The 57,282-nt window shown below is 44.7% G+C and carries 58 protein-coding genes and 3 pseudogenes (1 of these 61 cut by a window edge); 27 read left to right on the top strand and 34 right to left on the bottom strand.

What is annotated here, in order from left to right:
* From AC6I8Y_RS26815 to AC6I8Y_RS26790, 6 genes and pseudogenes are all read right to left on the bottom strand, one after another.
* Window positions 1-968: the beginning of an Ig-like domain-containing protein gene (locus AC6I8Y_RS26815; RefSeq protein WP_498023249.1), read on the bottom strand. 1,018 nt of this gene lie to the left of the window's left edge; only the first 968 of its 1,986 coding nucleotides appear in the window; its start codon is at window positions 966-968; its stop codon lies off the left edge, out of view.
* A 337-nt stretch (window positions 969-1,305) separates the two neighbouring features.
* Window positions 1,306-3,783: an Ig-like domain-containing protein gene (locus tag AC6I8Y_RS26810; protein WP_498023248.1), complete on the bottom strand. Its 2,478-nt coding sequence runs from the start codon at window positions 3,781-3,783 to the stop codon at window positions 1,306-1,308.
* A gap of 275 nt (window positions 3,784-4,058) precedes the next feature.
* Window positions 4,059-6,419, bottom strand: coding sequence for an Ig-like domain-containing protein (locus AC6I8Y_RS26805; protein ID WP_498023247.1), 2,361 nt, complete (start codon window positions 6,417-6,419; stop codon window positions 4,059-4,061).
* Between the two features lie 89 nt (window positions 6,420-6,508).
* On the bottom strand, window positions 6,509-6,976 hold the full coding sequence (locus AC6I8Y_RS26800) for a metal-dependent hydrolase (RefSeq protein ID WP_353500399.1): 468 nt from the start codon (window positions 6,974-6,976) through the stop codon (window positions 6,509-6,511).
* Window positions 6,973-7,611: a hypothetical protein gene (locus AC6I8Y_RS26795; RefSeq protein WP_498023246.1), complete on the bottom strand. Its 639-nt coding sequence runs from the start codon at window positions 7,609-7,611 to the stop codon at window positions 6,973-6,975. Before AC6I8Y_RS26795 ends, AC6I8Y_RS26800 begins: the two co-directional genes overlap by 4 nt.
* Window positions 7,612-7,864: 253 nt before the next feature.
* Window positions 7,865-8,086: pseudogene (locus tag AC6I8Y_RS26790) on the bottom strand (IS5/IS1182 family transposase); the annotation flags it as partial.
* Window positions 8,087-8,788: 702 nt separating this feature from the next.
* On the opposite strand from AC6I8Y_RS26790, the gene AC6I8Y_RS26785 reads away from it, so the two are divergent.
* From AC6I8Y_RS26785 to AC6I8Y_RS26725, 13 genes are all read left to right on the top strand, one after another.
* Window positions 8,789-10,189: a tryptophanase gene (locus tag AC6I8Y_RS26785; RefSeq protein WP_498023378.1), complete on the top strand. Its 1,401-nt coding sequence runs from the start codon at window positions 8,789-8,791 to the stop codon at window positions 10,187-10,189.
* 75 nt (window positions 10,190-10,264) lie between these two features.
* The gene (locus AC6I8Y_RS26780; protein WP_498023245.1) at window positions 10,265-11,518 is read left to right on the top strand and encodes an aromatic amino acid transport family protein; all 1,254 of its coding nucleotides are present in this window, start codon (window positions 10,265-10,267) and stop codon (window positions 11,516-11,518) included.
* Between the two features lie 206 nt (window positions 11,519-11,724).
* Window positions 11,725-12,942 (top strand): DUF3440 domain-containing protein, encoded by a 1,218-nt coding sequence (locus tag AC6I8Y_RS26775; RefSeq protein WP_498023244.1) that lies wholly within the window; start codon window positions 11,725-11,727, stop codon window positions 12,940-12,942.
* Entirely contained in the window at window positions 12,939-13,580 is a 642-nt protein-coding gene (locus AC6I8Y_RS26770; RefSeq protein ID WP_498023243.1) for an IbrB-like domain-containing protein, read from the top strand. The genes AC6I8Y_RS26775 and AC6I8Y_RS26770 overlap by 4 nt, the downstream gene beginning before the upstream one ends.
* 219 nt (window positions 13,581-13,799) lie before the next feature.
* On the top strand, window positions 13,800-14,018 hold the full coding sequence (locus tag AC6I8Y_RS26765) for a hypothetical protein (protein ID WP_498023242.1): 219 nt from the start codon (window positions 13,800-13,802) through the stop codon (window positions 14,016-14,018).
* 48 nt (window positions 14,019-14,066) lie between these two features.
* A complete protein-coding gene (locus tag AC6I8Y_RS26760; RefSeq protein ID WP_498023241.1) occupies window positions 14,067-14,669 on the top strand; it encodes a hypothetical protein in 603 nt (200 codons plus the stop codon).
* A 206-nt stretch (window positions 14,670-14,875) separates the two neighbouring features.
* Complete coding sequence (locus AC6I8Y_RS26755) at window positions 14,876-16,042, top strand: MFS transporter (protein ID WP_498023240.1); 1,167 nt, start codon at window positions 14,876-14,878, stop codon at window positions 16,040-16,042.
* A gap of 13 nt (window positions 16,043-16,055) precedes the next feature.
* Window positions 16,056-16,805: a hypothetical protein gene (locus AC6I8Y_RS26750; RefSeq protein WP_498023239.1), complete on the top strand. Its 750-nt coding sequence runs from the start codon at window positions 16,056-16,058 to the stop codon at window positions 16,803-16,805.
* 1 nt (window position 16,806) lies between these two features.
* Window positions 16,807-17,409, top strand: a complete 603-nt coding sequence (locus AC6I8Y_RS26745; protein WP_498023238.1) for a hypothetical protein — start codon at window positions 16,807-16,809, stop codon at window positions 17,407-17,409.
* Window positions 17,396-17,701, top strand: a complete 306-nt coding sequence (locus AC6I8Y_RS26740; protein ID WP_498023237.1) for a pyrimidine/purine nucleoside phosphorylase — start codon at window positions 17,396-17,398, stop codon at window positions 17,699-17,701. Before AC6I8Y_RS26745 ends, AC6I8Y_RS26740 begins: the two co-directional genes overlap by 14 nt.
* Window positions 17,694-18,725, top strand: coding sequence for a Gfo/Idh/MocA family protein (locus AC6I8Y_RS26735; protein ID WP_498023236.1), 1,032 nt, complete (start codon window positions 17,694-17,696; stop codon window positions 18,723-18,725). Before AC6I8Y_RS26740 ends, AC6I8Y_RS26735 begins: the two co-directional genes overlap by 8 nt.
* Window positions 18,726-18,727: 2 nt before the next feature.
* Entirely contained in the window at window positions 18,728-19,705 is a 978-nt protein-coding gene (locus AC6I8Y_RS26730; protein WP_498023235.1) for a sterol desaturase family protein, read from the top strand.
* A gap of 437 nt (window positions 19,706-20,142) precedes the next feature.
* Window positions 20,143-20,772: a LysE family translocator gene (locus tag AC6I8Y_RS26725; RefSeq protein WP_498023234.1), complete on the top strand. Its 630-nt coding sequence runs from the start codon at window positions 20,143-20,145 to the stop codon at window positions 20,770-20,772.
* Between the two features lie 56 nt (window positions 20,773-20,828).
* Here AC6I8Y_RS26725 and AC6I8Y_RS26720 read toward each other — a convergent pair whose 3' ends face one another.
* A complete protein-coding gene (locus AC6I8Y_RS26720; RefSeq protein WP_498023233.1) occupies window positions 20,829-22,424 on the bottom strand; it encodes an EAL domain-containing protein in 1,596 nt (531 codons plus the stop codon).
* A 910-nt stretch (window positions 22,425-23,334) separates the two neighbouring features.
* On the opposite strand from AC6I8Y_RS26720, the gene AC6I8Y_RS26715 reads away from it, so the two are divergent.
* The 5 genes from AC6I8Y_RS26715 (at window position 23,335) to AC6I8Y_RS26695 (ending at window position 25,398) form a co-directional block, all read left to right on the top strand.
* Window positions 23,335-23,469 (top strand): hypothetical protein, encoded by a 135-nt coding sequence (locus AC6I8Y_RS26715; protein WP_498023232.1) that lies wholly within the window; start codon window positions 23,335-23,337, stop codon window positions 23,467-23,469.
* A gap of 413 nt (window positions 23,470-23,882) precedes the next feature.
* Window positions 23,883-24,044, top strand: a complete 162-nt coding sequence (locus AC6I8Y_RS26710; RefSeq protein ID WP_498023231.1) for a hypothetical protein — start codon at window positions 23,883-23,885, stop codon at window positions 24,042-24,044.
* A gap of 413 nt (window positions 24,045-24,457) precedes the next feature.
* Window positions 24,458-24,580, top strand: a complete 123-nt coding sequence (locus AC6I8Y_RS26705; protein WP_498023230.1) for a hypothetical protein — start codon at window positions 24,458-24,460, stop codon at window positions 24,578-24,580.
* 33 nt (window positions 24,581-24,613) lie between these two features.
* Window positions 24,614-25,054 (top strand): hypothetical protein, encoded by a 441-nt coding sequence (locus tag AC6I8Y_RS26700; RefSeq protein ID WP_498023229.1) that lies wholly within the window; start codon window positions 24,614-24,616, stop codon window positions 25,052-25,054.
* Between the two features lie 149 nt (window positions 25,055-25,203).
* Window positions 25,204-25,398 carry a hypothetical protein gene (locus AC6I8Y_RS26695; protein WP_498023228.1) on the top strand — a complete coding sequence of 65 codons (195 nt, stop codon included), beginning with the start codon at window positions 25,204-25,206 and terminating at the stop codon, window positions 25,396-25,398.
* Between the two features lie 260 nt (window positions 25,399-25,658).
* On the opposite strand, the pseudogene AC6I8Y_RS26690 reads toward AC6I8Y_RS26695, so the two are convergent.
* From AC6I8Y_RS26690 to AC6I8Y_RS26680, 3 genes and pseudogenes are all read right to left on the bottom strand, one after another.
* Window positions 25,659-25,867: pseudogene (locus tag AC6I8Y_RS26690) on the bottom strand (HipA domain-containing protein); the annotation flags it as partial.
* A gap of 118 nt (window positions 25,868-25,985) precedes the next feature.
* Window positions 25,986-29,276: an Ig-like domain-containing protein gene (locus AC6I8Y_RS26685; RefSeq protein ID WP_498023227.1), complete on the bottom strand. Its 3,291-nt coding sequence runs from the start codon at window positions 29,274-29,276 to the stop codon at window positions 25,986-25,988.
* Window positions 29,277-30,331: 1,055 nt separating this feature from the next.
* Window positions 30,332-30,856 carry a hypothetical protein gene (locus AC6I8Y_RS26680; RefSeq protein WP_498023226.1) on the bottom strand — a complete coding sequence of 175 codons (525 nt, stop codon included), beginning with the start codon at window positions 30,854-30,856 and terminating at the stop codon, window positions 30,332-30,334.
* Between the two features lie 369 nt (window positions 30,857-31,225).
* Between AC6I8Y_RS26680 and AC6I8Y_RS26675 the strand changes: the two genes are divergently transcribed.
* The gene (locus AC6I8Y_RS26675; protein ID WP_498023225.1) at window positions 31,226-32,554 is read left to right on the top strand and encodes a hypothetical protein; all 1,329 of its coding nucleotides are present in this window, start codon (window positions 31,226-31,228) and stop codon (window positions 32,552-32,554) included.
* Between the two features lie 495 nt (window positions 32,555-33,049).
* On the opposite strand, the gene AC6I8Y_RS26670 is transcribed toward AC6I8Y_RS26675, so the two are convergent.
* Entirely contained in the window at window positions 33,050-33,805 is a 756-nt protein-coding gene (locus tag AC6I8Y_RS26670) for a DsbA family protein (RefSeq protein ID WP_446570366.1), read from the bottom strand.
* A gap of 158 nt (window positions 33,806-33,963) precedes the next feature.
* Here AC6I8Y_RS26670 and AC6I8Y_RS26665 point away from each other — a divergent pair, with 158 nt between their 5' ends.
* Window positions 33,964-34,515 (top strand): hypothetical protein, encoded by a 552-nt coding sequence (locus AC6I8Y_RS26665; protein WP_498023224.1) that lies wholly within the window; start codon window positions 33,964-33,966, stop codon window positions 34,513-34,515.
* A 47-nt stretch (window positions 34,516-34,562) separates the two neighbouring features.
* Here the strand turns inward: AC6I8Y_RS26665 and AC6I8Y_RS26660 are convergent, their stop codons facing one another.
* The 21 genes from AC6I8Y_RS26660 to AC6I8Y_RS26560 form a co-directional block, all read right to left on the bottom strand.
* Window positions 34,563-35,720: a DUF7146 domain-containing protein gene (locus AC6I8Y_RS26660; RefSeq protein ID WP_498023223.1), complete on the bottom strand. Its 1,158-nt coding sequence runs from the start codon at window positions 35,718-35,720 to the stop codon at window positions 34,563-34,565.
* Window positions 35,721-35,785: 65 nt separating this feature from the next.
* Window positions 35,786-37,429: a vWA domain-containing protein gene (locus tag AC6I8Y_RS26655; protein ID WP_498023222.1), complete on the bottom strand. Its 1,644-nt coding sequence runs from the start codon at window positions 37,427-37,429 to the stop codon at window positions 35,786-35,788.
* A 51-nt stretch (window positions 37,430-37,480) separates the two neighbouring features.
* The gene (locus AC6I8Y_RS26650) at window positions 37,481-38,563 is read right to left on the bottom strand and encodes a DUF3150 domain-containing protein (RefSeq protein WP_498023221.1); all 1,083 of its coding nucleotides are present in this window, start codon (window positions 38,561-38,563) and stop codon (window positions 37,481-37,483) included.
* A 78-nt stretch (window positions 38,564-38,641) separates the two neighbouring features.
* Window positions 38,642-40,039: an AAA family ATPase gene (locus tag AC6I8Y_RS26645; protein WP_498023220.1), complete on the bottom strand. Its 1,398-nt coding sequence runs from the start codon at window positions 40,037-40,039 to the stop codon at window positions 38,642-38,644.
* A 168-nt stretch (window positions 40,040-40,207) separates the two neighbouring features.
* A complete protein-coding gene (locus tag AC6I8Y_RS26640; RefSeq protein WP_498023219.1) occupies window positions 40,208-41,092 on the bottom strand; it encodes a single-stranded DNA-binding protein in 885 nt (294 codons plus the stop codon).
* Window positions 41,093-41,392: 300 nt separating this feature from the next.
* The gene (gene radC / locus AC6I8Y_RS26635) at window positions 41,393-41,917 is read right to left on the bottom strand and encodes a RadC family protein (protein WP_498023218.1); all 525 of its coding nucleotides are present in this window, start codon (window positions 41,915-41,917) and stop codon (window positions 41,393-41,395) included.
* A gap of 72 nt (window positions 41,918-41,989) precedes the next feature.
* Complete coding sequence (locus AC6I8Y_RS26630) at window positions 41,990-42,271, bottom strand: hypothetical protein (RefSeq protein WP_353500373.1); 282 nt, start codon at window positions 42,269-42,271, stop codon at window positions 41,990-41,992.
* A 9-nt stretch (window positions 42,272-42,280) separates the two neighbouring features.
* Window positions 42,281-42,697: a hypothetical protein gene (locus tag AC6I8Y_RS26625; protein ID WP_498023217.1), complete on the bottom strand. Its 417-nt coding sequence runs from the start codon at window positions 42,695-42,697 to the stop codon at window positions 42,281-42,283.
* A 9-nt stretch (window positions 42,698-42,706) separates the two neighbouring features.
* Window positions 42,707-43,288 (bottom strand): hypothetical protein, encoded by a 582-nt coding sequence (locus AC6I8Y_RS26620; protein ID WP_498023216.1) that lies wholly within the window; start codon window positions 43,286-43,288, stop codon window positions 42,707-42,709.
* Window positions 43,289-43,321: 33 nt separating this feature from the next.
* Window positions 43,322-43,624, bottom strand: a complete 303-nt coding sequence (locus AC6I8Y_RS26615; RefSeq protein WP_498023215.1) for a hypothetical protein — start codon at window positions 43,622-43,624, stop codon at window positions 43,322-43,324.
* Between the two features lie 91 nt (window positions 43,625-43,715).
* A complete protein-coding gene (locus tag AC6I8Y_RS26610) occupies window positions 43,716-43,961 on the bottom strand; it encodes a hypothetical protein (RefSeq protein WP_498023214.1) in 246 nt (81 codons plus the stop codon).
* On the bottom strand, window positions 43,954-44,505 hold the full coding sequence (locus AC6I8Y_RS26605) for a hypothetical protein (protein WP_498023213.1): 552 nt from the start codon (window positions 44,503-44,505) through the stop codon (window positions 43,954-43,956). The genes AC6I8Y_RS26610 and AC6I8Y_RS26605 overlap by 8 nt, the downstream gene beginning before the upstream one ends.
* 71 nt (window positions 44,506-44,576) lie before the next feature.
* Window positions 44,577-45,125 carry a hypothetical protein gene (locus tag AC6I8Y_RS26600; protein WP_498023212.1) on the bottom strand — a complete coding sequence of 183 codons (549 nt, stop codon included), beginning with the start codon at window positions 45,123-45,125 and terminating at the stop codon, window positions 44,577-44,579.
* A complete protein-coding gene (locus AC6I8Y_RS26595) occupies window positions 45,115-45,723 on the bottom strand; it encodes a hypothetical protein (RefSeq protein WP_353500366.1) in 609 nt (202 codons plus the stop codon). Before AC6I8Y_RS26595 ends, AC6I8Y_RS26600 begins: the two co-directional genes overlap by 11 nt.
* A gap of 11 nt (window positions 45,724-45,734) precedes the next feature.
* Window positions 45,735-45,983, bottom strand: a complete 249-nt coding sequence (locus AC6I8Y_RS26590; protein WP_498023211.1) for a hypothetical protein — start codon at window positions 45,981-45,983, stop codon at window positions 45,735-45,737.
* A gap of 10 nt (window positions 45,984-45,993) precedes the next feature.
* Window positions 45,994-46,332, bottom strand: coding sequence for a hypothetical protein (locus tag AC6I8Y_RS26585; RefSeq protein WP_498023210.1), 339 nt, complete (start codon window positions 46,330-46,332; stop codon window positions 45,994-45,996).
* Between the two features lies 1 nt (window position 46,333).
* Window positions 46,334-46,606: a hypothetical protein gene (locus AC6I8Y_RS26580; RefSeq protein WP_498023208.1), complete on the bottom strand. Its 273-nt coding sequence runs from the start codon at window positions 46,604-46,606 to the stop codon at window positions 46,334-46,336.
* 251 nt (window positions 46,607-46,857) lie between these two features.
* Window positions 46,858-48,342, bottom strand: a complete 1,485-nt coding sequence (locus AC6I8Y_RS26575; protein WP_498023207.1) for a hypothetical protein — start codon at window positions 48,340-48,342, stop codon at window positions 46,858-46,860.
* A 54-nt stretch (window positions 48,343-48,396) separates the two neighbouring features.
* On the bottom strand, window positions 48,397-48,594 hold the full coding sequence (locus tag AC6I8Y_RS26570; RefSeq protein ID WP_498023206.1) for a hypothetical protein: 198 nt from the start codon (window positions 48,592-48,594) through the stop codon (window positions 48,397-48,399).
* 125 nt (window positions 48,595-48,719) lie between these two features.
* Complete coding sequence (locus AC6I8Y_RS26565; protein WP_498023205.1) at window positions 48,720-48,983, bottom strand: hypothetical protein; 264 nt, start codon at window positions 48,981-48,983, stop codon at window positions 48,720-48,722.
* 10 nt (window positions 48,984-48,993) lie between these two features.
* Window positions 48,994-49,290, bottom strand: coding sequence for a hypothetical protein (locus tag AC6I8Y_RS26560; protein WP_498023203.1), 297 nt, complete (start codon window positions 49,288-49,290; stop codon window positions 48,994-48,996).
* Between the two features lie 363 nt (window positions 49,291-49,653).
* On the opposite strand from AC6I8Y_RS26560, the gene AC6I8Y_RS26555 reads away from it, so the two are divergent.
* From AC6I8Y_RS26555 to AC6I8Y_RS26540, 4 genes are read left to right on the top strand one after another with little or no spacing between them, the layout of a single operon-like run.
* Window positions 49,654-50,025: a hypothetical protein gene (locus AC6I8Y_RS26555; RefSeq protein WP_498023202.1), complete on the top strand. Its 372-nt coding sequence runs from the start codon at window positions 49,654-49,656 to the stop codon at window positions 50,023-50,025.
* 5 nt (window positions 50,026-50,030) lie between these two features.
* Window positions 50,031-50,420, top strand: a complete 390-nt coding sequence (locus tag AC6I8Y_RS26550) for a hypothetical protein (protein ID WP_498023201.1) — start codon at window positions 50,031-50,033, stop codon at window positions 50,418-50,420.
* Between the two features lies 1 nt (window position 50,421).
* Window positions 50,422-51,282: a hypothetical protein gene (locus AC6I8Y_RS26545; RefSeq protein WP_498023199.1), complete on the top strand. Its 861-nt coding sequence runs from the start codon at window positions 50,422-50,424 to the stop codon at window positions 51,280-51,282.
* A 16-nt stretch (window positions 51,283-51,298) separates the two neighbouring features.
* Window positions 51,299-51,766 (top strand): hypothetical protein, encoded by a 468-nt coding sequence (locus AC6I8Y_RS26540; protein WP_498023197.1) that lies wholly within the window; start codon window positions 51,299-51,301, stop codon window positions 51,764-51,766.
* 46 nt (window positions 51,767-51,812) lie between these two features.
* On the opposite strand, the gene AC6I8Y_RS26535 is transcribed toward AC6I8Y_RS26540, so the two are convergent.
* Window positions 51,813-52,220 (bottom strand): hypothetical protein, encoded by a 408-nt coding sequence (locus tag AC6I8Y_RS26535; RefSeq protein ID WP_498023195.1) that lies wholly within the window; start codon window positions 52,218-52,220, stop codon window positions 51,813-51,815.
* A 728-nt stretch (window positions 52,221-52,948) separates the two neighbouring features.
* On the opposite strand from AC6I8Y_RS26535, the gene AC6I8Y_RS26530 reads away from it, so the two are divergent.
* The 3 genes from AC6I8Y_RS26530 (at window position 52,949) to AC6I8Y_RS26520 (ending at window position 55,683) form a co-directional block, all read left to right on the top strand.
* A complete protein-coding gene (locus AC6I8Y_RS26530) occupies window positions 52,949-54,277 on the top strand; it encodes a hypothetical protein (protein ID WP_498023194.1) in 1,329 nt (442 codons plus the stop codon).
* Window positions 54,243-55,402, top strand: a protein-coding gene (locus tag AC6I8Y_RS26525; protein ID WP_498023192.1) for an IS3 family transposase whose coding sequence is annotated in 2 segments (ribosomal slippage) — window positions 54,243-54,510 and window positions 54,510-55,402 — 1,161 coding nt in all. Because the reading frame shifts where the segments join, the coding sequence is not laid out codon by codon here. The genes AC6I8Y_RS26530 and AC6I8Y_RS26525 overlap by 35 nt, the downstream gene beginning before the upstream one ends.
* Window positions 55,399-55,683, top strand: a complete 285-nt coding sequence (locus tag AC6I8Y_RS26520; protein ID WP_498023190.1) for a hypothetical protein — start codon at window positions 55,399-55,401, stop codon at window positions 55,681-55,683. Before AC6I8Y_RS26525 ends, AC6I8Y_RS26520 begins: the two co-directional genes overlap by 4 nt.
* Window positions 55,684-56,212: 529 nt before the next feature.
* Here AC6I8Y_RS26520 and AC6I8Y_RS26515 read toward each other — a convergent pair.
* Window positions 56,213-57,123, bottom strand: a pseudogene (locus AC6I8Y_RS26515) (IS5 family transposase); the annotation flags it as partial.
* Window positions 57,124-57,282 lie beyond the last annotated feature (159 nt).

The following is a 57,282-nucleotide window of genomic DNA, read 5'->3' as shown; positions in this document are numbered from 1 at the left end:
AGCGAGATAGAATATGTTTTGTTCGCTTCTACTTGATGTGGCATCTTAAAATGGCTACCACCGATTTGGTTTTTTATTTTCACGGTCGCACTGGTGCTAAGACCTGAATTATCCGTTACGGTGTAGGTAAAGGTATCAACGCCTGCCTGATGTGGAGAAGGATAGTAGATAAAACGACATGGATACTTTTCAGGCTTTTTCAGCCATACGATTCCATATTCTGCAGCGCTGTGTGTGCAGGTATGCACGTCTCCAGTATTTTGGTCAGTATATGAACCGAGAAAAACCCTCTGTTGCCCTTGTGTATTTTCCACGTCGAAACTTTCTGCTATTGGCGGATAGAGCTGTTCTATTGAGTTGTAACGGACTCCACCTTGTGACCAGTTGTAGAAGCCAAATCTTGACTCCGGTATCTCAAGGTCATTCACATCGAAAATTACTTGACCATCAATTTTGGCGACAAGCCTATCTGGATACGCTTGAAGCTCAAATGCGTATTCTTGGCCATGCACCCAACCGACACCTTCTTTCTTACCTAGAATGGTGTTGACACCTTTTTCTTCGTCATGCACTAACCATCCGTAGTGCGACATTTCGTCAAGCGTTCCATCAAAATAGAGTAGGGTATAACCGTTTTTTGCTCCCGTAGCGCCTTGCTTCCAACTGAATAGATAAAAGCCCCCTCCAGCGGGTTCGCCGTAGATCATGCCGATGTAATCGTCGTCGCCGACACCTTCACTTACTTGAATTACTCCCCGAAATGTTCGGTAAGAGTATTTCTCACTAGACACAAAGGCTGTTGGATGACCGTTGATACTTTGATAGACGCTATTGCCGTCTTCAGCAACGTTCCAATCACCGGAGCTTGGGGCACCAACTTGCACCCAGTTGTGCATGCTTATGAGTTCAGCAGAGATTACGTGACCAAATGGCATGCAAAGAAAAAAGAAGAGCATTACCTTTTTCATATTCGACTCCGACTAGCGCTTGATTCATACAAGGCTAGCGTTCGAATCATCTACTATGTGGGATTAAGCGACCCATTTAGTCTAAATTTTTATCTCAGTAAATGGACTTCAGTTGAGGGATCTCAAATAGAAACTCCGCGAGACCTTCCTTGTTTGACTGCATTTAAATCTGAAACCAAACAAGATACAGGGCAATGTCACGTTACCAGTTTAATGGAAGCCCAGAAGCTGTAGGGTCAATCCTAGAGATAACCAGGTGTGAAATAGTGCTCAAGTTCTTAAAACATTATTCAGCAATAGAGCTTGCTGGGCTTGTGAACACTTTCAGCGCTTAACATTAATCATGGAGACTTGTTAACTGTGGAATATCGAGCATTATGTTTGCAGTACCAAGTTCGCCCGGTCTAGCGGGGTAAATAGGGATCTCAAATGTCGAACCGGTATTTCCTAGGTCGAGGGACGTTCGAATGGTTGTCCCCGGTTCTACCGTCTCTTTAACCCCATCTATTATCACCATAACTGCGAAGTCCGACGTTTTTCTATTCGTTATGTATGTATCTTGAATACCGGTGGCCATCATGCCGCTGTCGGTGACCAATGGATAATTGTTTACAAAACGCGCTATGGCATTGTCATTGATGTCTTTTAGAGGGTGACTAACCGGCAACGTTGTTTGCGCTTCTAGCGTAATCAATCCCTTTGGTATGTATCCAAATGAGATAGTCGCAGTCGATTGATTTCTATAGCTATCTTCAGCGACAATTTTTAACTGATAACGCTCATTTTCGATTAGAGTTGGAAAAATTCGAGGAAGCTCAAAGGTTGCGGTATTATTATTGTTAACTATTCCAAGGAAGATATTTTCGTTACTTGACGCACCCGTTAGGTGTGCTTCAACAACATGTGAACTGTGCATATCCATTAGTGTTACCAAGATATCTCGTATGTCGGAAATAGTCTCTGGCATTGAACCTGACTCATAACTGATATCAATTGACGGGGATGTTGTATCAATATCTACTTGTGTGATGGTTTTAGCTATAGTACCAATCTTGTCGGTGATAGTGACCTCTATATCATGGACGCCTTCACTTAGCCCCTTTAAGGATAAAAAATCAGCGCGACTCTGCACATCATAGCGTTCCAGATTGACATGAGTTAGAGGCGTGTTACCTGTCAATGATTTGGCTTCAACTGTACGAAGGCCAAAATAGGTATCCCACCAGTTATTGGTCAAGTCACCATTTTGAGTCATGATTTTCAGCTCTTGTTCTAGCGTATTCTGGCTTATGTCTGTAATACTAATTGGGTTCCAATCGTAAACGATGCGTGCAATACCAACACGTTGCTCAAACTGACCTGTTGTCGACTTCGCATTTATATAAAAATCAGAGAAAAATGATTTAGATGTTGGAGTAAATGAATAGTTAACCGGTATATCACAGTAGGTGCCTCCTACTGGTACATGACACGTTGCACCCACAAGCGTATCTGTCAATACCTGTACATAGCTCCTTGGTTCAACGTGAGCTCGAATGTGCGACACATGGGTTGGTTCCTTTATGCCATAAGCGATACCATTGAACTCTGTTGAAGGGTGCGGGTTGACCCAAACATTATTGGCCATGACTTGGGTAGATTTTAGTTTTGTGGCCAGTTGTACATGTTGATTCGCAGGTACTAGATTTAGGTCCGTGTTACCAAATCTCTGGACATAGCAGCTTGAGCCAGATTTCGTAAAAAAATCGAGCCAAATAAGACTATTTGGGTATGAAAATGTCGTCTCATCAACTTTCCATTGGCCTGTCACATATGATGATTGGGGTAGGCCATATAGCCCGCCGCTATAGGCGTATGAAGAGCTCAGCCACTCTCCCCACCCGTACCAACCATTAATGTAAAAGTCATCTGATGGTCTCAAGGCTCGAAACTGAACAGGGTTGGCGTGAATGTAATGCCCGGACGCATTGTAATTTTCCCATACACCGGATGCAGCATTTCGAATTTGTAATACAGGTTTACTCGGACATTCGTTGTCAATCTTAGACACTCGAGTTACGGTTGCTTTGTTATTCGCTTTATCATATAGGTCAAACCCAATGGTGTAGTCAGCGCGCTTCGCCGCATATTCGATGTTAGCCGCTTGTTTCGCTAGCACCATGGCAAGTCCCGATGTTGCATCGACATCGGCTTGAACCTCATAGCGCTCAGAGTCACTGTGATTAGGGTGTTGGATAAAATATGTGGCTCTATCGACGCCAGACAAGCTATCTTGGATACCATTAACACTGATGGAATAGTTGAACCCACGGTTACTGAATGCCTCGATGCTCCCAAACATTGGAAAGTGACCACCATGAGTGTCACTTCGATAGATTTCACCCGTGATTTGGGGAGGAGTCACGTCTCTTACAAATAGGTAACTATCCACGGCCAGCGCGTTATTTGATAAATCATAAGTTGTGATGTCAATTTCGTAGCGTGTTTCTCTATTCAAAGATCGCAGAGTATGTTCTAGTCCATAAAAGCTCTTTTCACCAAACGTGTATCTATTGTTTGTATTGATAACCGGTGACGTAAATTGCTCTATGACGATACCGTTGTGTCTCACATCAACTTGTAACTTTCGGTCTAAACCCGACGATATGAATAGCGTTATATCACCTACCGAATTTAAAAATGTTTTCGCTTCAATTTCTCGCTCAACACTCTGTCCTTGGGGAGTGCTGAAAACAGCCCCTTCGATGATGGCCGAGTGAGCGGGAGTCATAATCATAAAACACAGCGCGGCAAGGGATGAGAGAGATCTATTCATTGTCGTTCTCCAAAAAGGGGGGCACTCAAACCGTAATAAGCCAAGGCACTTTTTGCTGTCGGTGTTAGTACTCCGGATGCATTTCGAACAGGTAATTCCACCTGCCCGTAGCCAGCTGTAAATGCTTATGTGTTAATCTGTGATTACGCGACCAAATAAAATGCAAATAAAAAGAAGAGCATTACCGTCTTCATGTCGAACTTCGCAGTGAAAATACATGTAAGTGTGCGTTTTTCTGTCCCTTCGATTTCCGATTAAGCAGCCAAAATGGATGCTTATTTGATGTACGGGATTTCGACAAGAAAGGTTGCGCTACCGTCGCCATTGCTATCGACAGTTATGGGGCGAATAGGTAGCTCCAACATTCCTTCAAGATTTGTAATGGTGTATTGCACCGACTTTGTCTCACCAGGAAGAACCTGCACCTCATTGATGGCGATTCCTGTTTGTGAGTCTGACCTCACTGACACTAACAGGCTTTGGACTCCACTCGCGATGCTACCGTCATCCGTTCGCAGTGAATTCGACAATACACGCGCAAATGGCACGTCGCCACTGTCGAAGAGCTCTTGAGCAACAGGTAAATAGGCTATTGATTCGAGCCGAATCAGGTTGTTTGGCTCATAGTTGAAGCGGTACATTTTAGTGATGCTGTTTTGATATTTATCTGCAGCCACTATGGTCATCAAGTACTCTTGACCCGCTTCCAAGCTTGGAAAAAGCCTTGGGTACTTGACCGACGTCAGACCGTTTTGTTGAGTAACAAACGCAAGCTCCACAGAATCGCTCGCAGGTCCACCAGTTAGAGTCATACTTTCTACACTTGCGTCATTTTGATCTATCACTCGGATCATCAATGACTCGAGTCCTTTTACCAGTTGTCCTTGAATGAAATCTATTTGATTTACGAGCAATTCTATTTCAGGGGGATCATTGTCAAACGTCACCTGGTCGAGCAGTGTCTTGCTGGTAGTGTTGTGGCTGTTATCGACAGCAAACGCTTCGATGCGATAGTCTCCACTTGCTATACCGGATAGAGATGTGTTGACCTTTGAGATATCACCATCTGTTTCACTAATACCATCGATTTCAGCTACTAATTGGTTCTCCGTAGACCAGACGCGAACTCCAGCACGTGCGAGTTTGACTCGCCCCCAAGTAGCACCACTAAACAACTCAGTTACAGTAAACGATAGAATACGTTTTGAATCGAGCCACTCAAATGCGTCATGAATAATCGGAGAAGAGCCGTCGTACTCAAAGATATACGAGGTAGCTGTCCTGAGCTCTGTTCCACTTTTCGTAAGCATGGGACGTTGATGATAGTGACCCGATGTGCCCGTAGAGTTGAACGGCCAATTAGGACGATAAATGCAACTTGTCCCGCCAATAGGTACAGTACACATATACCCTAGGTTTGCGTCTATCAGATCCTGCGCATAACTTCTTGGTTCAGCGAACATTTTAAGCTGGGATAGTTTTGTGTCACGCGGAATGTCAGGGGTATTTATTACTCCTGTCGAGTTAGGAACCCAGCCATAATTGTCTATGAGTGCCTCGTAGCGTAAAAAAACTGGTGCTATTGCGGAGCTTGTAAATGTCGCGTTAGGAAGAGTATACGGGTGGCAACGCCATGTGAATTGATCAGTATGGCCTATGATCGGCCACATAGCATGACCATCTGTGCCGACCGGCAGTTGTTTAACCAACAAATAGCTGAATTCGTTATCGTGCGTCAACCACTGGTAATTTACTGCAACTCCATGCCCTTCGGGGTATCCACCGTAAGTTGGGTTGAGTTTTTTTGATTCATCGTTGGGGACTCGAAAAATGATGTCAACGGGATTTTTGTCGACCAAATTGTTGTTCGTTACAAGGCGCATGTTCGGTTGGCCAAGCAGCACAAATGCAGTAAAGCGTGCGCCAATTTTCTCCGATGGAAAGTTTGAGTAGTCAATGGAGTACATGCTCCCTGTTCCAAGCATGGCGGTTTGCTCGCCAGCGTTGTAGATTAGCTTGCCTGTTGATATCAAATCCTCATTCTTGGCTCCTTCTCGATATCTAATTTCATAATAAGTATCGATGATGGGGTTGCTGTCACTAATACTACTAACGCGAATTTCGCGAGCTTCAATAGGCGACCAAATTGGCAGCCCATCATTAGCGATACCGCGTCCATATGGAATGCTTGCGGTAACACGGCCAACACTCGGCGCGGTGATGTCCGTAATCACATTGTACTCAGCTGATTCGATGACCCTATCTAGTGTGTCGAGCATCTGATACGTTACGCTATATTTCCCTTCTCGAGGAAATGATAGCGGGATACTTTTCCCATAAGTGCTGCCAGTGCTTGTCGTTAATCGGTCGTTTATGGTGACACGTGCGGTTCTATGCTCTGAGAGCAGAGTTCCATCTGCGGCCTTCACTTTTACAACGACAAAACGGTCAAGCCCGGTTGCTACAACTAGAGAGGGCTGTAAGCTACCGAGCGCGTTCTTCTCGAACACGGGCTTGGTGTGAGTGTCATAGCGCCATTCTATGGGCGCAGCGAGCATCGAGTTACAGATAAATAGAAGAGAAGCGCCAAAGAGAAGACGTCGCGACATAGTACAGAGATTTGGCTGCTTAAGCATAGGTCAATCCATTACATGAGAAAGAATCATCTAGTAGATCTAGCGGCTAATAAGGCGGGGTAATGGGATTAAGCAGACAGAATGAAGTCTCAAAAGGAAAGAAAAGCTAATAGGAGAAGTACAGCGGAAGTGGTGTACTCGAAGAGTGGATTTCGAGCGATGAGTATGGGGAATCGAAAGCGATGACTCGACACTGGCCAAAAGTAATTAACACCAGCTTTTGTGCACGAGTCACCAACCAAGTGCGCGATAAAACCAAAGGTTAAACTCTGTGCCCAAGGAAAAGCAGCAAGGGATGCAAAATACAGCAAGCAAAATGCAGCCAAGAGGGAATGGAGCGCTCCTCGATGTCCAAATACCAATTGGATGGGTAGAGAGAGAAAAGGGAGTTTGCGCCCAATGGTTGAATGGCGACAATCGATATCCGGCAATAGCGCCCCAAGCATGGCAAAAGCAAGTCCATCAGGAAGGCTCATAAACTCAAAAGTTGACCACTGCTGGTTATAGATAGCTACATAAGCAGCAGCAGTCGTCAGTTGATGATTTATGGCATTCATAGCGCACTCGTCGATGCCGACGCGCGTTCTGCTTTCACTCGTTCTTGAAGAGCGTCATGCGCTTGTGCGGCGTCTTCTCGAACATCATTGAGCAGATCGGTTTTATCAAACACTTGGTTTGAACCGTACATCAAGACATAGACCCGGTACTGTGTGCCTTCTCGAAGGATTTTGTAATCCACAATTTCGAGGTTTGAGAGTCGGGACGTCGAAAACGCATCAATGGTCACTTCAGTACTTTCTGAGACAGTGTCTCCGGCTGCGGCGTTTGATGACACGCTGGCGCGGTAATCTTTAGCGTTGGTCGCCACGTCGTTGGAGTACTTACGACCGATTTCACTCTCTGCGCGTATCCTAGCTTTATCGGTTGCACCTTGCATCGTAGAGCTCAGTCCTGTTCCCGTGCCATAATAGCCGCTCCCGTTATTGGCTGGCGCTTGAAAGAACCACGGTGGCACTTCAACAATGGCATCGTCGATACTTTGTACTTTGAGCTCATCTTGTTGTGCTTTGATTTTCTCCACTCGCTCTTGTTGTTCTTGTAGGCGCTTCGCGTATTCATCTGCAGGGCTTGATGCGCAGGCGGTAATCCCTAAGCACACGATCCCAATCCAAACTGACTTAAAAATAGACATAACGATTATCCTCTGTTGCATATCGTTAGTGTATCTATAGTCACTACGACTACGAACTTCATTAATTTTTAATAAAAAATAACTCTTGGTAGCGAATTTTAGCTCGATTAATCGGCGGTAATTTAGATGGTTAGTAGTTAATTAAACCGTCTTTGCTTGACCAATTTTTAGTGGCATGCATTACTATGGTAATCGTTTATTCATACAGTTTTTAGAGTTTTATTGCTGAATCCAGCTTAAGAGTAAACGCCACCTAAATCGGTTGTATTTCGGGCATACTGACCCCTGTAAGATTGTTGAGAGCTTTGAGGGTGGCGTAAGTGTCACAAAGTTTTCTTTCATAATTACAAAGGTTATTTATTTTTCCAGTAACTGTTTTACGCGATACCATAGCGGTCTCAGATAACGAACGCTTATGGCAACCATCCGCCAAATTGCGCGGAGGACGTTCTTCCCAGAAGGCTGCTCCGTTCCTTAATGTTACCGAAATGGTTTTGCCGTCAGCGAGTCGCTCCTTGTTGGGCTAGAGGTGCCTCTCAGGATGAATTTGAACTTCTTAACTCCCTCATGTCGATATTAAATATCTTATATTTTATGTTATTTCAATGGTTTGATTTTTTCGTCATCTTGATAAATTACTGCCTCAAGAGTTCTTTTAATGGAGGTCGTCTCTGCTCTATAAGATTATTTTAATATGTGATGCTTTACCCACTTTTTGAATTTTGCACTTTAGCATTGGGGGTGAAATAAGAGTCATTATGTTTATAAGTAAATGATAGTATTTGCTTTTTTATATTTTTTATTACAAAGCAATAACTCTATTCGATTATTTTGAACATTTCATTTGTTGATATTCTGTTGTGTTAAGTATATTGTTTTTTACATTGGTTAACACAGTTTATATAAGGAGATGGTAATGAAAATGTTTTGCTTTGTATTTTTACATATTTTAACAGCTTCTCCTGTATCTTGGTTTCGCTGGTATACTGTTGATCCTAAAATTAAAATACCTTCAAGGCTCATTCCCCGTTAATGATTTTTTATTGACTGCCTTAGTTATGCATTAGTGCTATTTGAATTAGCATTACCTTTAATAAGGCATATTGTTTCTAGTGTCAGTAGATTATTGACTAATAGTAAAGAAGCCCTAAATTCTAGGGCCAGTAGGGGACTTATGATGAGCAATTTACCTCTGTCATATAAAATCAAGGCCGTCGAGCCGATTAACTTACTTCCTAAAGAAGAACGCCTCTCAGCGCTTGAGCGAGTAGGTTTTAACCCATTTTTGTTAAAGAGTGAAGAAGTGTACATTGACTTGTTGACTGATTCGGGAACAGGCGCTATGAGCCAGAATCAGTGGGCGGCGATGATGAAAGGGGATGAATCTTACGCTGGCAGTACCAGTTTTTATAAATTGGAAGAAGCAGTGGATGACATATTTCAGTATCAATATACGATACCTGTGCACCAGGGAAGGGGAGCCGAGCAAATCTTGTTCCCCGTGCTAATAGAAAAAATGAAAATGAAGCGAGGTGGGACGAAACCTGTATTTATTTCCAACTATCATTTTGATACCACGGCAGCACACGTTGAGTTAAATGGTGCTAAGGCGGTAAATGTTGTCGTTGAAGAGGCTTATACATTAACAGAGCCATTCGATTGGAAGGGCAATTTCGATTTAGAACAGTTGGTTGGGCATATTGAATTGAACGGTTCAGAAAATGTAGCAGCAATTATTATTACTGTGACTTGCAACAGCATGGGGGGGCAGCCAGTTTCTCTGGAGAACATAAAAGCCGTCTACGATATTGCAAAAGAATATGGAATTTCGGTTGTTATGGACGCTGCACGCTTCGCGGAAAATGCGTATTTCATCAAGCAAAGAGAGGAGAAATACTCGGGTTGGAGTATCGCTGAGATCGTAAAAGAAATGTTTCAGTATGCGGACATGTTTACGATGTCAGCTAAGAAAGACGCTATGGTCAATATTGGGGGGTTATGTTGTTTTAAAGACAACGAAGATCTATACCGTTCGTCTCAAGCGCTCTGCATTCCAATGGAAGGTTTTGCGACCTATGGCGGCATGGCTGGTCGAGACCTTGAGGCTCTGGCGGTGGGGTTATATGAGGCGATGGATTATGGCTATCTTTCAGCCCGTATTCATCAAGTGAACAGGTTGGCTCAGAAACTGACGGATGCGGGAATACCCGTTCAAAAACCCACCGGAGGTCATGCAGTATTTATTGATGCTAAGGCTTTTTTGCCTCATATCAGTGTCGATGAATTTCCAGGTCACGCGTTGGCGAACGCCTTATATTTGGAAGGAGGAATACGCTCTGCTGAAATTGGGTCCTTACTGTTGGGACGCGATCCTACGACTGGTATCCAAAAAGCGTCTCCTCTGGAACTCTTAAGACTCGCAATTCCAAGGCGAACCTACACCAATGAACACCTAGATTATGTAGCTGAAAGCCTTATTAAGTTGAAAAAAAATCGACGCAAGATATCAGGGTATCGTTTTACTTACGAACCTGTAGTGCTACGACATTTTCTAGCGCAGTTCGAACCTGCGCTATAAATCAGGTCAACTTTGCTGCTTTTCTGAGTGACTTCATTGAGGCAGCTATTCTTCAACTTGAAAGGATTATTGATTATGGCTAGTTCTCCAAGTCGACGTGTCTCACTTATGTACGGCGCAGCGGTGGTTATGAGTACCGCTGTAGGTGTTGGTATGATGAGTCTGCCTATCGTTAGCATAGGAATGTGGTTTTCTCTCAGTCTGGTTGTTCTGGCGGCAACTGCGTTTTACGTTCTAGCGTCAGGTTCATTGTTGTTGGAAGTGAACATGAAGTACCCGATTGGAACGGGGATACACAGTATGGTTCGTGATTTGATGGGGAGTAAGCATGCTTTAATCTCCGACTGTATGATGATATTCAATGGGTTTATATTGATATATGCATACATCACTGTGGGTACCGAGGCTGTCCAGTTTTACATCGGTAAATTTACTGACTATGAATTAAATAGGTATTTTGCTGGGTTGCTCTTTGCTGGAGTCTTTGGCGCGATACTTTATACGAATCCCATAACCATTAGCCGTTTTTTGAGTGTCTTTGTACTCTTGATGAGTTTATCCTTCGTCTCTATTGTCTATGAGCTTAGTTTTAGCGTTGAAGTCGACAATATTATTGAACCAGCGATTGAACATGACTATTCCTTTGGTCTGCTACCATTTTTGTTCGTGTCTCTTCCGTTTTTTATGGCTGCAATGGGATATCAGCAAGTCATTCCGATGCTTAGGCAGCTCTATGACGATAAACCTCGCCGCGTGATTAGGTGTATAGCCCTTGGGCTTGGGTTGGTGTCCTTTATCTACTTAGTTTGGTTACTGGTAATTATGGGAAATCAGTCTCGTGATGCCATGATTTCGTCGGTAAGTGCAGGGAAAGACAATATCGAAAATGTGGTAGAAACCATCAGTCAAAGTGATGACATTAAATCGCTCATGTTCTTTTTTGTACAAATGGCCGTCCTGACGTCGTTTATTGGTGTTGCAAAGGGACTCTTAGATTATCTAACAGATGTTCTTTCAAGCCACTATAAGTTGTCAACGCGTTACGCGAAAGTGTCGGTGTTATTGCTTCCATTAATACTGTCTCTGGCTTTCCCCTATGGTTTTTTAGTGGCGATAGGATTTGCCGGTTTAGCAGGAGCTATGTGGGCTGGTGTCTATCCGGCTTTGATAGCTAGGGTGAGCCGAAAAAATACTCCAGAGAAGGAAGAGATTAAAAATGGCTATGTCACTTTAGGTGGTGAGTTAACGCCTTGGCTGGTTTTAGCGTACAGTTTTTTGCTCATATTGGTCATGCTCCTGGGTTTGTTTGACTTGTTACCAAAGTTCTAGGAGTGAAGATGGCACAGCCATAAACAAGCATTCTCATGGCGGTCGTCATTCTCCAACGTTGGTTGTTTTTTGGCGTAATAAGTTTGTACTGTCGGTCATTTTTGTCGTGCACCTAACCGGCTATGAGGGCAGATAACGATGGTTTGACCTGCTCAACCGTAACTACCCATCCAGGGGTTGAGTAGGTCTTTTTTAGGTGACATAGCATGAAACGTAGATTGAACAAGAACGTAGATGAAGCAGCTCGGGATAGGATTCGAATATTATTTGATGAGTTTGACCACCTCTATGTGTCCTTTTCTGGGGGTAAAGACTCAGGGGTTCTACTGAACCTCGTCATTGAAGAGGCGAAAAAACGGAATAGGCTGCCTGTTGATGTCTTGATTGTTGACTTGGAAGCACAGTACCAGCAAACCATTCGGTTTTTAGAGACGATGGTAGACAAAGAGGAGGTGAATGCGTTTTGGGTGTGTTTGCCGTTAAGTTTGAGAAACTCAGTCTCGCAGTTCCGACCTAAATGGGTGTGTTGGGAGCCGGACAAAGAGGACATATGGGTGAGACGAAAGCCACTCCATTCGTCGGTGATTGATGAGATGGATTACTTTCCTTTTTATCGTTATGCCATGGAGTTCGAAGAATTCGTTGCTGGGTTTGGCGAGTGGTATTGCGAACGGAAGAGGAATCGTGGCGTTTGCCTAGTGGCAATTCGGGCGGATGAATCTCTTCACCGTTACAACACAATCAAAAACAAAAAGAAAAGCAAGCTTGAGCCTTACGGATGGACAACAAGAGCGAGTGAGCGCTTTTACAAGGCTTATCCCATTTACGATTGGCATGTGATTGACGTTTGGGTCGCCAATGGTCGCTACGCCTGGCCATATAACCGTGTCTATGATCTGATGTATCAAGCGGGTCTAACCCTTGCTCAGCAGAGGCTTTGTCAGCCATTCGGAGATGATCAACGGAAAGGGCTTTGGTTGTACCACATTTTAGAACCCCGGACTTGGCAAAAATTGGTGCAGCGGGTAGAGGGATGCAATTTCGGAGCGAGATATTGCAAACGGCAAGGTCGAATACTCGGGTATTATAAATTTGAATTGCCAAAAGGTTATACCTATCGCTCTTACAGTAAATATTTATTAAGCAGCATGCCGCCACATCTTGCCAGTCATTATCGTGAGCGATTGTTTAAGTTTCTAAATTGGTGGAGAAAAAACGGAAAGCGACTTGGAATTTATTCGATACCGGATTTTGCCGAAAAGAAATTGGAAGCTAAAAAGCAAGTTCCGAGTTGGCGTCGTATATGTAAGGTTCTGATTAAAAATGATTATTGGTGTCGGGGTCTTTCTTTTGGTCAAAATAAGCGTCTTACAGAGCATTATATCGATTTGTATGATGAGTATTTCAGGAAAAATAAGTTATGAATACGAAAACCTTATGGGCAGCCTCAAATTTAATGTACGAAATTGCCACCTCTTTCGATGATTTGGACGAATTAACGATAAAAGAGCGGGTGGCGATTTTCAATTTAATGTCAGATCTGTCGAGCAAAATAGTGGGTTTTCCGCATCCGGCGCTTAATGTAAAACTGGTGGAGAGTCATTTGGTTCAGGACAACGATTACAACCCCAATAATGTGGCACCTCCAGAATACCGTTTACTCAAGCATTCGATAAAAAGCGATGGGGTTACTATGCCGGTAGTAGTAGGTGAGCACTCTGATGATGGAGGGTATGTTGTAATTGATGGTGCGCACCGGACCCGACTCATTAAAACGGAATCGGACATTAATGCGTCCTTGGCCAACTACGTTCCGGTTGTCGTGTTGAATAAAACCTGTGAAGAGCGTATGTCTTCATCGATTCGCCATAACATGGCGAGAGGGGAGCATCAGGTGGAATTGACCGCCAGCCTAGTGATCAAATTGAGGGAAATGGACTGGTCGGATGAAAGAATCGGTAGGGAGCTGGGGATGGATAAAGACGAAGTGCTCAGAATGCAGCAGATTACTGGGTTAGCAGAGGCCTTTAAGGATCGTTCTTTTTCTAAGGCTTGGGAATAAAGAGTTATTGATGAGATGGCGCTCTTTGGCTAGAGGGTCGACCGTTTTGTCATAAAGTGAAAGCACCATAATTGGCTCGGTCTTGAGAAGTGAATCCGTTGAGCTAGCTGCGGTCAAAGGGCTGAAAATAAAGACGTTGAATTTCAATCGATCGTACGTTGTTGAGGCCAAGGAGGGCTTATACAATTTCATTTTTTTAAAGAAAGCGATAGAGCACGCGTGAAGAAATTTCAGTCAGAGTATAGGGTGGATAAGATCCCGTTATTCACGAGATCCAAACAGAACACCACGCTTCTACTGGAAGAAGAAGGTCGGTTGTTGGGAGTCTGTACAACGATGAGAAACGATTTCCACCCTGACTATGACCGTCTGTATTTTTCGGTGCCTGATTATGACTTTGTATTAGTGGAAGCGCTCTATCAACAGATAGATAAATAGCGTGGTAAGCCTTCAAGGCCGATGCAAATACAGAGCAACGGGCGAGACTTGCCGTACAGTTTGTTATTTCTTGAAGCGTTTGGTTTTGAGTTCATCTTGTCATGCCACTGTCCTGAGATTGATGTCATTGCAAGTTTACAGAAGCTGAGCTCACTACCGCCTATTCCGAGGTGCTACCGGATAAAACGTTATATTGAACTTGGTGAAGTGCAGAAAAAGGCCTTAGATCATTTTCGTGTAACGGGTTGTTTACAAACTCAGAAGTGGAACCCAACAGTGGAGAGACTCGAGAAGGCTTGGGAGAAGATTGCGCTAACGCTTCAGGAAGAAGAAGCGTCTTGGGCGGTTTTTAAGGATGGGCAGATTGTGTTGAATTCCGACTTTATTCTTAATGACGACTGCGTTTGGTTAGGGTGGGGATGGCACGCTAGTGATCTTGAAGGGCATCCGATGTGTCAGGCGGTTTGGGCGCAAATATTAAGACTTCAATTGGAAGAAAGTCTGTTTCTAGGTAAACGAATGTTTGGCGAATTCGATTCTACCGAGAGGTATTCCCAAGCTAAGCAATCATTACTTGTTTATTCTAGCGAAATTAAAGAAAGATATTATCTATTCAAACAGAAATCGAAAGTAGTCAGAGTTGATGAATAGATTAACCATCTTATAGGGAATGCGTTTATATCAAAATTAGACCGTTTCCCGTTTGAAAAAAAGGGGAGTGCTAACGATAGTACTTTGTTTATTATGGAAGAAAGAGAAAGGAGGGTTCTATGTGTGATTATCAACCAGTCGGTGTCTTGTAATTAATAATTACGGAGCAGGGCAAAGACCTGCTCCGTTCATAATATGTGGGAAGGATGATGAAAAAATACATTGCTATTTGTTCAAGTGAGATGGACACGTACAGTGATTATGCTTTGTTCTCAATTGTGTCAATCTTTATCTTAAACGCCTCAACTTATGAGGTGGGATTTCTTGGGGCGTGCTATGCGATACCTTTCTATTTTTTGAGTGCTAGGTACGGAAGATATTTTGATAAAACGGACGTTAGACCATCACGCGCTGTCTTATTTTTTATCTGTGCCCTGTGTACGCCGACGATACTCTTCATTGATTCTATGCTCGCTATTTACGGGTTGCTGTTATTCAAGGTTTCTCTTCGAGTTGGCTTAAGTACTTCGATACCAAAGCTTAATGAAAATAAAGAAGAGTCGAAACAATTTTATGAGGTGACGGGTTATATTTTAAACCTTAGCCGAATTGGTGTTCCTCTTGTAGTGATTACCTTATATGACCAATATGGTTTGAGCTATGTGGTTGGGATGTCGGTGTTTTTCAGCTTTCTTGGCTTAGTGACTACCTTGGCGGATAGTGCGTATAAGCCCGAGAGTTCGCTGAATGAAAGGTTGTTAGAGGGAGCGTCAGTTCGAGATCTTATTAGGAAAAATCGAGGCCTCTTTTTATTAACTTTGACTTATATCATGTCGAGTATTTCATTTTATCTTAGCAACGACATGTTAAGCGTCTTCTTCAGATACATCGGAGAAGAGGAAAGCAGTATTGGCTACATCATTACTATCTTGGGTGTAGGGGGCGTGATAGGCACGAAAGTTGCCAGCGCGACCTTGAAGAAAATTTCGCCCATCTCAGTGTTTACTTTGTCGATTTTAACCAACGCGTCGTCCTTCGCTGTTTTGGGATTGACGGATACGGAGTCTACGGCGGCTCTATTTTACTACGGCGCGATTTTTGTCACAGGGATTGCGTCTGGGATAGCGTTTGTCTCATTAAAACTGGGGATTAGACGTGCCGTTAAATTTTCCCAACTGGCGACGGTGACTGGGTACATTCAAAAGATTGCAGCGCTGGTCGCGATGGCTCTTCCCATTATTGGTGGGGTGACCTCAGGAGTTTGGGGGATCCAAATCACGTTCATAATCACGGCTGTTCTACTGGGTGGCGTTTTTATTTATGCCTTGTGTCAAAAGGATCCACAGCCGCCCGTAAAAGAACCACAAACATAGGGAGAAGGGAGCAATGCTCAATATTGACCGATTACATGACGTTAATTTTCTTAGTGATCCTCATTATGAGGTGTATGTCAAAGGAAAGGAAAATTTAGGCTGGGATAGAGGGCTGGATTGGTCTTTAGCACGCAATGACCGCGTCCCAGAGGGGCTTCACTCTTTGGCGATTGAGGTGGCAAGCATGTCGGCTCATGTGGAAGTTTTAGGTATGCAGAATGCGGCTGAGCTGTTGGCGGACTGTTCAAATTACGCCTTGAAATTGGGATTGGGTCAAGCGGTGAACGACGAGGCTAGGCATGCAGAGCTGTTTGCTAAATATGCCATTTTGGCTGGTGGAGCCATACGTGACTGCTCAAAAACGCAAGAAGTGTATGACCAACATTTTGGTGAGTTGCGCTCGTTTGATGAGGTCTTTTTAAGCCACGTTTATTTGGAGAATGGTGCACTAGAACAATTTAACGTATTTATTTCGACGTTTGGTGAGCACAGCTTAATTGGGCAAATCTACAAAGGTACACTGCAAGACGAAGCAAGACATGTTCAGATGGGCGTGCAGTACTTTAAAAATAAGATGACCGAGGATGCTTCTTATGCTGATTTTGTTGCGGACCATTTGGCTGACTATAGAGAAGTTCTCCATATGAACGACAACGCAGTGAGGTGGTATTCAGAGTTAAGTGGCTTGGAAGAGTCGGTGATACGGAAGAGGATAGAGCAAAGGCATGATTCTTTTATAGCGAAGATTTTGGGGGTGGATTGACATGTTTAAAGGTTATCAGATCCTTAGGGAGGCGCTGACCGATAGAGAGTTAGACTCTATTATGAGGTATTTGGCGATAATGAAAAATACGGGGGCTCTGAAAGGCAATGCGGATGGGCAAAGTGCCCATATGTATTATTCCATTCCTTATTTTGAAGCGTTATTAAGCAGTTTTGCGCCAACGGTTAGTGAAGCCGTTGGAGAAGACGTCTACCCCTGTTACTCATTTCTTTGGAACTATAAAAAAGGCCATGAAGTCCCCAAACATCGAGACAGAGATGCCGTGGATTACATTGTGTCGTTCAATATAAACAACAAAGGTGAAGACGATTGGCCGATTTATATCGAAGGTGAGAGGGTCGATCTGAGAAACAAAGAAGCCCTCATTCTGGACGGTAAGACATTGGTTCATTGGCGAGAGGCGTGTCCTTACCATAATCGCTTACAGCTCGTATTGTGTTACACCAGAAGGAAATGTTTTCGATTTGATAAAAGGCAACATTTGGGATTTGATCCGATGCCAGAGGTGGTGACTGCCCCCTTCACATTAAATTTAAGCATCGATGATACCGTGATCACGGAGATGGCTAATGACGAAGTATGAGACTCCACTAGTGTATGACCGCAGCTTTACGTTCTTCAATGGCTTGTCTTTGATTCGTGATTTTAAAGATTCGCGTGGAAACCGGGTCACCTTTGGCTATATGTTGGCGGGGAAATACATCTGGAAAACCGTGAGAGCTGAGAGGTTTACGATTTACTACGGCCGAGCGACGTTTGTTTTCAACGACATCACTTTGGAAGCAACCGCCAAAGCCGTTATTACGATACCGAAAGAGACGTTGTTTGAAGTGCACGTCGAGGACACATTGGATTATAGGTGTGACTATGATTAATTTGGCGATTATCGGAACCGGTATGATGGCAAACGTTATTGCCAAAGAGATCACTAATGGGAATCAAGAGCTTGAGGTCTATGCGGTGTTATCGAGGACCGAACAACAGGCATTTCTGTTTGGTGAGCGCTATTCCATTCCTTCAGGCAGGCGATACTGCGAGGCACTGGATCTTTTTAAGGATGAGAAGGTTGAGGCGGTCTATATTGCTACCCCAACGAGTGAAAAAGAACACTATTTATCCTTGGCCATCGCTTATGGGAAACATGTGCTCTTAGAGAAGCCAATTCCCACTTCTTTGAGCGCCCTCACACTGTATGAAAAGGCGAAAGTAAAGGATTTGGTGGTGTTGGACGCTACGCATTGCGTACATAATGTCTTAATGCAAACCATACACGATATTGCTTCAGAGCATGTGGGGCGTGTTGAAAACATCGAGGTGAAGTTTTGTTGGCCCGATTGTGATACGGGCTCGAACACGCTCAACCCAGCCCTAGAGCCTTTGGGGGCGATGGGGGACTTGGGGTGGTATACCGCACGAACCTTGGTCGAGTTTATCGAGGATGCATTCGATGTGAGTAGCTATTGTGTAGTGAATGAGCAGGGAGCTATCGTAGAATCCCGTATCACCGGATACAGTCGAGCCATTGCTTTTACTCTGTTTGCGTCGTGTCGAGGGGCTACGGCCAGTCAACACCTTTTTCTTGGTGGCTCTATGGGTGAAGTGATAATTAAAGATTTTGTGATGCCGTATTGGGGATCCTTTGTGTATGGTGACATTCAGCGATTCAGTGACATTACCGTTCGCTCAGGTTTTAAGCCATTTTTAGAGACAAAGAAAGAGAAAATCTATTTTTCCGGTACGCAGCATGGGAATATGCTCTTGGGTTTTTCTTTAGCGATTAAGTCTCCCCAACAGCGAGAGTTGGTGAGGAAAAGTTTTGAAAAGGCAATTAGAGCGGCGCTGTTTCTCGAGGTGGCGAGTGCGGGTGCTAAGTCCATTGTTATCAAGGGCGGAGTGTAAGCATGTTCGCCCTAGGAGAGTGGTTCTACTATTTTAAGCATCAATTTTCCTTTTTTCTGCAGCCAAGCCATGGCCTCTATGTCGGGTATTTACTTGTGGCGGGGATAATTGCGACTGCCTATGGCTGTTATCAACTCAGAACCGGCAATGTGTTGCGCTCATTACAGTATTTAAAACATCTTCATTTTGTGAATAACGTGAGTTTTGGGGACGATGTAAAGCTGTTTATCGTGGATAAGCTGCTATTAGGATTTATCTACACGTTTCTATTCGGTGTAGCGGTGTTTTTCAAAGAACAAACCATCTTAGTCATGGATGTTTTTGAGCTAAGTACTGATTTAGGTGAGGCCTCGTTCCTGGTCATGTTCCTTTATACAGCAGGCGTCTTAATTATCTTTGACTTTGGGACGTTTTTTGAGCATTACTTGTCGCATAAATATAAAATTCTATGGGAGTTTCATAAAGTCCACCATATTCCGCCGCACCTCAACCCTATTACCGCGTATCGTTCGCATCCTGTAAATCAAGGGCTTTTTGTGTTACTTACAGGCAGTTTGACGGGGATCTACAGTGGGGTGGTGGGCGCGTTCTATCCTGGCCAGTCATTAACGTGGGTGTTAGCGGGTCAAAACGGCTTAATGTGTTTGCTATTAGTTTTGGGACTCAATTTACAACACTCTCACGTTCGGTTACGTTATCCAAGGGTTCTAAGAGACATCTTTGTTAGCCCTGCCTATCATCAAGTACACCATAGCCGTTCAAAAAGGCACTACAACAAGAATTTCGGTTTTATTTTTTCATTTTGGGATCGCTTATTTGGCACCCAGGTTCATCTTAGTGAAAACACCGAGCTGGAATTTGGACTTCAAGGTGAGCCATATCATCAGTATTCAGGCATCATTAATCACTATTTAACACCTTTTCTCAAAGTCGCTCGAATCAGACGAGAAAAACGCAAGCGTTTGGAGTCTCAGCCTTAAGAGTGTTTCCCAGACTCGCTGAGATTTTTTCTATTGGCCTCGGTCAACCACTACACGGACAGCCGTTACTTTAGAAACCCTCGAAATGACTGCTATCGCTCTTTAGTTTCTGAAAAACGTAGCGTCAACTACGCTTGTCGTCGCGTGCCTTCTTCAGAGCTTGGAAGGTCCTCAGTACCTTTTGTGATTGGGGGCGACTGAAATTCACCGACGGTCGCATAACAAGTGAGCAAAAACGAGAATTTACCAATTATAAGAGTCAAGAATCGCTAGTGTTGGCTGCAGGCTATTAGGACAACAAAACGCTGTCGATAAATATGACTCAAGTACCAAAGTCATAAAGTGTGTATGGGTTTTCACGTTTAAGTGTTGATTTGAGACCACTTAGTTGAGGTTGCCATTATTTCGAAGATAGGGATAAAGACGGAGAAGGATTAATGTTTTCTGACGTTGAATTCGTGTCATACTTGGTTGTGACGTTATTGTACGCTTTTATGCTTGGACCAGCAATGCTTTACAGTATTGCTCAAACAGCGTCAGGTGGGCGAGAGGTTGGATTAATGGCAGTCTTTGGACTTCACATTGGCGGCTACTTTCACGTGATTCTTACTGTGCTCGGTCTGTCCACGGTCTTACTATCACACCCTGAACTTTACTCTATCATTCAAAAGGCAGGTGCCGCGTACCTTGTGATTTTAGGCCTTCAACGAGTACTTTCGACAAGTATGTTACGAAGTCAGGGCGTTCCTGTGTCCGCTTACTCAGGACGAAAAGTATTCATTGATAGTGTGGTGGTCGATGTCCTCAATCCTAAGGCAGCGCTGTTTTATCTGGCCTTTTTGCCGCAGTTTGTTGATGTGGAGGGGACGTTTGATGTGTGGCTACAAATGTTAATCTTAGGGGTAATGACCAACGTTCTGTTCAGCAGTGCCGATTTTCTAAGTGTGTTACTCTGTGCACAGCTACAACGAAAATTACGTGCTAACAGTAAATGGGTTAGCTACTGTTCACGATGGGCGGGAAGCATTTTTATCGTTCTAGGAGTCATGGCATTTCTCAGGACGTAAGCACGGGAAAAGCCGTCTTTGAGTTTACTAGGAAGTGGAAGTGTGGCTATGGCTCTCTACTCATCACGGCTCGCTTCTAATTCTTCATCAGTGACTAGCTCATCTTGGCACTCATTAAATCCGTGATTTAGGCACCAGGCCTTAAGATCCTTAATTGACATAGGTTTACCATAAAAGTAACCCTGATGATGAAAGACGCCTCGCAGCAGTAAGCCTAGAGCTTCGCGTTCGTTTTCGACGCCTTCAGCGACCAATTCAAGTTTCAGTTGCTTAGCCATTTCAATATAACCATCGAGAACTGCTGACTGTCCTTCATCAATTGAGTGAGTAAACATTTTGTCAATTTTGATTGTGTCTATGTCGAGACAGTGTAAGTAGGAGTTGCCACCATAACCGGTACCTGCGTCATCGAGACTGATTTTAACCCCTAGTGTTTTGAGTAACACAATACGCTGTCTAGCAAACTCTAAATCGTCGATGGGCTCACGCTCAGTTAATTCAAGAACCAGTTTAGAGCAGTCAAGTTTCGCGCGTTGCAAGTAGCGATAAAAGTCGTCATTTTGAAGATGGAGAGGCGTGATGTTGACACTGCAGTAAAATTTATCATGTTGAACCATCAAAGGAGACAGTTCTTGGTAAACCGTTTGGATGAGATTTTCCGTCACTGGAATAATGGCGCCACTTTGCTCCAAGTGCTTAATGAACTTTCTCGGTTCAACGATTTGGCCGTCAGAAGGGATCCAACGAAGTAAGGCTTCCACGCCCACCATTAGACCTGTCTTCGCATCGACGATAGGTTGATAATAGGGAAAAAACTGAGCATCTCGAATGGCTTTTTGTAGCGCGATCTCCTTTTTAGCATGCCAATAGGAAATACACAGCAAAAGCACGGTGAAAGAGACCATAAAGAGAATGGTCGTAGCTGGCCATAATAGCTCATAAAATCTTGAGAGTACGCGAGCGATTGAGACGGAGGCCTCAAAAGTGAGAGGAAGGTATTTTGAATCAACAGCGTTAGAGTAAAGACGATCTCTCGTTGGCATGCTACCAATTTCAAGGATGGTGTAATTTACGCGTTGTAAAGACAAGCGAATGGAACGTTGATGGTCTAAATCGTTCTCTAGGAAAAGGTATTCAGTACGCAGTGGAAAAAGGAAGCCATTGATTCCATTTGAGCCGTGCAGATAGGTCAGATTTTTAGGAGCTGTTGGTAAAGAAACGATAGCTAAACGCCATATTTCCCCTTGCAGCTCGGTCTTGAGCAAGTTCTTAAAATTAGTTTCGTCAAACTGCTCAACCCCAAATGGAGAGCAGTAAGTATAGGGGTTCTGTTTATCCAAGCTAACGATGGGTATCGACATCAGTAAATGGGACACATAAAGCTTCTCAAGTTGCTCGATAGTGTCAGTAGAGCACTCACCACTCAATGTACTGTCAACGGAAAGGGTTGGTTTTTCAAGTCCATATTTAATGGCAACAGAGACGATTTGATCAAGATGATCGATGTCATGACGAATTTCATCATGGACTTGATACAGACTCAGGCTCAACGAGGTCAGTAGGCTAAACAGGAGCGCCAGCAACAAAGCGCCTGAATTATAGACCCAACGAGGGCTGAGAAGGAAATTTAACCTATGCTGTATGTATTGCATTCTTCATTCTTTATAATTATCACGAAACTGTGGTTGAGTTAGAAAACATTATTGTACTTTATAGATGTGTGTTACGGCATTGTAGTTTATATATTATCTTCCAGAAATCTGAATTAGATGAAGGGTAAACTTGTAAAATCGGGAAGCCAATCACTGTTGATAGCATGATTAATCAATTGGAATGGGGGTAGTGATGTGGAATTGACGAATATGTGAATACATGGGTCAATCACTGCGGTACTTGATTGAAATTACCACTGGTTAGATACTCAGTTCTCTTGGGACGGTCGCGCTTATTAGGAGGTGGAACAATGGGATTAGTGACCAATATTGAACAATGGACAATGCCCGCTGCTATTTGCCTGGCTACGAAAGGGATAAGAGCAGGGAGATATTTTAGAGCTAGAGCCGGTTTTTATTCTTCGCTATGGATTGCACGGCCGTGGAGTGTTGACGCTTCATGAGATAGGGCCGATGAAAGGTTTATCGAAGGCGCGCGTTAGACAGTTGAAAAATGGGGGCTATTGGGAAACTTCAACGAAAGTTAGATTGTATGGGGCGGTCCGAACGTCACTAAACCGAGATTAGCGCTTTAGGTTGTGAGGTGAAAGTTCAACACTGGTCGTCGTACTCAAAGAAAAGCGATGTCGAGAGCACAGGCCATGCCAACGACATGTAACCCAAATTCTAAGCCGAAACGTGCTATCGAATCCATCAGCAAAGTAAAGTCAGCCAATAGCTAGGAATGGATGGAAGGAAAAAGCGTCTAAAAGGACCAGGACAAATCCCGTTGGAAGGAGCAAAACAGAGGACTTTTTATGATTCTAGTTAGATGCAACGATGACCTCGACTTGGCTGATTAACTACTTGCTATTATGAAACAAGAGCTCATACAATTGAAGGAGTCAGTATGAAATTATTACCTACTCTCATTTTTATCTTTGCCGCTCCCTTTGCACAGGGATCACTCATACCCCTGAAGGACAAGAAGATTATTGAACTCGCAACACTATCGATGGCTGATCATCTTGAGGAAGAGGGCTGAGCATGGATGATGCGGAGTTTGTATTTGCATTCAAAGATAGATCAAACAAATCCACAATCTATTTTGAAGTCAAAGAGCACAAGGGTGAGCATGAATACTATATGGTCATTTGCCGCAAAGAAAAATGCCATTTGAGCTACCGTTAGTCTATCTTCATCAGTTGAAGGATGTGACATAAACAGCAATGAAGCCTTTCTTGATAGCTATCAACGGTGTCGTATCGGTACCGAGTTTATAACCGACTTTTTGGACCTCTTTTGTGATGCCAATCCCCGTTTCTTAGAACGTTTTGATTAGGTCGACATTAAAAGCAAGCACGTATGCTTAAAGCGTCTTTGGTTCTGATACAAAATGCGCCCACATCCTCTTCCATACGTGAAACCATTAGAAAATTGGCCATAAAACATAAAAATATGGGGTTGCATATTTCTGCGAGTGAGCTCGATATGTGGATCGATAACCTTGCAGCGACCGTAGCGGTTTACGACCCATTATATGATGAAAATATCGAGCTAGCGTGGCGTGATGTGCTTGCGTCAGGTATTAAAATAATGAAGGAAAACGCGTGTCATTAGCAAAGGTCTTTTTTAGGGAGTGCGGTCCTTTGCCAAAATAGGCACCATTACCACGAAGGTGTCCCATTATGGGTTACGCTTCGAAGTTCGAACAAATATGTTCAGGTGACTTTGATATACAGAAACTAATGAGTGGCAAAAAGCAAGACCAGACTCCCTTGGCGTGGTTAAAGACTACTGAGTACATGTTTTCGCTCACCGTGATGAGACATTTGAAGATCATCTACGTTTCTGTGAAAAAGTTCTAGCTCTTAACCCTCATATAATTGCTGATAACGGCGCTGACCTAAACGAACTCATATTTAATCACCCTGAGTTTAAAAGGGCTGTAAGGTAAGCTATTAGGTGCTTCAGAAGATACTACAACGGGCGCTAACCGCCTGCGTGAAGATTTCAAATCTGACCGATGGCCTATGATCATCAACGATACTATGTCTAAGCACATCCTTGAGAACCGTTTCGGCATTGGCTCATCAGTTGTAGATGGCATTATGCGAGCAACTAACGTTATGCTATCACGAGAGGAAGCACACTAAGCGAGCTCCGGTACCGCTCGACGTCTGCGTGGTTTGGTAGGTCACGTAACAGTTGTTGAAGGCAACTCTCTAAACAAGCTAAAGCGCGATAAAGCGATTAGTGTCAACGCTGGCCACTTCTTGCGTGAAATTAACTTGCCTGAACTTAAAGCAATGAGCGAGTACACCGACAAGATCCGTCCTCATGTGATCACTTACAAAATTGGAGGCGTAGACAAAGAGCTGTTTTTACTTTCCGATGTGAACCTAGCTAATCTATCTGCTGGTGATGGTAATCCAATTGAGATTATGGATTTAGGTTTAGTGCTTCAGACTCTAAGCCTGGAGCAAATCGCGCTCGACGTTAAGTCACTGAAGAAAACGCGCCTCAACCAGTACCTTGCGATATTGAAAAAAATGAGCCTGAACTTGCTTGTGAGCATTGGATCAATCACTAAGGCACGGAAAGGGTTCCGATTAAAGTTATGCTCGTAAGTTAAGCATTAACGTATATCTTCTTGGAGGTTTTGCAACATATACCATCTACCAAATATCTTTCGAAAAATATGACGAGCTTTACTGTTTGGGGAAAGAAGCATATGTTAAGTTATTGTTGGTATAACGAAATAACAAGGCAAGGAAGAATGAAAACCGAAGTATTACTTTTTCTAGAACGCAACCCTATACGTTCCTTTGAAACGGATGAAATTTATTTATCGAGAATTACAGAGATAGCAGTTCAAGAAAGTTTGGACATGAAAAGCTTCTTTCTTGTTCTAGGGGAAAAATACCCTCAAAGCTGGAAACAAATCGCTAAACTAGAAAGTGAACTGTCTTAAAAATTAGAGCCCAAGAAAATTCGAAAGGGCTGACTAGTAATGTCAGACCTTTTTTGATACTGAGCTTGTTTGGTGCAGGTGGATGACGTATGCAGCCCTAAGGACATAACGAGTACTTTACAAATTGACTACCTTTGTTCACGTTAACTTTTGACTGACGAAAGTTTATTTGAAAAGGGTTTTGGTGTGTTTATAACCTAACAAGCTTCTGTCCAAAAAAATGATTTATAAATTGCTAACGATCGCCCTTGCATTTGCCTTTAATGAAGTTCGCTCATTTCTGGCACACTGTCGGCTTGCGCCAGCAAGTATTTATATTCTGCTTGGATGAGTGATACACATAGTTCTATGCGTTCACGCTCTCCGTTGCCGATTCCTTGAGCTTCGGTAAGTCCAATCGTTTCCTTCTCAGGGCATTCTTTATGGTACCAACAGTTTTTACCATTATGGATGCCATTTTGGTGCCTGACCTGAATAGCTGTTGATAGGGCATTGGAAAGGTGCTGGAAGAAAATATCGGTTGGAGGCGACCTTTGAGGAGTCAGTAGCCTATCTAACTGGAAAGTTAGATAGGCTTAGTCATGGGTTTAAGGTTGATCTGCTACACAGGACGTGGGTGCAGCATTTAGGTCATTTTCATTTAACTGGCTGCCCCACTGAATGTGAATTGTTTTTTCTGATAGATCAGAAACGTGATAGCCTTTTCCTCTTGGGTAGGGCCAACGATAATTGGTTCCTAATGGACCTTTTTTCGACACAAGATCAGACAGCTCTTGACTAGTAGGGAGACGCCAGCGTGACGAGTCCAGGAACTTAACTGCCCCAAGAAATGCACAGTAATCAGCGGCATTAGTCTTGCTCAAACCAATATAGTAGTTTGGGGGCCTGACGCCCTCTAATGGGCTGTTTACTGCTAGTGCCTGAGTTGACCAGTTATAAGTATATCCGAGTGCCACAACGGCTCTTTCTGAAGGTGTTGCCGTGAATAATTTCGTATTGTCCGTGGAACTGGTAACTTTGAGACAAGTACCATCAGTATCATTCGCGGTACTGTTTATTGGGCCACAGGAAGTCACGCTAGTTGGAATGCTGAGAGTCACGATTTCAGACAGATTATTTATAGCCACAGTTATCGTGACCGACCCTGCTTTAAGCGCGGTCACCGTTCCATTGCTACTAACGGTCGCGATGGTTTCATCACTACTTGCATAAGTGACGGCGTCACTTATGTCCTGGCCATTTTGATCAAGCGCGACAAGTCGCGTGGTTGCACCAACACTAAGAGTTGCGTTAGAGTTTTGGATGGAAAGTGAGGTAATCGGGTGAATGACAACCGTGTCTAGCTGTTGGTCTTGAAATCCAGCATAACGTGCTACAATAGTCAAATTCCCTAAAGCCGTCGCTGTGATGACACCTTTCCTGTTGATGGTCGCAATATTTGGAGAGGTGACTGACCAGTCTACAAAATAAGTTATGTCTTTGGTGGAGCCGTCAGAATATATGCCAGTCGCTCTCATTGGCTTTTCTACATTTAATGTAGGCGGTGTGTTGTTTAATAACTCAATCCTAAAGCTCTCTAGCGAGGCTGCTACTACCTCAATTTGACTCTCAGCGACAAGGCTTGGTACTAATGTAGAGGTGACACTCAGCTGGGTCAATCCCGTTTGCGAAGGAGTAAATGTCGCAGTGTTAGTGTCAACGTTCCCTATTGTGGGATCGCTGTTTTGCCAAGCTAAATTGGTGAGGGAGTTATCCTGACTACCATCACTATATGTTTTAGTGACGGTCAAGTTTACTGGCTTAATGAGCCTAGTTTGTGTGTTGTTTGGTGTTAATTCGAGAGCCTGCAAAGTGGCGGAAGAGACGGTCACGCTCGTATCTGTCGCTTGGATACCGGCGATGCTTCCGGTGATTGAAATGGTCACCGGTCCCCCAACTTGTTCTGCAGTGAGAAGCCCGCTATTGGCCTCTATACTTGCAATCGTTGGATCACTGCTAACGTAGCTGAAGGTAGACGCTGAGCGAACAAGACTCGTAGCGCCTTGTGAGTCGGTTAACTCCAAAAAATAGTTGGCTTGAGCACCCAAGGGAAGATTGGACGGTCCATCAGTGACTATTCTGGCTGAGATTGCTTCGAAAATGTTCGCGTTGACTACAGATAGGGGGACGGTATCTTGTAAACCGTCAAATGCCGCCGTTATAGTGACGAGTCCGGGAGATTTGGCGGTAACGAGTCCTCTTGCGTCCACGTCTGCAATTGTGTTGTCCGAAGAACTCCAAGCAATGGCGGGAGCATCCGTTATATCAAATTCTGTGAGATCCGATATAAAGGCTTTAGCGGTAAACTGCTGACTTCGTCCAGTGCTGAGTGGGGGAGAAGATGAAGGCGATACTACCACGTTTTTCACCACAGCAGGTGTTACTTCAATTTCAGTAGAGGAAGAAAAAGCCTGGCCTTGGTAACTGCCCGAAACCTGGATTTGTGCGCTCCCGACGTCGTGGGCAGTCACCAAACCGTCTGCGACAGAGGCAATAGACGCGTTATCAGTGTTCCATGTTAATGAGGAAGAAGACGTAAAGTCTAGGGAGTGCTGACTTTCAAAGAACACGGTAGCGTTCAATTGTTTGGAAAGTCCTTTCGGTAAACTAACCTTCTGAGGCGAAACCACAAAACGATCCAGTGGGGAAGAAGTTAGTAGTATAGAGGCTGTTGCCGTCTTCCCTTGATAAGTCGCAGTGACGCCGAGTGGGGTGGTAATGATTCTGTCCCGGATTTGCAACAGGCCTTCGTCTATCGAGGCGTAGGTTGAATAGTCAAGACTCCAAGTAGTAGAAGCTGATACGTCGTATGAGTTCCCTAGTTCGTCTAACGCAATGGCAGAAAGCTGGTGCCTGGATAAAATGGGGAAAGAAGCCGAACTAGGAGTAATTGAGAATGAGGAAACTTGAATGTTGTTGTCCACGGTAGCCGAAACAGATTCACTGAAGGTTTGACCCGAAACCTGAAAACTGGCGGTAACGGAGACGTTTCCTGTTTGAGTGCCAGCGGTGAGTAATCCCGTCGAGCTGTCAATACTGGCGACTTGAGGAGCATCAACGGACCAAGTGACCGCGTTGGTAACGTCATTTGTGGTCTGGTCAGAATAAGTTGCGGTGGCAGTGTATTGTTGGGTCATCCCTTGTCTTAATTGAGCCCCAGACGGCGTCACACTCAACCCTTTGACTGTTGCCGTTGTAATGGTAAGCGACTTGCTACCTCTAAATGAAACCCCATTCGCTTGGCCTCTCAATTCGACTAAGACCTCTCCTGGAGAGATCGTAGTCAAAAGGCCTGTTGTCGACTCAATAGAGGCTTTTTCGCTAGAATTAACGCTCCAATTGATATTGGGCTGTTTTGTAACTTCTAAAGTACTTCCATCGTCGAATTGAGCGATGGCGGTATATTGTTGCCTCGCACCAACCCCTAGGGTGACGTGAGGCGCTTGGATAGTTAAGGTGTCGACAAGCGCCTCGGAGACTCTGAGAGAAGAGCTCGAAGAGTAGGTGACGCCAGCTCTGGTCAACGTAGCGGTGAGTTCCGTTTCACCCGAGCTTTGAGCTTGCACCTGGCCCTCAGATAAGTGAGCAACCGATGGGTCAGAGGACGTAAGGGACACTTCATCAGTCACATCTTGACTAACTCCGGTCATCGTTGAGACCAGTCGAGCGGATGGACTTGTCGCAAAACCAACGGGGAGTGTTTCTCTGTTCTCAAGGACTAATTCGTACTCTTCCTTTTGAGATGGGGGGTGATTGGATTGTTCTGAGTCTGACGAATCACAACCATTAATCAGTAACACCAAAAATAACAGTGCTAGTATGTTTATCTTCCGTTTCATGTACATACCCTTCTGGAGCGGATTTGCTCCAATCAATATAGCGAGAGAAAGTGACGTTGCGTGCCTCTAATCCAGTGAACCTCGAATAACAAAAGAAGTTTTTATAAGACACGCGACATTGACTAACTGAGTGTTAAGGCGTCACATAATAAAAGCGGGTTTTCGAGTGGGTGAATTGATGGTTGGATCCGCAGTGTGCCAGCGAAACCATGCTAATGGGGAAGGGAAATGACGATGGAGTAAGGTAGAAATTACATAATCCATTCTTAGTATCCCTTATGTTTAGGCACATCCTAATATCTAAAATTATAATTATTAAATATAATTTATCCACTTCATTATTATTGATTAGAGTTTTAGCTTAGTATTTTATAATCCGCCTATTTCTTTTGTTTCAGTGGCTTGACATTTAAATTTTAGTGGTTTTTTTAATTGAATTTTATATTTTTCAACGGAGATCACATTTAAATTAGCTTTGATTTATTAAGAAAAGACTGTAATGTTAGGTTTATTTCTGCTTAAGTACATAATTCGAGTCAAATGAGCTAATTAATCAATAACCCCTTACCATTTGACCCACATACGATTTGCTTTCTTCCAGCCTTGCAGTTAAACGATGTAGTTTTTATTTAGCACCTTCTTTGTGGTTTCGAGAGGTAAAAGCTCAACGGGATCTTGTCTTGAAGTACAAGGTATACACTTGGGTTGGCGCTAAAATACACCGATAAGATAGACATTACCTTTGTAGAAACTAGCTAGACTGAATTCGTCAGGATAGTAAGCACTAACATTCAATATTTTAACCATCTTAGGTCTGACTCCCCATTTGTTGAGAGTATGTAAAAATCATTCAATCCATGAAAATCAGCCCCCGCTTTTCAGCAGCACTTGCACTTGGACTCCACACACACTTTTACTACTCCCAACAACGCCTTGCTCGTTTAGTTGAACGGTATTGTAGTTAAATCGGATACGGATAGACTTCAGAGTTTTATTCTGTATATAAAAACAGTATAAAACTATCTTCTATTGCTGTTGGTTACAAGTAGAAATGCTTAGCGGATGAGCTTTGTGATCACCAGGCTAAGCAAAGCGACTGAAAAGACAGGTAAACTGAACATAACGCCTACAATCAGAAATGTAGAGAGCTCTTTAAACACATCATCTATGAAAGGGATGATCTGTTCTGTGCCCGGTACAAACAGAAAAAGACACAATGTAATGGCTAATGAAATAGCTAAGCCCGGAATAGAAAGTTTTACATCTGCCCAGCTTGGGGTCATGTAGAGAGCGACACTGCCTAGCGCCAGTAATCCTATTTTTGGTTCAACTAACGCATTGCTCCACCAGCTGATTAACGCTTGGATCATCAAAAAAGGGTCACGTTTTTGAATTAGCGATGATGAGAGAGTGCTGTAGATATCAATCTGGCTCACCCCGACAAAAATGGCAATCCCCATTATTAGCGGTGCAATACCTACCAAAACAGAGCCCAATGCGCCGAGCACTGTGAGAGGCCTTGCAAATTCGACGTAGCCCATGCGGCCATCGTTGGGTGTCGGCATTTGAAACAGTTTCATGTTGACTACCTCAAACCCATTGAGCTTGCACGCGGCGTAGTGAGCTAATTCGTGTACCGGTGCGCCAATAAGACCTGTTACGAATAGAAGTGGTTTCCTCAGGGGTGACAACAGCAGTACATATCGGATTCCAAGGAGCGCTAGTATTAGAAGGATAAATTCAGTCATAGTTAGCCAAAGGTTTGGTTGTGTTAATGCTCAGTTTGGATGAATATTTGCGACTAGTTTCGGTTTAAGCAACCTAACTGAGGTCGTTTAAAAAACGCAGTATTTGATGATAGTTGTGATCACGTGAGTACTAATTAGGGGCACCTATTTCCGCAGTTTACTATGTTTCTAATACGGTAAGTAATCATAGAGAGATATATCATGTACAAAGCCAGTAAGACTCATAAGGCTGACGCAAGGTCATTGAAGTCGAAGGCGGCGAAACGCGGTGCGCAGAGCAAAGCTGCAGTTCTCGTAGATAATCGCTCTATGCCATCTACTTTTTCGGCAAGCACGGCCCCTATTCAAGCTAAGACTGCCATAAAACATTCAAGTAAAGAAATAACTTGGGAGGGGGCGAAGGGAATTGTTGGCGTAAAAGTAGATGCCGACCTAGATCCTAAAGACAAGGTAACAGGCTCTGCAGTCGCTGATAGTCAGTCGTATACCGGTATCGACTCACTTGTCTCCAAGTACAATGCTGGCTGGGCAAGAGGGCATTTACTCAATCACGACCTCGGTGGGAAGGGCATCCCGCAGAATCTTTATCCGATTACCTCCGGTGCCAATCGTCGACATGCAAACTACGTGGAATACCGTGTTAAAGATGCGCTTGCCGCAGCCAATGCTTCGGGCGTCGGCGATAAGGTTCATTATTCAGTTGAAGTAAAAGGTACACCATCCGATTCTCAGTTCGTATGCGATTGGCAGTATCAGTCAAAAGATGGTGTTCCAAAAGTAGCGTATGGTGGTGTTGATTCTGAAGGACACGTCGTTGTTTCTAGCAAGCTCAAAGGGCGGCCTAGCAAAGATAAGAAACAACCCAATTCCGATCCCTATTCGAATTCTATAGCGGCGCCGGTGACAACACATGTGATTTGGCCGCATGGGGACTATAAAGGTCATGATGCGCCCCAATCAAACAGAATCACGTGGGAAGACTCAGCATTTTTACCTGGATCCCTTTTGACTAAAGAAGCCAACCCCAACTATTCCTTCGTGTCAGGTCAAATGACAGCTGAGCAAAGCGCTGAAGTAGAGAGAAAGAGACTTGAGCGAAAACGCAAAACATATAAAGCCGCTAGTCAAAGGACGGTCAGTCGAGCATTTGTATTTGAAGTCGCTAGGAGTGTCTATCGTGAGTTGAAAGAGCGGGATTCGCTGCCTTCTGGCGGTAAACCAGAGACTCAAGTTAAGGAGCTATTACGAAGGAAGTTTAAGCCAGTGATGTCTGCCTTAATGAGTGATATTTCAGTATTTATCGATAACTGTGATTTTTCACAAAACAACGAAGATCAGGAGTTGGGCTCCCTTGCTAATAGCTCGATGGTGATGGCTTTATCTACACAGATCAAAAGTCTGGGCTTCTATACCACCAGGTGTAATGAGATGAAACAAAAGCTGCCTATCATCGTAGAGAAGTATTTGTTCCGCAGTGATGAGAGCGAGGGGTTGCCGAAGAAAAGAACGCGGAGCGAAAGACAGTACTAGAAGTTAAAAAGGGTAAGAGTCGTTAACTCTTACCCTAGTGATTACACGAGCTTCATTCCTATGATCTCGTGTCACCATCGCCCGATGATTGATGCGTAATCAGCGCACCCTTAAAGGCACTCTGTTCGTTCGAAAACCTTTAAGAGGTACGCTGACCCGCTGGACGATGAAGAATTAGCGCTATATGGCGAAGGGCAGTCAAGGACAGATTGCAGTTGATGGGAGCAACACCCAACTATTGGAGTAGGCATAAACCAGACTAACAACAGATTTGGAGAAATACGCGTCTATAGAAAATATAGAACGATGGCGGCGCTATGTCTAAAAAAGAAAGCCACGCAGATGCGTGGCTCTTAAGTGTTCTGATCGTTTGCTGCTGAGATTAAACATCAAGCTAACTACAAACACCGGGCAATGGTAACTAAGGGTTACTCTAGAGTAATGGACTGGTCACCTCCTTGTGACAAGCAGTAAGGACTGATCGTCGAGTACATCTCACTCGAAACTCGCCTTACTAATTCGTAAAGATTCATCGTTTAAGTACTTACGCACTTCCGGTCTAAGAGTAGTAAGCGCTGTCACTCCTGGATACTTCGTGCGCTCAACAAAAATGGTAGGAGTCCCTGTCAGTCCGAGATCCATAAATAGTTGCACGTTGGTCGCTAACTGATCCTCTATCTCGATCGAATTAGCCACGTCCGCAACCGTATCACTATTAATATTAAGAAGTTTAGCTAATTCATATGCAATTTCCACCGAAGGCTGCGGGTGTGACATTAGTTGCGAATGATAAGCAGGGTATTGATTTGGAGAGATTTTATGCACGGCCAGAGCGATTTTTGCGAGATGACTTGACGTCTCACCTAATACAGCGACTGGCTTATAGATAATTTGTACATTCTGATCTTCCGTAGCAAGTGTTTTCATCGCAGGAGCGACGCGTTTACAAGCACCACATCGATAATCGAAGAACTCTACCACCTTAACGACACCATTTGGGTTATGAACTGGGGTAGAAGGGTCAAAGAACACGGCTCGCTCAAGTTGTGCCAAGCGAGCTTTGTCTTCTTGATCTTTCATACGGGCTACCAGTGACTGCGTTTGCTTGAAACCACTTAGTAGCAGCTCGGGATTATCACGAAATGCATTCTTCAGTAGATTATTGAACTCCTGCTGTGTGATTTCGTGTGCTATTGCGCTTGCTGCACTTAATGCGCAGATAAATGTAAGTGTGACTTTTTTCAATAACATGCCATTGCCCTCGTTTGATGTTTCATCAACTATGGCAGTCAGCCGATCATCAAAAACTGGAATAAGCAGCCAAAATGATGAGTTTAATCGAACGGACTTTATCAGGTTGTCTCTGTGTTAAACCTAAACCTACGGAAACGACAGCGAAGGATGTTCGTATGAGCTTAATGACGGTAAACCAGTATGCAGGGCTCGGTGCATCAAATACTCCTGATGATGTGCTTTGTTTAATGAATGATATCGGGTGCCAGCTATCGCTTAAGAACGTGATATTGCGGAGCAATGCCAAAAGAGGCGCAGCGTCGGCTTTTGAGGCCGGTTGCAATAGCGCATACCCTGAGCGTAAGCAGATTTTTCTCCCTTTTGAAGGCTTCAATTCTCGCTCTGTTAATGAGCCTTGCGTTCACATTGGTGACATGAAACTTGCTTCAAACATTGCTTCTCGCTACAGCAGACGTTGGCGATATCTAAAAGTGATTGAACGAAAGATTGTAGCGGCGACGACTTTTCAAATTTTAGGGCAAGACACTCGGTCTGTGGTTCGGTTCTTGATATGTTGGACTGGTGATGGGAGCTTGGATGGGCGGAAGACCAGTGGCGGTACCACTGGCCAAGCACTAAGAATTGCGACGACCTACAATGTGCCTATTTACAATCTATATCGTGATGAGCATCGCCAAATTGTCGAACAGTTTCTGAAGAAATCGTAGGCAAAAAAAAGACAGCGCTGGAAACCCAGCCGCTGCCTGATATGTGATTATCTAACTATTGTCAGACCGTTCTCGCTTAAGTAGCTCGGAAAGTGTTCAACACCGTGTTGATACTCATCGAGCCAGTCTTGCGACTTCTTGCTCTCTTGAATATCTCCTGGTGGTGTACACCGCGTGACCAGGATATTTGGTCGCGTTTTTTTTATCCTTGCTTCTAATGCTTTTGCTGCTCGCGCCCCTTCTCGGCGACCAAGCAGTTTGTGGGGTCTGTCTTTATCTTCGAAAATGACTAAATCAGTCACGATCTCGGGTATCCACATTCGCTCCATTATGTTGGAACTGATACCTGACCATATACCGAACGATTCAGCTTCTTGAATCGCCAGTCCAGTTTCAGGTCCTTCACAGACGCCTAGAACAATGCGTGGATTGCCATAGCTATCTTTGCAAAGTGTGGGTTCACCGAGTCTGATGCTTGAGCCATTTACCTCCTTAATGGGGCTACACATCATTTTGGCCTTGTCGACTTGTTGGGACTTATCTGACCCATCGGGCTCGAGAAAAATTCGGTGCATAGTGACCGTCTCATTCTTTTCATTCACCACGTAGAACACAAGACCAGGTAGACTGACTAAGCTGCCATCACTAGCGTAAGTCTTGAGCGTTGGGTTAAAACCGACGCTGTCAGGCAGAGGCATTTTCAGACCTCGGTTTTCAGCGTATGATTTTGCTATGCTCGAACGAGCAGCAAAGTCACTCCTACTTTCCACTTGAGAAAGTATCCAGCGTCGCTTTTCAAGCTCCTTACTGTCTATTTGTGTCACCTTGGGCTCTTTTTTAACACCAAATTGCTTAATGTCTCTCTGCGTATCGGTGGTTTCACCCAATATGTCTAGAATGTGGTAACAGGCTTTGCCTTTTGAGCAATTCTCAAGCCATGCCACCATGTCGATGCCATCACCCATACGTCCGTATTGGTTATGGTATCCACCCCCGACAGATTCCCAATCTTTATACAATCTGAAAACGGTATCGCCTTCTTTGGTGATCGGACATGGTCCAGCAACGCTAGTTCCCTTTCGACACTTTTGACAGGCGTCATCGAGGGCTGGGTATGCTGAAAACACAGCTGACCAACCGCCGTGGCGAGCTACAGTTTGCTGAATGAAATCAACAAACTCTACGAAGGAATCGAACTTATCCATAGTAACCTCTCATTCGTTTAGAATGGTAAGCTCCCACGGGAGAGCTTTACCCGTGGGAGAGAGACTTAGGACACGGCAATCGTATCCAATAACTTCTCTCTTACAATGGTTGCCATCAGTTCCGGCAACTCTTCGATATCGTTGAGTACAACAAAATTCTCAACACCACCATCCTCGCCGCATTTCAGTTGGATGGATGCTACTTCTATCGATTGCGCCTTACACTGTGCTTCAATGACTCGGACATGACTCGCGTCGCAAGCGGCATCGGTTATCACCAAAATTTGCTTCTTAGGGATAACTTCAGCAAGGGAATCAAACAGGTCTGCCGCTCTTTCAAGCGCCATTTCCGTACTTGTTCCTCCTCGAGACGCAATATCAAAATGCATGTCGTCGACACTCTTATCAAAGCCTGATTCAACTTCAAACCTATTGTCGAAATAGCACGTAGCATTCGGGATATTCAATATATCCAATGCTTTCGCGATGGCAGCCGCGCTGACATTCGCTATATGCATGTCATCGCTACCCATAGAACCACTTCGATCTACCAGCAAGACAAACGCACTCTTGCTAGATTCAACCTCATTCTCTTGGTAGAAAATGTGATTGTTTCCAGCAGCGACGCCTGCAAGTAGGTTTTGGTCGAAATGTATCCCGCTGTCATCATAGCTACGTGGCTGTATTTCTTTTGACCACATGGCACCTTCTATCTCTGCTGCAATGCGCCGAGAGAAGGTGTCTGATTCACGATCAATAAGTAGATGCCAAGCATAGTCTGAGTAACCTTTGCGCTCGCTCTTCGTACTACCGTCATTCGCGTAGGCTTTGAGTGTGTCTAAAGAGACATCATCTTTGGCCTGTTCGTTAATGGCGTCGTCGAGTATGTCGTGCATATCGACATAGGATTCTCCTGCGCTGTCGTATTCATCACGTGAGAAACCTTTTCCAGCAGACGTTTGGGAGGAACTTTCTGAATCATCAGAACCTTCAGAATCACCGTCACCACCAGCGTTTTCACCTGCTTCAGGCTGATCTTCAGAGTCTGGAGGTGTTTGATCATCAGGTTCAACCAATCCTTCCATAATCGTCATGACCGCAATCGCTTCTTGGATGCACTCCTCAGTAGATTCAAGTGTGCCCCACGAGACCATGCGGTCTTCCATATCCTGTAGTACGGTTGGGCTTAGGCCATCGTCAACAAGCAGTTGTTTAGCCCTGTCACCCTGACTGGTTAGGTGTGATTGACCTGCAATCGCATTCCCACGTCCTGAATAGAGAAGGAAAGCAAACAGCCAAGAAGCTCTATTGCCCTCTTCACTCACCGGTTTCCAGTAGCCTTCTTGGAATAGAAGTCGAGTCATTTTTTCAAACGTCTCGAAGGTACCAGGATATTCACTGATGACTTGTGACTCGATGTAGCAGTCTTCAATGATACTCCAGACCGAGCGAAAAGTAGGTGTCGCCGTCACTAGGAACTTTTGTATCTCCTCACTAAAAGAGCTGTGGCGCTGGTGGCCACCGATTTCATGCGTCACTTTTGACTCAACTAAGCTAAGCCAAATGTGATCATCTGGTGAACCAGCGTTGATAAACAAGTTGATTCCATCGGTCGCGCAGGGACCGTTGCGGAATATGATTTTGCAGTCTGGATGAGCGTGGTGCATGTTCATCAGGGTGCGGATCGTTTGCATCGTACTGTAGTTCATAGAACCTCCATACGTTAAAAAGGAGGTGACGATTGCCACCTCAGTTTTGGATTACCATTCAGCGTCGCCGAAGGTGCAAAACGCGCCTTCTGGCTCGGGTGTAGGGGGAGTTGCATCAGCAACAGGCTGAGGCTTTTTCTCCGCACTTGCTGGTGCAGGAGTATCTGGTGCGGAAAAACCAAATCCAAATCCAGTTGCCATTGCGCCAGGTGAAGGTTCATCTGGTACTTCGGGCTCTGGTTCGGGCTCGGGCGTAATGAGTAACGAAGACTCAAGCTTCTCAAGCTTGCTTGCGTTGTAGGCAAGCGCGAGAAACTTGGTGACCTCAGCGTCTCGGTAGACTTTTTCGCCACCAAGATCGGAAATGGTCTCATCGATGTCATCTACGATGCGTTCGAGCAGCGGATTTCCATCAGAGAAGTTGTAGGCATAGTCTCGTACATCGGTTAAAAAGCGGCGTACACCGTTTTTTCGGATGAGGCTCTTACCATTGTTCTCTTCGAAGATTGATTTACTACGCTCCATGATCTCGGCCAAAATCGCATCTTTAATGACGATTTCAGTGTCCTCACGGTGCTCATCCATAAACGCTTTGAACGCGATAGGTGGAAGTACTTCATACTTAAAGCGACTTACAAAGTCGTCTTTTTGTATTGCCACCTTTTCGATTTCAGAAGCCATGGTTGGGTGGGCTGCTTTGTGTCCATCCATGAGCGAATCGTAGTTTTGTTCGAGCGCGTTAACTGCAGCGTCATATTCAGCTTTGTGCTTGTCTAAAATAGACAACAACTGAGTAAGCTCGCCAATGGGAACAGCGGAAAGGCGGCCATAGCGCACAGCTATTTGATCGATTTCACGCTGGCTGCGCCTTGCGATTATTTTCGAGAATTTTAGCTCCTCCTTAGGAAACCACTGAATGGCACCTTTACGAGTAATGTCTGCATCAACCTCTTGGTTGTTGACTAACGTTTTACTCTCTTGAAGGACTCGCTCTCCAGACAGACCTGAAACAACGACATTGACGAGCACTAGCCCGTCGCTCAATCGTTTCGCTTCAGATGCTGAGAGATTACCAGCTCCATTGCTGATGGCGTCCGCAATCTCTTGGGTTTTTGTATCATTTGGATCTTTCATAACAACCTCCGAGGATGTTTGAGTAAGATCGCTCCCCATAAGGGAAACGATCTCCCTTGTGGGTAAATGAATAAGTGGTTAAGCGCCAGAGTTTAGGATCTGGTCGTTGGTAAAGACCTTATTCTCTGTATACGAGTAACCCGCTTGCTGCTTGCTCTTTAAGCGTTTAGAAGCCTCTTTTTGCGCTTCTTGATTACTACCTAGCACTTTGGTGTAGAGACGCAGTTTTGCTGCTTTGGCTGCGCCAGCAACGGTGTAGAGCGTGCAGTCTTCCACGACCCAACCCCAGACCTTGTCTGAAGACGAATCGGTGAAGCGATACATCTCAAATACAAACGACGATACATCAACTTCATCGCTGCCTTGTTGGCTAGAGCCGTTAGCGGACGGAGCGCCAGAACGCTGCTTCGTCTTCAAGTCGTCATACCATCCGAATGGTTCATCTAGAAAATGACCATCGGCTGAGTTGAAGACCTGGTTCAAGACGATCTCTATATCGGCTTTTTCTTTGGTGGTAACACCATTGAGAAAACACAAATCTAGAGTCAAACGTGGTGGTTGCTTGCCGTAACAGCAGATGTAGTACACCCACTTCATCAATGCGCGTGTTGAAAACGCAACTGATATTGAGGATTTCTGCTGTCCTTTCCTATCTGAACCCAACATGGCATCTCTCATTGCATTAGCAAATTTGAGTAATAGCTTGACGCTGTGTCGGTGTCCCTGCTTTAGGTGAGGAAAAGCTAAGTATATGGCTTTCTCTTCATCAGCAGGTTTTAGGTAATCAAAAGGCACCAAGTACGCTCGATTTCGAAACGGCGTAGACCAGCGCTGTGTCGCTGGATACAATCCAGAAATATCACCACAGCCTGCGGTATTGCCGAGCGTGACGAAGCGATAGTTCTTATGAGGAGTAATCGTCTCCCCCGTATCTTCAATTAGCCAAGACTTGCCCATTTCACTGGGTAAGTGGAGCTTAGCGATGAAGTCTTTCGAGCCTGTATCTGCTTCATCCAGAAGTACAACGCCACCATATTTCATGCAGTGTGCTACTGGACCAAGGACATAGATGGTTTCACCATCTTTGAGTACCCATCGTCCCTGCATGGCTTCTGGTCTTAAAGATGGATTGACGCTGACAATCGCCAAAGGCCAGTTCATCTTGTCGCAAAACCAAGTCCAAAATTCAGTCTTACCAGACCCGGTGGGTCCGTATCCGTGAAAAAAGGCAGGTCTCATTGGGCTACAAAACCACATTAGAGCATTTTTCAATATCTCTAGATCTGGGATGTAGGTTGGTGAACCAGTAGGCACACCGGCGCATCGGTGTTTTGGTCGTTCAATGACGATGGAATTGTTGGGGCTGATGATACCTTTAAAGATGTCACGTGCGTAAACGCGTTCCATTTCGTCATAATCGATTGTGTTTTCAGCAGGCGCAGTTGTGCCAGCCGCTTGATCGACTTGCATAGTCATAGGGTTTGCCTCTTATTAGTTAGGAGTTGAGCGTTGCTCAGTGTTTAGGAAGATGCTTTGCCTTGCGGCTAAGCTTTCTTGCATGTCGGGTTATCTTTCGGCCTTTTTGACCGCGAGAAATACGCAAAAGACGCTGAACGCGTCTTTTGGCTTCGGAGGATTTATTGGTCATTGTTCAAACTGTCCTTGGTTGTATTGACTTGGACGGTTAGCGGGCTGTTGCGAACGCAACTGACCTGCTGGAGAACGGTTATTTGCGCCACTTTGTTGTGGAACATTTTGTGAGCCAGTTGGATTTTGCGGAACTGGTGTGTGACCGTGCTGATGACCTTGACCTTGACCTTGACCTTGACCTTGACCTTGACCTTGCTTCATTGCTTCCATTTCGGTCTTCTTCACATGATGAAGAACGCGAGAAAACTTGAAGTCGTATGACATTGCCTGGTTTTGGTTTTTGTCTTCGAATGGGCGAGTTTTGAGTTCACAATCAACGATGAGTGCGTCGCCTTTTTGAGGCAGCGTTTTCATTTGTGAACCGTTGATAGTGATCCTTGCCCAGACAGGGTCTGCATCTTGCCAGTTACCACTTTCATCCTTGAAAGAACGATTGAGCGCGATAGTGACAGTGCTCCAAGCACCGTTATTACCGTTTTTTTGCTCAACATTTCCGACGTTCCCGCCGAGTGTGAACTTGTTAGAGCTGATGCGATACCACGGAGCGTCAGAGGTATTACTCACCATTTCGGATGGGATGTAGGTATCAATGGAATACACAAATAGGCTGTTTTGCTTAAATGTAGAACTATTGTTACCTTGGACGTCATAACTCTCATATCTTACGTTGGCGATGATAAAATCACCTTGCTTGAGAGTATCGTGTGTACTTTCGGTGTCTGGCACGTAAAGCATCATTTGACACGATATGACTTTTTCATCGCCTCCACTCCAGTAGTAGTTGTCGTTGCGTATCTCGACGAACTTACCACCTTGTTGTGGATGGATGTTTGTGATCAAACCAGAAATCTGGCCGCTGTTTACTTTGATTGAACGCATAGGATTTACCTTTTTTGCATTTAGCCCATGTCACGATGTGATTAAGGACTGAGTTATTCCCGAAAGGGAGAGGAGTGCACCATCGTTACCGAAGGCGACCGTGTTGGCAGCACGGTAACTGTTTGAGTGATTTGTAGACGCAATAGCGCCAGTTCCAAATTACTCAAGAGGTGTTGTGAGAATAGAGTTTGAGAAATGCTTGATGCTCGATTAAGCAGCCAAAAAGGTGTACTGAACCGATGCAGAGACAATACGGCATGCAAAAAAAAGCACTCCCTTAGGAGTGCTTGGATAATGGGGTTAAAGAAAACCACGCTCTGCAAAAGAGCAGGTATTACTGCCCGCGACCACTATGTGGTCGGTAAGCTTTATATCTACGGTTTCTAACGCATCTGCTATTTTTCGAGTGACGCGACGATCTGCGTTGCTCGGTTCACAGCTATGTTGTGAGGGGTGATTATGCGCCAGTACACAGGAAGCTGTGTTTAGCTCCAGTGCCCTTTTCACTATCTCTCTCGGATAGACAGATGCAGCATCTATCGTGCCTTTAAACATAACTTCTGATTTGATAAGCCTAAGTGCGCTATCAAAAAATAACACCAACATGTGTTCCCGCTCTTTGCAAGAAAGATGGGTGCAGATGTATGTTTTCATAAGCTCAGGGCTGGTGAGCGGCCCGCTTTGACGGACTTGCCCTTCCAGCAGTTCTTTTGCGAGCTCTAGCTTGATTTCATCAGGGATTGCCTTGCGGTAATCGTCCAAACAAGCCTCGCGCAAATCATAGGCACCGCAAAGCGGCGCCTGGGTTCTGACGTATAAATTCATAGGAACTCCTAAGACGAATAACGTCTCGCTGGTTAAGCGAAGACGCCAATCGTCATTGGCTGATGTTTGAGGTTATTTGAAGATCTTGATGTCGGGATTTGACAGTTCTTCAAATACGGGTTTTGGGAGGTAGGCATAACGCATGCCTCGGGGTAATGACTCACTGTCGTATGTGGTGCTACGCCATAGGCTGACGATATACGCGGGCTTGCCATCGGTTCCGGTTTCGATAAATGACGCCAAGAGTCCGTTGTTACGCAGCGAAAGGTGAGCTGCGGTCATGGCAGACATCTCGATATCATCTTCATCACCGCGCAGCTTGGCTGCAGCTTTAATGATTTTGACCATTTCCATGGGCAACTCCTATTCACTGGTAATGTCCGCTTTGTTCACATACGCCTGCCCGTAAGCAGTTAGGAACTTATCCCCACGGCCTAACACTGCAGGAATGGATGCATTCAGCGAGTTCATGGTTTTGACATCAAGCGTCGCACTGCGCCATGGGTATTTTCTTCCACGGCGTTGCTTCGTTGTGACCTCCGCAGTTCGATATAACATGATCCTGCGCTTGCCAACGGTTAACCAGATGCGGTCAATTACCACATCAGTTGCACCACGATGTCCTATCCGTATTTTGCGGGGCTTTTTGAGTAGTGCTTTCGCGGTCATTTTCGCGGCCATATACGTAATAGTGATAAAGGACAAGGTCGCCCAAATCCCGTGTGCTTGATAAACGCCGACGATGGCGGTACCGACAATCAGCACGGAAAAAGTATTCATAAATAGTCCTTAGGCATTAGCGCCTAGCCAGTTCACGTAGAGATGCTTGAAGTACCCATAGCCGATACCGACAAGGTAATCGTCTAAAAAGTCAGTGGGATGCTTCTCTTCTCCGCTGATCGCGCTGTGATGTTGCCCATCGATTTCATACACCAACTCTTCAATGTCGAATTGGTCGTAATAGTCGCTCATAGCGCTGTTGTATTGACTGAGTAAATCACCATCGTCCAATGCATCTAAGAGCGGCACGCCCAAGTCTGGGTTGAAGTGCAACATAGACAGGTCGAAAAACAGTCGATTGTTGTTTACTTCTGCGATAACGGCGTAAGTCGGTAACGTTGGCGTATCGAAGTAGTAAATGGAGCTTTTCACTCCGGCGCGAGAGAGGAACTCTTGAATCGCCGAGGTAAAGAGCAGTGGTTCTTCCTTTGCGAATTGCTCAAAATCGGTTGGCAGTGTTCTCACTGCGTAGCCGTTATCGATTGCGCTTAGGAATTCTGCTACAAACGCTAGGTTCTCAGACTTTCTGGGAGCAGCGAATGAGTAGGGATTTCTAATAAAATCCTCTACATTGCATAGAATGGGTTCCATCGTTGACCTCCTAGGTCTTGGATTTTTGGGTGGTTACCAAAGGTCGAAGTGGTCGAACAGTGACACTTCGGTGTCGCTGTTGATCTCTTTCAAGAGCGCGCCAATTTCCTTTTTCTGGAAGATATTGACTTCGGCGTATTGCACCAGGCACCACGCTTCATCACGTTCGTGCTGGCAGTCAGCGCTCAATGAGCGATAGAGAAGCTCGAAGGTGCCAACTTTGCCGTCGTTGCGCTTTTGTGGGTTACAGCGATAAAGTGCTAGAAAGTTTCTCTCCTTGCCTTGGGCAAGTAGCGATCCTTCGAAGCAATCGGTGTAGTCAATGACGTCTTTCATATCAGATCCTTAGCCCACCCAAAGGTGAGCTTTGGGTAGTTAACGATCTGGCGTCAGAGGTGGGATCTGTCACCAGTCCAGCAGATGCTGGTTATGGTTTGGGGTTGAGGTGAAGGTTAAGCTTTTCCTTAGAAGGAAGAGGCTGTGAATCAATTGTGATAGGCCGTTTGACATATCGCTCCAAGATCATTTCGAGATTGACTCTCGCGTGACAAACACCTGTATATTGAGCAGCGTATTGCACTGCGTATTCAGGTAGTTGTGTTTGCCATTGCTGCAGTTTAGTCTCGAGCTCTTTTAGCTCATCCACCAGCGCGAACAGGTCTTGTTCAATCATAGAAAACCCCCTGATGTGGACAGCTGGTCGATGGCAGGCATGCATCGTAAGAACGACGACTGCGTGCAATCTTTAGTGGATGTTTCGGCGTATACTCATGACGAGTCAACCGACCAGAGCTTTCATGACAATTGACTGATGCAGTGATACCATCGATAACGATATCGGCCGCGTACGTGTCAAACCCATGAACTTCTTTACCCTCAAGTAAGGCTTCAATTGCGGTTTTACTCCAATGTAATTGGCAGACATACACGACGCCTTTTTCATCCATCAGGTAATAGCCACAATCTGGGCTCATCAAGATCCCAATGGTAGTGAGCTCATCATCGGAGAGTGTCGCAAGATGACCACTCTTGAGGTTCGTAAGCGAAAGCCAATGAAACACATTGACGATACCTTGATCGGTGGTGAAGTTTCCGTAGCCATCGTAATAGGTGGCATGGGCGTGGTTGCCGGTACTTTTGAGCAGAAAGACATCGCACGTATCTTGAGCGCGAATAGATTCATTAGTATCGGTTGTTAGAAATGAAAAAAATCCCATGTTGTACTCCCTTTAGAGTGAAAGGGTCACCCCGCAGGGGAGTGAGCCCTGGTGGGTGTTAAGGGTGGTGGTTAGAGGGTTGCGATTTCTCGAAACCATCTCACGACAAGCGCCGTGTAGAACCATTTGGAAAAGTAGCACTCGTCTGTAATGACAGAACCATCAAGCGCACTGTAGCGTTGTTCTCCTTCAGTAAATGCCAATACCTCAGTGGCAAACAGCTCTTCTTCACTCACCATCATTTGATGAAACCAACACGGAGGTGTGGTTTTGATGATGCATGGAAGAGGGTGGTTTTGTTTGTGAATCCCTTCCCGGTCGATGACGGTAAAGGTTTCACCAGATTTAGGCGTTGCGGTTTTCAGGCTAATGACAAATGCGCTATTCACCATGTGGAGGCTGCATTTGTAGCGTAAGCAGTTGAAAAGGTGTGTAACGCCGATGGCCAGCTGAGTTTCTGAGCCAGAAAAGCCATGCAATACGTCACCCTCAGTTAAGACGACGTTCTGAATAAGCTCTTTAAGAAAAACTCGAGAGTCTTCCTCATGCTCCAGCAAAGGCTGTATGTGCACAAACCCAAAAGGGTTGCGGACAAAGCTCTCAAAAGTATCAATGTCCATTGAGTACCTCCAAGATTTTCCCGTGCTCTGCAGGGACATCGCCCAACAGTACATCGACTGCGCTGTTTACCCAGAGAGTGAAGATGCCGGTGCAAAACCACGACTCATAATAGGTTTTTGAGATCTTCGAACCATCCAGTGCTGAGTAACGAAAGTCGTCATCAACAAAGTACAGTTCCGGTCTATTGAGCTCATTGAGTAGGGATTCGTGAAGCGCATGGAAGTTTTTCTCCAGTAATGCACTTTCTTGAACCTTTCTCCATCCGTCTTTGGCATGGATTGCGGGATAGGAGTTTGCTGAGCAAATTTGCTGACTATCGAACCAGTATTGCAGTACAGCGCCATCAAGCTCTGCGTCAATCAATACGCCATATCCAAGGCATTCATGGTAAAACACCTCCACCTGTTGACGTGTGACCGTGAAACAGCGATAAATTGCTAGCGCCATCCAGGCAAAGTCATCAGGGTAGGGAAACGCATAGAAGCCTTCGTTTTGTTCAATAATGGCGAGGTTACTCTCCAAATATTGCTTAAAGTCCGCTGCGTTTTGAATATGGTTAAAAGACTCTGGATTTCTTATGAAGGTATCGAGCAACATAATGATCCCTCCTATGCATCCAAATAGCTCGTATCGTTATAGAAACAAGCACGATGGGTTGCGAATGCGCCGTAAAGTATAAATACGAATGCTCTGACAACATCAAATGGGTGGCTAAATGTTTCTCCAAAGAGAAGACCTTCTACACAAGCCGACAACAGGTCGGTGAATAGGAACCACTTTAAAACGTTCAGAGCGATTTCTTTTGTAGTTGCCAACGGGTCGAAGGCAACAGCAGTTAAGTAATGAATTGCAAACATGTCAGCCTCCTTATGAGTATTTCATGATGCGTTTCATCATTAGTTGGAATGTGTCTGTTTCGATGAGGTACATCGATACGAGTTCACCGTCAGAAAGACCATGCTCGAACGCAATGTCTCGTGTTACCGCTAAGGTATCGCGTGGCAGTACTTCAGCAGTATTTAGCACGTTGACTAACGTTGAACGTTGCGTGATTTTGTCAGAGAGGATCATTTCCCCTTCAACACCTCTTGCAAACACAGTGTTTTCACCGTCGACTATCTGGATTCGACCGTTAATGGATTGTCCAATATGCGATCCGTAATAGGATTGCTCAACAGGTGACATTTCTTTGGTTTCTAATTGCATGTTAGCCTCCGAAAGACCAGTTAATGAGCCCTTTTTCTACACATTTGAGTGCGAATTGGCGCTTTTGCACTTGGTCTTTTGCTGTGAAAGATTCAAGAAAATCCTTGCTACCACGTTGCTCAAGAACGGTGACGATTTTGTCCAATTCTTGATTGATCTTTGGCTCGATGACGGTTGTCACGCAGTGTGAACAGGTGCCATAGCCATCGTCATGCGTGGTTTCTTGAATGCCATTGAATAAGCTGCCGCAGCAGCTGCAAGTTAAAGGGATCATAGGGACCTCTGTTTTTTACTAAACGTAAGTGGTTATTGCCTGAAACAGGCGGCGGCGCTCTAGTGATAGAACGGTCGTTTTGGCAGCACGACAACTGGGTAGAACTGTTGTAGCCACAAATGTGGCGATCCAACTGTTCTGGTGGATGAGGTGAGTGTAGTGAGGCGAAGGGGAGAGAAACTGCATTTAAGCAGCCAAAATGGCATCCAAAAAAAAGCTCTGGCGAACCAGAGCGTAATTAGTCATAGATATTAAGAAGCCTGTGCTAGCGCTCCGAGGCTATACAAATGAGATGAATACTGATTGACGCGTTGAAGAATCGAAGTAGCGAGATGACAGTTTGCTTGTGTCGGTTTCTCGTTTCGATGCCCCATATGCTGTTCAATCCGGTATTCCTTGATGTAACCACCAGCGTTAAGAGCCCTACTACTTATGATGGTTTTTTGTTCGGAGCATGAGAGCGAATACAACAGCTCGCAATAGACGGGTGTTATGTGGAGCGTTGTGACCTCTTCGCTAGTGACACATTTAAATATCATGTCAGCTGAGTGCTGAAGTCGGTGAAAATAGCCGCCCACACAATGCCTCTGCTCGTTTCCAAGTGCGATGAGATCGTACTCGGTGCACATCTCCTCGCACTTCCCTTCAGTAAGCGAACTGAGTTCGATTTCTGATGAGAGCGATACGATGCTATGGTTTTGTTTAGTCTCCTTCATTGATTCCATGAAGCTCTTTGCGTGTTGTGACAGCTCTTTGAGCGGCAGTCTTTCCCAGTGAGCCAATTGTTTGGGTACAATTTCTCCTTGAGTTGGCCTACCTTGCCCAGCAATCATGCCGATCAATATTGGACAGTGATTCTCAAGCCAGGTCAGGTTTCTTACAAACATTCCCAATGTATTTCCAGAATTAACTTCGTGGCTACTAATTTCAGGATGTCGATAAGACAGTTCTCTATAACGAGTCCACATCTCAGCTGTCGAACCTGAGAAGTTAGACGCGCAAAGACGGACAAGCTGCCAATCATCGAAGTTTGGTATCGATAACGCTATTGGCAGGTTCATCGGAAAGTGCATTCTCATGTAAATTAGACGCTCTGCAATTTTTGCACGGTCGTATTCACTATGGTCTCGGCCAATTCGCTCAACGATGTTTCTCGGTCGTACCAGCTTTAGCTGGAAGAAGCACCGCGTTCTGCTTTTGTCGGCCATAGGGTCGCAAGCGCCATGTCTTACACTCCAAGAACCACGTGGGCGAAGGCGTATGACTGTCGGCTCGACTTTTATCCCTAGTTTATGCAGTTCCTGTTTGGACATGACACTGAGAAGACGGCACTTTTTCTCATAACCAAACAAACCAACACAGCGCTTTACGCGCTCTTTAAGCCTAAGCTCCTCTTCTATGGATAGACAGTCTATGAGCCTGTCAATCTCGCCATCGCCTATCGGCAGCCCCAAGTCTTTGGATTTGCTGAGTAAGCGGATAAAGCTATGGCTTGGCGTGCAGTAAGTCTGTACTTTAAGCTGTGGTCGATACAGAAACGATTCAAACGCTTTTGTATATACCAGCTCGCCAGTATAGGTCACACCCACAGCGATTGAATTGATATCGAAACCATTCACTAACTCGCACATATAGCGTGTGTTGACCGTCATGGTATTGATTAGCCCCTCACGTTTGACTCCATTGATGATGTAGCCGGTTTTGTAGATGCTTTCGACGCCATAGCCATTTATCATGCGTTGATAGCTGAATACTTTAGAGTTGGCAAACTCACCATGAGGTTTGAATCGTCATACATCTAAATCGTTGTATGCTACTGGAATGTCGAGTCCGAGCAGCTCAATCACTTGTGCTGCGACTGCGCCACCAGCGTATCCGATAAGTTCATCATCGCCGTTATCGGGACCCGTGTTAAAGCGACGCTCAAGGTGCGCGAGAACTTGTTTACCAAATTCTGGCTGATGGATTTGGTCGATAATCGTTTTCATGATTTTCTCCTAGATGTTGAGTAGTGTTGGCTTGCAAACAACAGGCGTTTCTCGCCTAAACAAAACGCAACAAAGCCGTGACAAGGTCACGGCTTATTAGTCAGGTGGGTAGGGATTAACAAAAATCAGTGATAGAAGAAGGCTTGCTTCTCTTCTCTTACCCATGACCAAAAGGATGATTCGGTATCGAAGTAGCGAATAAGACACTCGCAGTGGGGATACTTTTCAATGTCAAAGCCAAATGCGACTGTTCCATTTTTCAACAGAATGGCATGGCCAGCTTCAATCGTTTTCTCTAAGTCTTGATAGAGAGTGGAATGACGCAGCGGTTTATACGATTCAGGTAGCTGGTGGCTATTATGGCCAACCGATGCTTTTCGTAAGTTCATACTTTGCCTCCTAGCTTTTCAGAACTCGAGTTAGCTCACGCATGTTTCCTCTAGAAGATTGGCGCGAGGCGACGTTTGCGTTCTCCATACCGTGTATTAACTTCCCGGTCATATCGACCAATAAGTTGTAGGTATGAAGGGCTTCTGGATGGTTAACAACGATGGCTTTAATCGTTGTCCACATGACGGGGCATACATTCTTCTTCTTAGCTCTTTGCTCACGTAGAGCAATGAGTAAGTTCATCATGTCAGCTCCTTTTTGGCTGTCTAAATAGACAACCTTGGGTGTTTCATGTTGGTTAATCACAATGACCTCCTGGGTCGAAATGGGCACAGTGGTGTTCTGGGTGCCTAGTTATTGCTTGGATAAGCGAAGGGCTGTCAAAAGACAGACGCCGTTAGTAGTGGCGCAGCTAGATGAGTCGTGAGACTCGGAAATTTCGACGTTGGCGGTAAACGCATAGCGCGTAATAAGTCATTGCACTGAGGATATGAGACAGAAAGTCAGGTCAACCGAAATAAGCAGCCAAAAGTTTGTATAAGCGCTTCCAAGCCACAGTGGATTGCGCTTTTGGATTGTTGTCGTACTGGAAAAGTTAATAATTTTAACTTTCACGACAAGGAGAACGCGCCTAATTTAACTATTGGATTAAATGCATATGGAGGGAAGATGGACTGTATTAGAAGGGCAAAGTTGGATTTAAGAGCAGAATTATCGAAAACGGTGGTCGGCGCAAGTCTTTGTGCGGGTTTTGCTTGTTCAGTTATTGTTCCACTGCCGGTCGAACCCTCTACGTTTGGCACCTTCGGGACTGCAATAGCAAATACTGCCTATATTAGTGCTATATGTTGGCTTGTCTTGTTATTCAATCTCTACTATTTGGCCGATATCAGCGCAGATGAACGTCTTGAGAGAGAGTTGAAGACGCAGGACAATGCCTACTTGAAGCGTTACTGTGATGAACCCTCAATCACTACTCGTGAGCGAAGTATTGCAAGGCGGATAGTCGAAAACCTCAAACCTATTGAGATGCCGGAATAAAGGCAATGATAGTCTTGATGCAGCATGAGTTGCTGACGATTGTCTCTCTTGTTATCTCAATCGTCTTTGCTGCCTTTTTCTCTTTTGTAGAGCCTGCACATGAAAAAGTTTTGCTGTCTGATCATTGGAGCCAGCAACACCTGATTGGGAACCACTTCGTTGTGCCGCTGCATTGTCATGTGCTGTGGCACCACATTGATAAGACTGGGTGTGCGCAAGGGTTGATGGTCACGCCGCTAAGGCAATATGTTCGTTATCAGTTCAAAGGCTCGAACTTGGACTTTACCGAGATAGACGAGCTGTCATTTCGAACCCAGCTATTGCGAGTATCACGAAAGGCGCACTTATATTGGTTCGGCGATCCGCGCGATTATTTTTCAAAGGTAGTAGGTTAGTATGTCTGGAAGATCTGGCCGTCTTGAGGCCATTGACAAGGATTTGGGTTTTCACATAGCCCTGTGGAATATGCTGATGTTTGTGCCCGGAATGTTTCTGTGGGCGCCATTGCTATCTTTTGTACCGGCAGGGTTAGAGCGGTTTTTGTCCTTGTGCATACTGTACGCGATGATGAATGCCGCGATTTATTACACGCTCGGTTACTACCAGTTGTCTCAATGGAGCCATCGTGCACTGCGTATGATTAGTGTGTCAATGAGCCGAGCGGCAGGGCGAGAGCGAGAAAGACGCTTTGTTGTGATTATCACTGGCATTATTTTTGTCAGCACTTTGGCGTCGTACATTATCAAGCAGGGTGAGCCAGTATTCAGTTGGTATGGTAAGCACCGAGATTTTGATATCGCAACAGGTAGTGTCTATGCCATACCTAAGTTTGATGGTGGTGAATGGCTTGAAATCTACTTATACCCAGATAGGGATGTCTATAACCTATATGGTCTTCCAAAAGATAGTGCGGCAGTACTTAAGCTTGCTCCCATCAACTTAGCTACCATCCAAGACGGTGAATTGTGGCATCTCATCAGCGCAGCGAATACAGCATTTATTAAGGGTGATTTGCACACGCCTGGCTTCGTAATTCAATCATCATCAGTCGAACAGCAAGAGGCATTTTGGTTACAGTCGCATATGTTTACGCTGCTCAGATCTGCTCTATTTTTTTACGTATGGCCAGCGCTTATTCCAGTTTTGTCATATCTCATTCTGATCATAGGCAAAGCGAGGCTACTAACTGCTTGCTGCTTTTTGGTGGCCGTAACTGGGTTCAATTTACTTCCTTGGATAGCGATTTGGTCTGTCTAGACATCGAGAGGTGCATATGATTTGGACAGCAATTGAGCACGTTATTTTTGTTGGAGCCTTTCTTTACGCTGTTTACCTTTTATGGGGAGCATCATATACCGGTTTGATATGGCTGCTGGTACTAGCAATATTGGCTTATAGCCACATGGTTCCAACGCACTATCGTGATATTTCAAAGCAAGAGTATGCTTTTCTGCTAAGTCACGTTGAGAGAGCTCCTCTTCATCCAAGCTCACGCACAATAATTGCGAAAATTAAAGACGGCAAGATTGTCTCTAGGCGCATATTCATAGAAACGATTTCCGACCTCTCGTCATACATCAAGCTGAAAGAACTTGCGGAGGAGCACCCTCATTTTGCGATTGACTCCGGTCTCGCTGCATACATAGATAGTGGAGACTACGAATTAGATGACGAGGATGAATACTTGTCCGAGTTTAAGCGCTACCAGAATCGACTTTGGCTTAAAGAAAACGCATTGTAACGAGTTGCAACTGGCTCCATATTGAATGCTTGCAATCAGTTTTGCGCTAAAGCTTTTCCCAAAACACACCATCCGTAGGCACAGGAAAATCCAATCTTATCCCTTGTTTTTCGTAGCTGTCGTAGCGCTCCTCTCGACCTGGCTGAGTAACAAATATCTCAATTGGGTCGAGGGTGATCATAAAACCTAGCTTCATCTGAATTGATTTTGAGGTTTCATCAAGATACAGCCTACAGCGGTACTGAGTTCCTGTAGCTGTTCGGTAGACGATTTTTTCTGGCGGCAGTTTTAATAGGTTACAGATTTCCATGTAGTCAGCCTGCAGCTGTACACTTTTGAGTGTGGTGACTACCGCAGCTGAATCAACACCTAGGGCTCTTAACGTCGCTGCGTATTGCTTGAGCTGACCCTGTGATTCTGTGATTGTATCGTCAGACAGATTTTCAGTTATCACACGTGTAAGCACCAGAGTAGCAACTTTAAGCGGACTTTCAGAAGAGTAAGCATCGCTTTGATTCACTCGTAGCTTTCGGGCGGAGTCGAAAAAGTGACCGCAGCGGTGACTCAGTTTTTCAGTTTCAGCCGCTTGTTGATATAAGGCGCTGATGGCCTCATTTTCTCCCTGAAGGCGCTCGAATAATTCTCTTTTCCCAGAACAATGAACAACCCAGCGGATAAACCGCGGCTTGCTGTGTTTGTTCGTCTCAGGGTCAAAGTCATAGCGTGGATAGCAGTGTAGACCGAAGGACTGCTGCTGGACGCATACTGAAGTTACTTAATCGAGAAAGTTTTGTTCTTTCTGATAGTACTCTGTCCAAAGTTGTTTTAATGCTTCTTCCATAGCTTTATCTGTCAGTGATTCACGTTAGACATACTATAATAGTTTTTTGTGTTATTACAGCCACGTATGACGATATAGTATGGCATTCTAATATTGTGATGCAAGTGACTGAATTAATTATGGTCAACTCTTATTTCGAAATGACCATGTTGGATTTTATAAAATACTGCTGTACTTGCTTTGAATTCGCATTGATAGCTACTAGTTTCTTATTCGGTTTTAGTCTGATGTAAAAAGTTTGTAACTTTTTACTCTAAGGAGGAGATATGACTACCAAACAAATTGAAAGGACCGTCAAGCTAACAGCGAATGATTCAATATTTACGTAGGTAGGAAAGAACGTGAGTGAGTCAGTCATTAAGTATTTAGCTGGAAACTGGGCTGCCATGATTGCAGGTGATATAGGGCTTGTATCTAGCAGTAAAAGCCCCGAAGAAATCTTATTAAAGAAGGTTGCCGCCGAATTATCTGCTATTGAAAGTGAACTTAGGGAACTAATAAATATCGAATCTTTCAAAGAGTTTGATAATGCAATCAACGATTTAACGACCGAAATTATAAACCTTACAAGAGTCTGCGTTACGGGTGAAAGTAAAGATAAAATTGATGCAAAAATTCAGATTGTTGACGAAAAATTTACCGCTTTGATGGTAGCTTACATCGATGAAGGAACCGTCCATAAGACACCTTCTGGTTTCGATCTAATTGCTAACCAACTGTTTGAAACGAAGGGTAGTTACTCTGCATCTGTATGTGATGTTTTATTTGCTAGTTACGCTCACCTTCAAGGTTTAATGGCTCATGCCATTTACGTTTCGTATATGGCCAGAAAGAACCACAGAAAAGACAATGATCAAAGCCTAGCTAAGTTTCTTACCTTTCAAATAGGTGAGTTGAACAATATCGCAGAATACGTTCATGGTAAGGTGGAGTCTGACCTTAAAACACGATATATCACACTTGAATGGCCAGTCACAAATATTAGCCCTAACAGTCAAATAAAAACTGTTAATACAATACCAGTGTTTACATGGATAGGCTTACCATCACCAAATGGAGGTGGTACTCCTGACGATTATGGACACGTGAGATATCAAATGGACTTCACTAAAAACAACGTGATGGGGGATACGGGTGCCGGATATGTAATGTACGGTAATGGTACAATAGTAGAACAGAGCACCCCAGGGCTTGGCTATTTTGGGATGAAGCCAACCATTCTGAACAAACCTGCGATCGCAATGTCATTTATTGGGAACGGAAATGAACTCTGCAGTGGCATTGCCTATTTAGAAGAGTCTGACACTGGCGTAAACGGGCGCGTCATTTGGGATGCGGTCTTCGGTCAGGCTGGCAATATAACAGTCATATACCCTGACGCCGACCCGAAATATCGAAATGATACAGTTTGGGGAATGTTTACCTACTGTATGGGCTTTTGTGAGTTTACAGACGGTGATGTTCTGGCTGGATGGGGAACCACTTTAGCAACCCCCAATAATCCCGCTTATCACGCTTCTGCTACTGGGGCTCCAGAGTTCTACACTCTTAGGGGTGAGAAGTACACTTGTAGTGGTTTAATGATCCCGGATACCAAATTAGGTGGTAAAGTCTCCACCATAAATGAGGTGTTCAATGACAAAACGACAACGACGTACATTTTCTTCTGAGTTCAAAGTAGATGCCGCAAGCTTGGTTCTTGACCAAGGTTACTCAATATCTGAAGCGGCTCGCTCTCTAGACATCGGTGATACGGCCTTACGACGCTGGGTCGACCAGCTAAAGATTGAGCGTGGCGGAGAAACGCCAACGGTCAAAGCTCTGACGCCCGAACAGCAGAAGATCCAAGAGTTGGAAGCTAGGATTAATCGCTTAGAAAGAGAAAAATCCATACTAAAAAAAGCTACAGCTCTCTTAATGTCGGACGAACTCGAACGTTCTCGCTAATTGACCAGTTGAGGGAGCATGAACCGGTCAAAGTCCTTTGTGAGCTGTTCGATGTCGCGTCTTCCTGCTACTACGAGTTTAAACAACGAAAGCCGGATGCGAATCGCATTCGGTTAGCCAGCCGAACTAAGCAGCTCTTTAACATGAGTCGCGGCGCTGCTGGTAGTCGAACTCTTGCTTCTATGCTGCAGTCTGAAGGCTTCGATGTCGGACGCTTCAAAGTACGCAAGCTTATGCAAGAAGTAGAGCTGATAAGTAAACAACCGGGCTCGCATCGCTATAAGCAGGCTAAGCTAGAGCGACCAGATATCCCAAATAGGTTGAAGCGCGAATTCTCTGTTACCACTCCAAATGAAGTTTGGTGTGGCGATATTACTTACATCTGGTCCGGTTCAAAGTGGAGTTATCTGGCGGTTGTACTCGACTTATTTAGCCGCCGTGTAGTGGGTTGGGCACTATCAGACAAACCCAACGCAGAGTTGACTTGCAAAGCCTTGGATATGGCTTGGGAACAACGGGGACGGCCTGACAACGTGATGTTCCACTCAGACCAAGGAAGCCAATACAGTAGCCTAAAATACCGTCAAAGGCTTTGGCGATATCGTATAACTCAGAGCATGAGTCGTCGAGGTAATTGTTGGGACAATGCTCCTATGGAAAGGCTATTTAGAAGCTTAAAAACCGAATGGATACCAGCTAATGGGTATCTTACTCAAACTCAAGCAAAGAGAGATATCAGCTATTACTTGATGGATTACTACAATAGGCAACGGCCTCATCAAGCAAATGATGGGCTGTCGCCAGTTACTGCCGAAAATCGGCTTAAGTTAGTGTCCGGAATTTGTTGACCACTACAACTGTACCCGAAACCACATTATACCAAGGATTAAAGGCGTGGAGCCAACTCCCTGTTGGGCCGATAACTCATGAGCAGGCAAAGTTCTCCACACCGATTACTGGTGTTTGTGTAATGGGAGCTGTTTGTTTAGACGGCTCTGAAGGTCACCCTGATCGGCTTGTTATAATTGCGCAAACTCGCCAACGTGAAAATGATTTTACCAAAGAGCTTTTTGGCGGCGCTACAACAATTGAAGCTATCAAGGCGTGGATCAAAACTAATCCTAGTTAAATCACTTCCCCAGTCTTGTTGAATTTTACTAATGGCCTTATTCAAGGCCATTTTCGTTTGCCCAGCAAGGGTGCCAAATCAGTCAGGTTGAACGACATCAGTATTCCTTGATAGAGGGGTGATATCATGAATTGCAAGGGCGTTACTGGCCAACGGTAACTACAGAGCCTGAAGGAAGCTTTAGGAAGTTAACAGTATACAACGCAGGTGACCCCGCTTCAGCTTTATGAGCGAAGAAGTGTCTGAAGTAACGCGAAGGCCGATATTTAGCTTACTTCTTTTTAACGATCAAAGCAGCCTTCTCCGAAAGACCACAATGAACCTTAAATGGGGCTTTTTTTGAACTGTTCTTACTGAATGATTCCACTAGAACCAGCAACACAATTGACAGTAGCAGTTTTTGTCATCAACTCATCGATCACTGTCACCGTGCCTTTTGTCAATTTTTCGTTCAGCGTCACTGTCATACGCGAACGGCTTTGTTGCCAAATTCAGCGAAAGAGCGAACGCTAGCTAAATAGTTCGCATTTTAAACAATATACTGCGTTTCGGGCATACCTATCCCAGTTAGCTTGTTGAGTGCTTTGATCATGGCGTAGGTCTCACCCACTTGTGCGTTGTAATTTCGAAGCGTGAGTGAAGTACCTAGTAGTTGTTTTACGCGGTACATAGCGGTCTCCGACAATGACCGCTTATGGTAACCATACTTCTGTTTCCACTTTTTGTTCGAGCCATAGAGCTTTTGGCAGCCAACTGCCAGATTACGTGGATGTCCTTTTTCCCAGAATGCGGCACCTTCACGCGGAGGGATTAAAGGTGTCGCTTTCTTAACTCTAATCGCTCTGTGACACTCTCTTGTATCGTATGCACCATCTCCCGAGATTGCCTTGATGGTTCGGCGTGTTTGCTTGAGTAGGTTGGGGAGTACTTCCGCATCGGTCACACCTGATAGTGTCAGCTCTTCGGCGATAATTTCATGTGTATCTGTATCAACCGCAACATGGAGTTTACGCCAGACTCGACGCTTGCCATCAGTTCCATGCTTTTTCACTTTCCATTCTCCCTCACCGTATACCTTGAGCCCAGTTGCATCAATGGCTAGGTGTTGGATGGCGCCTCTTGTTGAGGCTTTGAAATCAACTTCTACATCCTTGGCTCGACGGCTTATACAGGTATAGTGAGGACAAACCAATGGGACATTCGCTAATTTAAATACTGAGTCTATGAAGCCTTGTAGCGCCCTTAAGGGTAAGGAAAAGATGCGCTTCAGCATGAGAGCGGTCGTGATAGCTAAGTCACTAAACAATCGCGGTCTACCACGTCATGTTGTTTAGATTGTTTCCACTCTGTTATTGCTTCTTCGTCAATCCAAAACGTGAGTGAACCTCGATTGACTAGGGAGTTGTTGTACTTGCGCCAGTTGGTGGTTTTATAGCGAGGCTACGGCATGAAATCAAAGTCAGTGAATGAATGTCCCTGATCTGATCGTAAAATTCTGATTTAGTTCATTCGATTTCGGCAACAAAGCCCATCTTCTCCGGTGTTTTCCAGAGTTTTTCAGGGGTAAATGAAATCCGTTTCTTTTACTCATAAATATAA

This window comes from Vibrio sp. KUL78 (assembly GCF_059725505.1).
The sequence above is the reverse complement of the archived record's forward strand: the minus strand, read 5'-3'. Positions and strand labels throughout refer to the sequence as shown.

Excerpts from the sequence above, each read along its gene's own strand:
- AC6I8Y_RS26810 (WP_498023248.1), bottom strand. The coding sequence starts at position 3,783 with ATGAATAGATCTCTCTCATCCCTTGCCGCGCTGTGTTTTATGATTATG.
- AC6I8Y_RS26805 (WP_498023247.1), bottom strand. The coding sequence starts at position 6,419 with ATGCTTAAGCAGCCAAATCTCTGTACTATGTCGCGACGTCTTCTCTTT.
- AC6I8Y_RS26800 (WP_353500399.1), bottom strand. The coding sequence starts at position 6,976 with ATGAATGCCATAAATCATCAACTGACGACTGCTGCTGCTTATGTAGCT.
- AC6I8Y_RS26795 (WP_498023246.1), bottom strand. The coding sequence starts at position 7,611 with ATGTCTATTTTTAAGTCAGTTTGGATTGGGATCGTGTGCTTAGGGATT.
- AC6I8Y_RS26785 (WP_498023378.1), top strand. The coding sequence starts at position 8,789 with ATGAGCAATTTACCTCTGTCATATAAAATCAAGGCCGTCGAGCCGATT.
- AC6I8Y_RS26780 (WP_498023245.1), top strand. The coding sequence starts at position 10,265 with ATGGCTAGTTCTCCAAGTCGACGTGTCTCACTTATGTACGGCGCAGCG.
- AC6I8Y_RS26775 (WP_498023244.1), top strand. The coding sequence starts at position 11,725 with ATGAAACGTAGATTGAACAAGAACGTAGATGAAGCAGCTCGGGATAGG.
- AC6I8Y_RS26770 (WP_498023243.1), top strand. The coding sequence starts at position 12,939 with ATGAATACGAAAACCTTATGGGCAGCCTCAAATTTAATGTACGAAATT.
- AC6I8Y_RS26755 (WP_498023240.1), top strand. The coding sequence starts at position 14,876 with ATGATGAAAAAATACATTGCTATTTGTTCAAGTGAGATGGACACGTAC.
- AC6I8Y_RS26750 (WP_498023239.1), top strand. The coding sequence starts at position 16,056 with ATGCTCAATATTGACCGATTACATGACGTTAATTTTCTTAGTGATCCT.
- AC6I8Y_RS26745 (WP_498023238.1), top strand. The coding sequence starts at position 16,807 with ATGTTTAAAGGTTATCAGATCCTTAGGGAGGCGCTGACCGATAGAGAG.
- AC6I8Y_RS26740 (WP_498023237.1), top strand. The coding sequence starts at position 17,396 with ATGACGAAGTATGAGACTCCACTAGTGTATGACCGCAGCTTTACGTTC.
- AC6I8Y_RS26735 (WP_498023236.1), top strand. The coding sequence starts at position 17,694 with ATGATTAATTTGGCGATTATCGGAACCGGTATGATGGCAAACGTTATT.
- AC6I8Y_RS26730 (WP_498023235.1), top strand. The coding sequence starts at position 18,728 with ATGTTCGCCCTAGGAGAGTGGTTCTACTATTTTAAGCATCAATTTTCC.
- AC6I8Y_RS26725 (WP_498023234.1), top strand. The coding sequence starts at position 20,143 with ATGTTTTCTGACGTTGAATTCGTGTCATACTTGGTTGTGACGTTATTG.
- AC6I8Y_RS26720 (WP_498023233.1), bottom strand. The coding sequence starts at position 22,424 with ATGCAATACATACAGCATAGGTTAAATTTCCTTCTCAGCCCTCGTTGG.
- AC6I8Y_RS26715 (WP_498023232.1), top strand. The coding sequence starts at position 23,335 with ATGAAATTATTACCTACTCTCATTTTTATCTTTGCCGCTCCCTTTGCA.
- AC6I8Y_RS26710 (WP_498023231.1), top strand. The coding sequence starts at position 23,883 with ATGGGGTTGCATATTTCTGCGAGTGAGCTCGATATGTGGATCGATAAC.
- AC6I8Y_RS26705 (WP_498023230.1), top strand. The coding sequence starts at position 24,458 with ATGATCATCAACGATACTATGTCTAAGCACATCCTTGAGAACCGTTTC.
- AC6I8Y_RS26695 (WP_498023228.1), top strand. The coding sequence starts at position 25,204 with ATGAAAACCGAAGTATTACTTTTTCTAGAACGCAACCCTATACGTTCC.
- AC6I8Y_RS26685 (WP_498023227.1), bottom strand. The coding sequence starts at position 29,276 with ATGAAACGGAAGATAAACATACTAGCACTGTTATTTTTGGTGTTACTG.
- AC6I8Y_RS26680 (WP_498023226.1), bottom strand. The coding sequence starts at position 30,856 with ATGAAACTGTTTCAAATGCCGACACCCAACGATGGCCGCATGGGCTAC.
- AC6I8Y_RS26675 (WP_498023225.1), top strand. The coding sequence starts at position 31,226 with ATGTACAAAGCCAGTAAGACTCATAAGGCTGACGCAAGGTCATTGAAG.
- AC6I8Y_RS26670 (WP_446570366.1), bottom strand. The coding sequence starts at position 33,805 with ATGTTATTGAAAAAAGTCACACTTACATTTATCTGCGCATTAAGTGCA.
- AC6I8Y_RS26665 (WP_498023224.1), top strand. The coding sequence starts at position 33,964 with ATGAGCTTAATGACGGTAAACCAGTATGCAGGGCTCGGTGCATCAAAT.
- AC6I8Y_RS26660 (WP_498023223.1), bottom strand. The coding sequence starts at position 35,720 with ATGGATAAGTTCGATTCCTTCGTAGAGTTTGTTGATTTCATTCAGCAA.
- AC6I8Y_RS26655 (WP_498023222.1), bottom strand. The coding sequence starts at position 37,429 with ATGAACTACAGTACGATGCAAACGATCCGCACCCTGATGAACATGCAC.
- AC6I8Y_RS26650 (WP_498023221.1), bottom strand. The coding sequence starts at position 38,563 with ATGAAAGATCCAAATGATACAAAAACCCAAGAGATTGCGGACGCCATC.
- AC6I8Y_RS26645 (WP_498023220.1), bottom strand. The coding sequence starts at position 40,039 with ATGACTATGCAAGTCGATCAAGCGGCTGGCACAACTGCGCCTGCTGAA.
- AC6I8Y_RS26640 (WP_498023219.1), bottom strand. The coding sequence starts at position 41,092 with ATGCGTTCAATCAAAGTAAACAGCGGCCAGATTTCTGGTTTGATCACA.
- radC (WP_498023218.1), bottom strand. The coding sequence starts at position 41,917 with ATGAATTTATACGTCAGAACCCAGGCGCCGCTTTGCGGTGCCTATGAT.
- AC6I8Y_RS26630 (WP_353500373.1), bottom strand. The coding sequence starts at position 42,271 with ATGGAAATGGTCAAAATCATTAAAGCTGCAGCCAAGCTGCGCGGTGAT.
- AC6I8Y_RS26625 (WP_498023217.1), bottom strand. The coding sequence starts at position 42,697 with ATGAATACTTTTTCCGTGCTGATTGTCGGTACCGCCATCGTCGGCGTT.
- AC6I8Y_RS26620 (WP_498023216.1), bottom strand. The coding sequence starts at position 43,288 with ATGGAACCCATTCTATGCAATGTAGAGGATTTTATTAGAAATCCCTAC.
- AC6I8Y_RS26615 (WP_498023215.1), bottom strand. The coding sequence starts at position 43,624 with ATGAAAGACGTCATTGACTACACCGATTGCTTCGAAGGATCGCTACTT.
- AC6I8Y_RS26610 (WP_498023214.1), bottom strand. The coding sequence starts at position 43,961 with ATGATTGAACAAGACCTGTTCGCGCTGGTGGATGAGCTAAAAGAGCTC.
- AC6I8Y_RS26605 (WP_498023213.1), bottom strand. The coding sequence starts at position 44,505 with ATGGGATTTTTTTCATTTCTAACAACCGATACTAATGAATCTATTCGC.
- AC6I8Y_RS26600 (WP_498023212.1), bottom strand. The coding sequence starts at position 45,125 with ATGGACATTGATACTTTTGAGAGCTTTGTCCGCAACCCTTTTGGGTTT.
- AC6I8Y_RS26595 (WP_353500366.1), bottom strand. The coding sequence starts at position 45,723 with ATGTTGCTCGATACCTTCATAAGAAATCCAGAGTCTTTTAACCATATT.
- AC6I8Y_RS26590 (WP_498023211.1), bottom strand. The coding sequence starts at position 45,983 with ATGTTTGCAATTCATTACTTAACTGCTGTTGCCTTCGACCCGTTGGCA.
- AC6I8Y_RS26585 (WP_498023210.1), bottom strand. The coding sequence starts at position 46,332 with ATGCAATTAGAAACCAAAGAAATGTCACCTGTTGAGCAATCCTATTAC.
- AC6I8Y_RS26580 (WP_498023208.1), bottom strand. The coding sequence starts at position 46,606 with ATGATCCCTTTAACTTGCAGCTGCTGCGGCAGCTTATTCAATGGCATT.
- AC6I8Y_RS26575 (WP_498023207.1), bottom strand. The coding sequence starts at position 48,342 with ATGATAAATGGCTATGGCGTCGAAAGCATCTACAAAACCGGCTACATC.
- AC6I8Y_RS26570 (WP_498023206.1), bottom strand. The coding sequence starts at position 48,594 with ATGAAAACGATTATCGACCAAATCCATCAGCCAGAATTTGGTAAACAA.
- AC6I8Y_RS26565 (WP_498023205.1), bottom strand. The coding sequence starts at position 48,983 with ATGAACTTACGAAAAGCATCGGTTGGCCATAATAGCCACCAGCTACCT.
- AC6I8Y_RS26555 (WP_498023202.1), top strand. The coding sequence starts at position 49,654 with ATGGACTGTATTAGAAGGGCAAAGTTGGATTTAAGAGCAGAATTATCG.
- AC6I8Y_RS26550 (WP_498023201.1), top strand. The coding sequence starts at position 50,031 with ATGATAGTCTTGATGCAGCATGAGTTGCTGACGATTGTCTCTCTTGTT.
- AC6I8Y_RS26545 (WP_498023199.1), top strand. The coding sequence starts at position 50,422 with ATGTCTGGAAGATCTGGCCGTCTTGAGGCCATTGACAAGGATTTGGGT.
- AC6I8Y_RS26540 (WP_498023197.1), top strand. The coding sequence starts at position 51,299 with ATGATTTGGACAGCAATTGAGCACGTTATTTTTGTTGGAGCCTTTCTT.